Below are 54,555 nucleotides of genomic sequence, written 5' to 3' on the forward strand. Positions count from 1 at the left end.
CTCCGGGTCGCACCCGACCACGACGCCTACCTGTCGCTGCCCGAACTCGTCCGTCGGGCGGAGCGCGCGGCCGAGACCGTCGGCAACGACGACCACTCGCTCGAAGCGATTCAGCTCCCGTTCAACGTCGTGATGGCCGACGCGTTCACCGTCGAGGCCCACGACACCGACGCGGGCGAGGCGATGAGCGCGCTCTGGTACGCCCACGAACACGGCCTGCACGCCTTCACGAGCGCCAGCCTCGCGCAGGGCGACCTCGCCGCCGAGATTCCGGCGTCGGTGAACTCGGTGCTCGCGGGCGACACGGCGGCTCAGCGGGCGCTCAACTTCTCGCGGAGCGCGCCCGGCGTGACCGCGGCGCTCGTCGGCGCATCGTCGGTAGAACACGTCGCGGAGAACGTCGCGGCCGGCACGTTCGACCCCCTCGGGGCGCGGACGTTCGATTCGGTCTTCGAGTGAGCAGTCGCCCCCGTTCTCGGACGGCCGCTTTCGGTCGACTCGCGGTTATCTGAGTTCCTTCCACTCGCGCCCGCAGTCGGCGCAGATACGGACCGAGAACACCTCGTCGGGGTCGTTTTTCTTCTTCAGCGACTCGCCGCACTCGGAGCAGGTCAGCCGTCCGTAGGTGTCTTTTTCCAACTCCCCGTCTCGAAGCCCCTTCCGCGTTGTCTTCATACGCTCCCGTTTGTGCAACGAACATAAAAACCCGACGACAATCCCCGTTTTCGACCCGCACAACACCCCCGTTTTCGACCCGCACGACGCCCCGCGGTCTCGTTCAGCCGAAACTGTTGTCACCTCGCGGCGCGCGGTTCCGTCCGTGTCACGTGGCCGCCTCTTCGGAACGCTCTGCGGGATGGTGTTACTCGTCAATCTCGCTCGGGTCGTCTTCGCACCGCTTCTCGGGGAGTTCATTCTCTTTTTCGAGGTCGACCGGGCCACCGTCGGCATCGTCGCCACCCTCGTCTGGCTCGGGAGCGCCGCCCTCCGCGTCCCGACCGGTTGGCTGCTCACCCGCGTGCCGAGACATCGCGTGGTGCTCGGGACCGGCGTCGTCCTCGTCGTCGCCTCGGGCGTGACCGCCAGCGCGACCACCATCGAGGCGCTGATGGTCGGCGCGGTCTCGATGGGGCTCGCCTCGGGCGCGTACTTCGTCGCCGCCAACCCGCTCGTGAGCGAGCTGTTTCCCGACCGCGTCGGCCGCGCGATGGGCATCCACGGCACCGCCAGCCAGCTCGCGGCCGTCGGCGTCGCCCCCTTCGTCACGCTCGTCCTCGCGGTCGGCCCCGACCTCGTCGACCGCCTCCCGTTCGTCTCCGCGGCGTGGCAGCTCGTCTTCGTCTGCGTCGGCCTCGCGGCCGCCGTCGTGACGCTCGCGCTGTTCGTCACGGCCCGCTCGACGGACCTCCCGGACGCGGGCGCGGCCGACCGCGACCTCCTCGGCGCGGCCCGCACGGAGTGGCGGGTCGTCCTCACCGGCATCGTCATCCTCGGCTTCACCGGCTTCGTCTGGCAGGGGCTGTTCAACTTCTACGAGCTGTACATGGTGTCGAAGGGCCTGCCGGCGACGACGGCGCGAAACATGCTGACGGTCGTCTTCGGCGCGGGCGTGCCGGCGTTTTTCCTCTCGGGGCGACTCGCGGACAAGCTTCCGCGCATCCCCTACATCCTCGGCGTGCTCGTCTCCTTCGTCGTCTCGGTGTTCGTCCTCACGATGACGTCGAGCCTCGTCGGTCTCATCGTCGTCACTGCGGTCGTCGGCTACGTCATCCACAGCCTCTTTCCGGCGCTCGACGCCTACCTGCTCGACACGCTCCCCGACGAGAGCCGCGGGAGCGCCTACTCGGTGTACTCGTTCGGCATGATGATATTCCAGGCCAGCGGGTCGGGCGCGGTCGGCACCCTGACCGACGTCGGCTACGCGTTCGACGAGGTGTTCTTCTGGTTCTCGGTCGGGCTGGCGGTCGTCGTCGCGGGCCTCATCGCGCTCCAACACGCCGGGCGCATCCCGAACTGAGGGGCGACCGGGGGTGACCGGGGGGCGACCGGGGACGCCCGGAGCGAAGTCGGCAGCCGACTCGGCTCTCGCCGCACTTTTGCTCGCCCGGTCCCACGGCCGACACGATGGAGTACGTACAAGAGCGGGTCACGACGCTCCACGACCTCTCCGGCTCGGTCCCCGACGCCCCGACCGACCGCGCGGCCGTGGTCGTGCCGATGACGGAGCGGGAGTACGCCGGCCTCGCGGCCGACCGGGTGCTGTCGACGCTGGAGTCGCTCTCGCCGGCGCGGGTCGTCGTCCCCCTCCGCGCGCCCGCCGACCGGGTCGCCCCCTTTACCGACTGGCTCGACGAGTACGACCTGCCGCTCGACGTGCTGTGGTGCGACGGCCCCCGCGTTGCCGACTTGCTGGACTCCCACGGCCTCGACGGCGAGCGCGGCAAGGGCCGCGACGTGTGGCTCGCGCTCGGCTGCGCCGCCAGCGAGGAGTACGTCGTCGTCCACGACGCGGACACGAAGACCTACGACGAGCGCTACGTCCCGCGGCTTCTGTTCCCGCTCGCGCACGGCCACGACTTCTCGAAAGGCTACTACGCCCGCGTCGAGGAGGAGCGGCTCTACGGCCGGCTGTTCAGGCTGTTTTACGCCCCGCTCGTCCGCGCGCTCGAAGCCGAGACCGACGCCCCCATCGTCCGGTATCTCGACTCGTTTCGGTACGCGCTGGCCGGGGAGTTCGCCGCCACCTCGGACCTCGCGGTGCGGATGCGGTCGCCGCGGAAGTGGGGCCTCGAAGTCGGCACCCTCGGCGACGCCTTCGCCCACGCCGGCTTCGACCGGAGCGCGCAGGTCGACCTCGGCGAGTACGAACACGACCACCGCTCCGTGAGCGGCCCGACCGGCCTCTCGGACATGAGCGAGTCGGTCGGGCGGACGCTCCTCAGAGCGGTCGTCGAACACGGCGGGAGCGTCGAGTTCGACACGCTCGCGGAGCGCTACCGCGAGGCCGGACACCGGCTGGTCGAGCAGTACGCGGCCGACGCGGCGTTCAACGGCTTCGACTACGACCGCGGCGACGAGCGCGAGCAGGTCGCCACCTACGCCGATGCCATCTCGAAACCCGGCGAGGACACGCGGCTCCCGGCGTGGAACGACACGTCGCTGTCGCCCGACGAGGTGCTCGCCGCCGCGGGCGACGACCTCGACGACGTTCGGGAGGGCGCGGGCCGATGAGCGAGACCACCTACGACGACCTCGCGGGCGTCGTCGACCTCTTCGGCGCGCTCACCCGCGAGGAACTGGCGACGGCGCTGGACGAACTCGCGTTCAAACAGGGCCGCGAGACCGACGGGGACGCCCTCTCCGGTGCGATTTCCGACGCGGTCGACGCCTACTACCTCGTCCCCTACGAGGACGACGAGACGGACGCGGAACTCCTGACGGTCGGCCCGATGGCGTTTCCGACGCTCCCCGACCGGGCGGAGGACCTGCCGCACATCCTCGACTACCCGACCCGCGAGGTGCCGCGGGACGAACTCGCGACGCAGGTCGAATCCCGCCTCCGAGCGGCGGCCGCGAGCGCGGTGCAGACGGGCGACGCCGACGAAATCGAGCGGCTGTTGGACGTGACGTACGACCTCGAAGCGTGGGCCGACACCGACGTGGGGTCGATTCGCGAGCGCCTCGACGCCGCGCTGGACGCGGAGGGGCAGGCCTAAGTCGCGGCATCGCTTTACGAACCGTGACGATGGACCTCGCGGGCGTCACTCGACACGAACCGGTGACCGTCGACGCGGGCCGGCGGGCGGCCGTCATCGCCCCCGTCGTGTTCCGCGACGAGCGGCCGCACATCCTGTTTACCAAGCGCGCCGACCACCTCGGCGAGCACCCGGGCCAGATGAGTTTTCCCGGCGGCGGCCGCGAACCGAGCGACGCCGACCTGCGGGCGACCGCGCTCCGCGAGTCCAACGAGGAAATCGGACTTCGACCCGAGGAGGCGGCGTTTCACGGCCGCCTCGACGACATCCGAACCGTGACCGACTACGCCGTCTCGCCGTTCGTCGCCACGGTTCCCGACCGCGCGTACGAACCCGACCAGCGCGAGGTGGCCGAAATCGCGGTGCTCGCGGTTGGCGACCTCATCGACCGCGCGAACTACGAGTCGGAACGCCGCGACCACCCGCAGTACGGCGAGATTCGGCTCCACTTCTTCCACGTCGACGGCTACACCGTCTGGGGCGCGACCGGGCGGATGCTCGTGCAACTGCTCGAACTCACGACCGACTGGCGCGTCCCCGAGGAGGTCGACCGCGTGGTCGACCCCGACGCCGACTACCCGGTGTAGCGTCCCCACTCGACGTCTCGTTCTCCTCGGCGTACTGCCCCCAGCGCGCCCGCTCACGGTGTCTGAGTCAGTTCCGAAAAACAAAACCGCGTCAGCGTGTCGTCGTCCCCACGACAACTCCCTTTCTGCCCCCCGAGTACCCCCTCAGCCGAGGAGGTACTTGAGCGCGGGGCGCTGGCGGACGAACTCCATCTTCTCGATGATGGCGTCGAGGCCGAGGATGCGGCCCGCCGCGAGCGTGCCGACGATGACGAACATCATCAGCCCGAACAGGTCGCCGTTGACCACGCCGTGGCCCCACTCGGCGTTCCCCAGGTAGAAGAACACCATCAGGACGCCGCCGAAGAAGGCGGCGAGCCGGACGAGTGCACCCACGATGAGCCCGAGACCGATGAGGAACTCGCCCCACGGAACCATGACGTTCGTGAGGTCGAGGAGCCACGGGGTCGCGGCGGCCCACGCGAAGAAGCCTTGGAGCGGCGAGGCTGCGGGGGCGTTCGCGAGGTAGCCCGCGGCGCTGAACGGCTCACCGGTTATCTTCCCCAGCCCCGCGTGGAGGAACCAGTAACCGGTGATGAGGCGGGTCAACACGAGCACGTAGCCCGTGACGCCCCGCGAGTAGTCGAAGTCGATTCTGTTCCCCAGCATCTCGATTTGTGCGTTAGCGGGCATCTCGGTTCACCTTACATCTGAATCGTCGGCCGCGAACCCCATATAACGGCGACGCGATTTCCGAATCCATAGAACTGGGAATGACCGAAAACGGGCGTCTGAGACTGTCACGATTCGTTTTCGACTACTAATCGAGACATAGAATTGTGTCCTAAATACAATCGTGTCGAGACGCGGGTGAACACGGCGGTCTCTCGCAGTGCGACCGGCTGACACGCGCTGCGGAACCGGTCGCTGCCGGGGCGATGCAGGGTATATAAACACCGCCGGGAGAGCCAGCATCGCCGTCACCGACAGGGTTTTGCCCTCCTCCGCGCTACTCGTTCTCACATGGTCGCACAGACGATGGATCGCGTTCCGCGACGGTACTGAAACTTCTGTGGTGATAGCATGCTGACCGCCGAGCGTGCGGTCTCGAAAGCCGGTCTGGACGCAGTCGCGCTCAAACCCGCCGAGTGCGACGTGCGCGAGGCGCTTTCGGTCCCGCTGGATGTCGTTGCCATCGACTACGAGGGCCGCGAGCGGCTCCCCGACGAGGACGTACTGCGCGACCTCGCGGCCGAAAAGGAGGTCCGACTGACCACGCCGGTCCGCACCGACGGCTTCGACCCGCTCGGCGACGACTCGCTGTACGAGTGGCTCCCCGACGGGGTTCGGCAGGTGCTCGTGGCCGGCCACGGCGCGTATCTGACGGACGACGAGGCGCGCCGGGCGGTCGCCCCCCGGCTCCGCGCCGCGAGGGAGCGCGCGCCCGACGCGTGGGTCGGCACCGAGGGCATCGAGCGAATCGCCCTCGCCGCCGGCGGCACGCAGTACGAACTCCTCTCGCGGTCGACCCGCAGAGACGTTCGGGCGCTCCGGGCGGCCGGCTTCGGCGGCGAGGTCGCGCTCTACGCCCCGACCGCCCTCACCGACGACGACGACGAGATTCTCGACGCCGTCGGCGCGTACGTCTCCCGTCGCCGTCCCGTCGCTCGCGCGCTCCCCGACGACGCCGCGACCGACGCCTCGGCCGAGGGCCGCGCCCGCGAGGTGCTCCTGAAAGCCGCCCGCGACTACGCGCTCATCGGCTCGGTCGACGACATCCGCCGGCGAATCGACGACCTCCGCGACGCCGGTATCGACCTCGTGGTCGGCTACCCCGCCCGCGGCGTCGACGAGTTCGCAGAGTAGTCCGGCGCGCCGGGCGGTCGCCCGCTCTCCGCCTCCTGCGGTTCGCCCCGCCTGTGCCGCGCCGAGCACCGGAGGCCTTTTACGCGGTCGCCGGAGAGGACAGGTGACGGCACGGTCGGGTGGCTCCTTTCGGACCCACGTGGTTTCCACGCGGGCCACGGCCGGCCGACCTACCCCGTCTCTCTACAATCCTGAGCGACCGCGCCGCGCAGTTCTCGACCACTCTCGCCCCACGACCGGCGAGCAACTGCCATTCAAGTCGGTCGCCGACGCAGACGGGGTATGAACGAATCAGCGCGCGTCGCGGTCGTCGGCGCGGGCGCGGTCGGCCTGACGACCGCCTTCGACCTCGCCGAGCGCGGGGCGCGAGTCACGCTGTTCGAGCGCGACGCCCCCGGCGGCGGGTCGACTGGCCGCGCCGCCGGCATCTGTTACGACGCCTACGCGGAGGACATCGACGCGGCCGTCGCCGGGAGCGCGATGGACCGCTTTCGGAGCCTGTCGGGCGAGGGCGGGTTCGCCTTCCACGAGACGCCCTACGTCTTTCTCGCGCGCGAGGGCGACGACGCGGCGGCCGCGGCCCTCGAGGAGTCGGTCGAGCGAATGCGCGTCCACGACCGCGCGGTGTCGCTCGTCGGAGCCGACGAACTGGGCGACCGGTTCCCGATTCGGACCGACGACGTGCTCCTCGCGGGCGTCGCGGAGAACGCCGGCTGGGCAGACCCCGCGGCCTACGTGGACCTGTTCGTCGAGCAGTGCGAGTCGGCCGGCGTCGCGTTCCGCGTCGGCGACGCGGTGACGCTTCGAACCGACCCGCCGGGCGTCGCCGTCGACGACGTGGTGACCGCCCGCTTCGACGCCGTCGTCGTCGCCGCGGGCGTCCACTCGCGCCGCCTGCTCGCCGACGCGGGCCACCCAATCGCGCTCAAGCCCTACCGGGCGCAGGCGCTCGTCGCTGACTGCGACTACCGCGGGCCGACCGTCTACGACGCGACCGACGAGTCGTACCTGCGGCCGCATCCCGGCGGCGTCCTCGCGGGCGACGGCGTCGAACCGGTCGAACCCGACCCCGACGACTGGGACCCGACCGCGGACGACTGGTTCGTCGCCGACGCCCTCGACGGGGTTCGCCACCGGACCGGCATCGACGGCTTCGACGAGGCCGGCGAGGCGGCGGCCGAGGCCGACCAGCCGGACAGCGCGTGGGCCGGCCTCTGCGGGGCGACCCCGGACCGGAACCCGCTCGTCGGCGCGGTCGCTGAAGGCGTCTACGTCGCCGCCGGCTGGCACGGCCACGGCTTCATGTGGGCCCCGGCAATCGGGGAACGACTCGCGGAGGCGGTGCTCGGAGACGGTCAAGAACGGATTCCGGCCGCGTTCGACCCTCGCCGCTTCGACGGCGACGAGGAGTTCGCGGTGGTCGAAGGGATGACGCTTGACGGCGACTAGCGCGAAACGGAGGTTCGGAGGGGTCGTCGCGCCCGAAACTGAGACTCAGGCGTCTTGGTCGTCCACGTCGCCGAAGTCGACTTCGTCGTCGGACTCGGTGTCGGCCTCGCCGTCGGCTTCGTCTTCCTCCTCGGTCACGGCGATGTCGCTCGCGCGTTCGTCCTTGGGAATCCGAATCTGGAGCGTGCCGTGCTTGCCGACCGTGGCGGTTCCCTCGGCGGCTTCGACCGAGGCGTCGGAGGGGATGGTCGCCGTCCCCGAGAGCGTGAGACCGCGGCCGGGGAAGCGCATCTCGTAGCCCTCGTGGAAGTCGCGGAAGCGGTCGATGCGAATCTCGACCTCGCCGTCGAGGAAGCGGACCTGCACGTCCTCGGCGCGCGCGCCGGGCGCGTCGAAGACGACGAGGTAGGCGTCTTCGGATTCGAGCAGGTCGTGGGCGAGCGGCTTGCGCTCCTGCATCTGGCTGACGCCGCGGCCGACCCGTTCGAGGACGGCGTTCGCCGCCGACTCGCCGTACTTCCGCAGGTCGCTCATAGCTGAATCTCCTCCAGGGCGCGGGACTCGCCGCAGTACGGACAGGAGAAGTCCGCCACCGTCACGTCGTCGGGCATGTCGTAGGTGTAGTGCAGCTCGAACATGTCGAGTTCGCAGTCCTCGTTGGCGCACTTGACTTCGAGGGTCGCGGGCATGGCCGTCAGTTACGCTCCCACGCTCATAAACGCGCGGGAGGCGGAAGCGCCCCCACGACGCGGTTCGGGGCCGCGACCGCCGACCGGTTGCGTTTTCCGCGTCGAACCCGAACCGCGACCGATGACCGACCCCGCCGACCTCACCGTGACTATCGTCGACGGATACGTCGACGAGCCGGCGCATTTCGGCGTGCCGCCGTACATCTCGACGTATCCGAGGTTCACCGCGGGTGCGGTGGTCGACGCGGGCGTCCCCGAGTCCAACGTCGTCTACCACACCATCGACGAACTCCGCGAGGACAGACAGAAGTGGCGCGACGTGGCCGACGCCGACCTCATGATTTACATCGGCGGCATGACCGTCCCCGGCAAGTACGTCGGCGGGACGCCCGCCGAACCCGACGAGGTGCGCGAACTCGCGTGGGTCGCTGAAGGCACCGCCCTGATGGGCGGGCCGATTCGCTTCGGCGTCGGCGACGAGAACGCCGGCGGCCAGGACATGGAGCGCAAGAACCTCGACTACGACTTCGTCGCCAAGGGCGACATCGAGGCGGCCGCCTACGACCTCGTCGACTCCGGGCTCGAAGGTTTCGGCAACCGCATGCGCGACAACGAGGAACTCGACCGCTGGGCCGCCATGGGCGCGTTCGTGGTCGAACAGCACCCGAACCACCCCGACCACCTCATCTGCGAGATGGAGACCTCGCGGGGCTGTGCCTACCGCTGTTCGTTCTGTACCGAACCGCTGTACGGCAACCCCGCGTTCCGCACCGCCGACTCCGTCGTCAAGGAGGTCGAGAACCTCTACGACCGCGGCGCGCGACACTTCCGGCTCGGCCGGCAGGCCGACATCCTCGCGTTCGGCGGCGACGGCGAGGCTCCGAACCCCGACGCGCTCCGCCGGCTCTACGGCGGCATCCGCGAGGTCGCGCCGGACCTCGGCACGCTCCACCTCGACAACGTCAACCCCATCACCATCGTCGGCTGGCCCGAGAAGTCCCGCGAGGCGCTCCGCATCATCGCCGAGCACAACACGGCCGGCGACACCGCGGCGTTCGGCCTCGAATCCGCCGACCCCGTGGTGCAGGAGGAGAACAACCTCAACGTCACCGCCGACGAGTGTTTCGAGGCGGTCAAAATCGTCAACGAGGTCGCCGGCTGGCGACCCGGCGACGACCCCGCGGACGCGCCGACCCACGGCTCGGACGCCGCGAACCGCCTGCCGAAGCTCCTCCCCGGCATCAACCTCCTCCACGGGCTGAAAGGCGAGCGCGAGGAGACGTTCGAGCACAACAAGCGGTTCCTCCAGCGCGTCTACGACGAGGGCCTCATGGTCCGCCGCATCAACATCCGGCAGGTGATGGCGTTCGACGGCACCGACATGTCAGACACGGGTGCCGACATCGCCCGCGACCACAAACAGCTGTTCAAGACGTACAAAACGGAGGTCCGCGAGGAAATCGACCGGCCGATGCTCCGCCGGGTCGCCCCCGCGGGGACGGTCCTCCCGAACGTCCACCTCGAGTACCACCAGGACGGCCGCACGTTCGGCCGCCAACTCGGCACCTACCCGCTTTTGGTCGGGATTCCGGGCGAGCGCGAACTCGGGAAGACAATCGACGTGGCCGTCGTCGACCACGGCTACCGCTCCGTCACCGGCGTCCCCTACCCGCTTGACTTCAACGAGGCGTCGATGGACGAACTCACCGCCATCCCCGGCATCGGGCGGTCGACCGCCGGCGACATCGTGGTGAACCGTCCCTACGCCGACGCGGCCGACGTGGGCGTCGACGCCGACGTGACGAAGTACGTTCAGTAGCGCTTTCAGTCCTCGAAACGACGTTCTTCACCTGCAACCGCGCTCTCTCTGCGCGCCCGACGCGACCGCCGCGTTCACTCGCAAGCGTGGTGCGTCGTTCACTTGCAGCCGTGGTCTGTCGGTGGGGTGAGCACTGTCGGTGCGGCGGACGGCGTCGAACCGCGAAAAGAGCGCCGTCAGAAGTCGTCTTCGACGACCTCGCCGACGGCGAAGTTAGACTTGACTTCGGTGATTTCGACTTTCACGCGCTCGCCGACTTCCGTGCCGGGAACGATGATGACGTAGCCGCGTTCGACGCGGGCGATACCGTCGCCCTGCTTGCCGATGTCCTCGATTTCGACGTAGCGGAGTTCGCCGGCTTCGACGGGCGGTTGCGGTTCGTTCGTGGGCGTCGGTCCGGCGTTCGGTTCGGACTCGGCGGGTTCGTTCGACTCGCGGGAGATGAGCGCGACGCGGTACGTCTCGCCGGGTTCGACGGTCCCGGTCTCGACTTCGCGGCGCGGAATTTCGACGACGTAACGGTCGTCCTCGGTGCGAACGTCAGCATTGAACAGACACAGGAGTTTATCTGAGATTTCCACCGTAAGACCTCCAATATGTGGTCAGGCCGGAGTGTTAAAGATGTACCGCAGTCAGCGGATTCGACTACTGAACCCGCGTCCCGTCGGGCCGTTTCGCGCCCTCCGAGTCGTGGACGACGACCTCGCCCGGACCGGTCTCGACCGGTTCGTAGGCGTCGGTGACGCCCCGCGCCTCGCGGAGCTCTCGAATCGCCCGCTCTTTCAGCGCCCGAGCCAGTTCCTCCGCGTCCGCCCGGGAGATGTCCCGGCCGAGGCCCTCGCACTCGTGGGCGCGGACGACGCCCTCCTCGTCGACGGCCTCGCCCATCGGCTGGCTCGTGCCGCCGAGGGCGACGCTGAACGGGTAGGTCTCGCAGATGAGCGGGCGGTCCTCGTGGACCTGACAAGCGCCCCGCCCGGAGTCGTCTTCCTCGTAGAATCGGCAGTCGCCGCAGGCGGTCGTCTGGAGCGCCCACTCGAACGTCTCGCCCTCGGGGCCGTCGTCGCCCTCGACGAGGCCGTAGGGCATCGGTCGGGCCACGTCCCGCCACTCCATCGGGGTTCCCGACTCGCCTTCCGAGTCGTCTCCGCCGGCCTCCTGCAAGGCGCGCACCTCGTCGGGGAAGACGGTCGCCGTGTGCGGTTCGGGGCCGTCGTCGCCCTCGTAGCCCTTACAGCAGGCCCCGCAGCGCGTGCACTCGAAGCCGATGGACTCGATGGCGTCGGCGAGTTCCGACACGTCGAGGTCGCGGGCGCGGGCCAGTTCGGCGTCGAGGTCCATACCCGCGATGCGGGCGCGAGCCCAAAGAGGGGCGCGGTTTTCGCGGGGGCGCGACCCCCGGCCACCCGCGGTCTCGGACACCGACGACGCGCGCCCTATCGCGGTTCGACTCGCTCGACCTCGGGGTCCCAGCGGACCCGCCGCTCGGCGGCCAGTTTCTCGATGTGGGCGACGACCGTCGCGCGGGCGAGGTCGCGCACGGCGGACACGTCCTTGTCGTAGGCGGCGTCGGTCACGGCGTCCGGCGTCGCGTTCCCGGCGCGCACCGCGTCGAGGACGGCCCGCTCGCGGTCGTTTCGGTGCGCGACGAGTCGGGCGAGCGTCGCCCGCGGGTCCGTGATTTCGGGGCCGTGACCCGGACGCAGTCGCTCGGGACCGCGCGCGTGGAGTCGCCTGAGCGCGACGAGGTAGGCCCGAACGTCGCCCTCGGGCGCGCCCACGACGACGCTGCCCTCGGCCACCGCGAGGTCGCCGCAGAGCACGTCGTCGCCGGCGACGAAGCTCACGTGGTCGCGGGCGTGCCCCGGCGTGTCGAGCACCTCGACGCCCGCGCCGACGGGGACGGTCGTCCCCTCCGCGAACGTCCGGTCGGGGTCGACTCCGGTCGCGGCCGAGAAGGCGCGCTCGCGGCCGCGACGACACCAGACCGTCGCGCCGGTCTCGCGGGCGTAGGCGGCGACCGCGCCGACGTGGTCCGCGTGGGTGTGGGTGACCGCGAGGTGGTCGACGCCCTCGCGCGCGACGAGGTCGTCGAGGCGGTCGGTGCGGGCCGCGGGGTCGACGAGCAGCGTGTCGCCGCCGCCGGCGACGAGGTAGGCGTTCGTCGCGCCGGTCGGCGCGCGGGTTGCGACGGGGACGGAGACGCGCGTGGCGTGCATGGCGGCGGCTACGCTCGCCGGCGGGTTAGGTCGTTCGAGAGAAGTGGTGGCTTGGTCTGCGGGAGTGCGCCCCCGCGGGCGGTGGTCTGTCGCGCTATCGGTGGGACCGCGCGCTTACGTGTTGAGGAAGTAGACCTGCTTTCGCGCGTCCTTGAAGGAGTAGCGCGAGCCGACGAGGTCGGACTCTTCGAGACGGTTGAGCGCGTAGCGGACGGTACGGTCCGGCAGCAGCGACTCCTCCGCGAGCTGGCCCTGCGAGAGGGGCGCGTCGCTTTCGAGGACTTTTGCGACGAGCTTCGCGCTCGGGGGAAGCTCGCGGAGGCGCTCTCGGAACTCGGCTTCCGAGAGCAGGTCTTCAGTATCTGGCTCTGCGGTGGTGGTGCTCATACCCGTCACAGTCGGTTGCTCCGTGTTAAGGGTTAGCTACAAGTGTGTGAAAAGAATCCAGACACATAATACACATATTAATATCGTGCGTTTGTTGGGAAATCGACCGCGAGTAGGCGTCTCACTCCACGTTTCGCATCGTATCGACCGCTGGAGTGCCGAGTCGATAGCTCCCGAGCGGCGCGTGACAGTCCGGGCAGTGGACGACGAGCCACCCTTCGCTGACGTGTCGTGTTAACGCGTCCGCCTCGCAGGTCGCGCCGCAGTTTCTACACGTTGGCATATACCATGGTGCGCGCTCGGCGGACGAAAACCCCTCCCCTCCGCCCGTCGAACCCCGCTTCCGCACCGCGTATCCAGTACCGTTTTACGGTCCCCCCCGCGAGTATGCGTAGCGTGAAAGGAAAGGAGTGGTACCAGGCCGACGAGGTCGCCCAGGAGTACGACTCGAAGCGGTTCTCCAAGGGCGGTCGGCTCATCGACCGGCGAGAGAAGGAGGCGGTCCTCGCGGCGCTCGGCCCCGTCGAGGACAAGAACATCCTCGAAATCGCCTGCGGGACCGGCCGGTTCACCGTGATGCTCGCCCAGGAGGGGGCGGACGTCGTCGGACTGGACATCTCGCGGGCGATGATGGTACAGGGGCGGGAGAAGGCCCGCAGAGCGGGCGTCGCCGACCGCATCGAGTTCCTCCGCGGCGACGCGGCGCGGCTGCCGTTCCCGGACGACCACTTCGACGCGGTGTTCGCGATGCGGTTTTTCCACCTCGCGGACACCCCGGCGAAGTTCTTAGCCGAGATGGCCCGCGTCTCGAAAGGGCAGGTGTTTTTCGACACCTTCAACGACGGGAGCCTCCGGGTGGCCTACAACTGGCTGCTCCCGATGGGGTCGCGGCTCTACTCGGAACGCGACGTGCGGCGGCTGCTCGGCGACGCCGGACTCGACCTCGCGGGTGCGAAGCACGACTTCGTCATCCCGTTCGGCTTCTACCGGAAGGTCCCCAACGGCATCGCACAGCCCTTCCGCTCGCTCGACCTCGCCGTCGGCGACTCGCCGCTCGGCGACGACCTCGCGTCCGTGTCGTACTGGAACGCGCGGGTCGAATCCGCCGACGAGTCGTCTCGCGCGGCGACGCGGGCGAGCGACGCCGAGTGAGGCGTTCTCACGGCAGATTTTAACACGGTTCTCGATTCACATTTAAGTACGTCCACCGCAACTGTCGGGTATGGACCTCTCGGTTGTGCTCCCGACGCTCAACGGTCGGGACCGGCTCGCCACCAGCCTCGACGCGCTGGCCGAGCACGCCCCCGACGCGGAAGTCGTCGTCGTCAACGGTCCCTCCGCCGACGGCACGACCGGGATGGTGAGAGAGCGCGACGACGTGGACGTGCTGGTCGAAATCTCCGACCGCAACCTCAACGTCGCCCGTAACGCCGGCCTCGAAGTCGCCGGCGGCGACGTGGTCGCACTCCTTCGATACGACCTCTCCGTCGAGTCGTCGTGGCTGTCGGCGCTCGAAGCCGGCATCGCCGACGCCGACGTGGTTACCGGGCCGATGCACCAGACGCTCCGCAACGGCATGACGACCGAGTCGATCGAACGGAACGCCATCGGCGGCCGCACGGTGACGTACTTCAACGGCGGCAACGTCGCGTTCCGACGCGGGGCCATCGACGCCCTCGACGGCTTCGACGAGTACCTCCAGACGGGCGGCGCGCGCGACGCGGCCCACCGCCTCGCCGGGTTCGACCGCTCCGTCGCGTGGGCTCCCGAGATGTGCGTCCGCCGCGAGTTCGAGGCCGACGGCGGCGTCTCGGAGCGCGACTGGGGCTGGAAGTACCGCTCTCTGACCTATCGACTCGTGAAGAACTACGGCATCAGACCGGGGACCGTCAAGCGGACGGTGACACACGCGGTTTCGGACGGCGTCGACGCCGCCCTCGGCGTCCTGCGAGGCGACGTGACGCCGTCGGGCTGGGTCGGAACCGGCCGCGACGTGGTCGGCGGCATCGCCACGGGCGTCTCCGACGGGTTGGTCGCCCGCGCCCGCGACCGAACTCGCACGCGGAACCCCCACGGCCGGTCGAAGCGCGCCGACCGCGCCGTCGCCCGATACGACCGGCGCTGACTCGCCTCCTTACTGTTCTCCGGGGCCGAGCGCCGCGATGACCCGCGCCGCGTTCTTCGAGAACGCCTTCGCCAGCGCGTCTTCCGACACGTCGAGCGTCAGTATCTCCATGACGCCCACGTTCGGGTGGGTCTCGGGCGCGCCGCTGCCGAACAGCACCCGGTCCGGGTGTTCGAGCAGCGCGCGTTCGAGCACGCTCCGGTAGCGGACGAAACTCGTGTCGAGATAGAGGTCTTCGTGGTCGTCGAGGAGGTCGATAGCCTCGTCCATCAGCCCGCGGTCGAGCGGGAAGCCGCCGAACCCCGACAGGATGACCGGGAACCGCCCGAGCAGCGACTGGGCGACGGCGCTCGGCTCGAAGGCCTGCCCGCCCTCGACGAAGACCGGCAGCCCCACGTCCTCCAGCATCGCCAGCGTCTCGTCGTCCGGGAGCCCGTCGACCGCCGGCGCGAGCGAAAAGCCGTGGAAGCGGTCGTCGTAGGCGTACTGTTCGATGTCGTCGGGGTCGGCGTGGTGGTCCGCCCGCGACGACCTGAAGTTCCGGAGCCGCGCCGAGGCCCGGCCGCTCGGGTCGCGCGGGCCGTTGATGCGGGCGAACGCCAGAAACGGGCGGTCGACGCTCATCCGCGCGACAGCGTTGTTCGGGCGGAGGTAGCTCCCCGCGACCCGCTGTGCGCCCGGCGAGACGACGGCGCGAACGACGCCCGCCTGATGCAGTTCGCGCTCTAGGCGCTCGGGGCTTATCTCCCGCCCGCGTACCGCGACCGACCGCTCGTCGGGGTCGAGGCGGGCGTTCACGTCCACGACCCTGAACCCGTGTTCCAACTCCAGCATTGTGGTGTCACTCTCCGGTGGCCGTCAAATAGGTTGTAGAATCCGCCGTCGTCGTTTCACCGCGCTCACAGTATCGGCCGCTCGCCCGCCGGGGTTCGTTCATCGACGCGTGACGTTCATTCCTCCACGACGGTACGGAGAGAGCCTGAAACGCAACTTTTTGGCTTGATACTCCTATCGTTCACGCGTGTGCCTCATCGCCGAGGTCGTCGCGCCGCTGTCCGCGGTCCCGTTCGGGTCCGCGGTCGTGGAACACGACGTGGAACTCGAACTGGAACGCTCCGTTCCGACCGCCTCGCGGTCGGTGTCGTTCGTCTGGGTCCGCGGTCCCGACGCGGCGTCGTTCGGGGAGGCGGTGCGGTCGCTTCCGAGCGTCGACGACCTCACGCTCGTCGAATCCGTCTCGGGGCGGGTGCTCTACGGCGTCAGCTGGAACGTCTCACAGGTCCCGATTTTCGACGCGCTGGCCGAACGCGACGCGGTCCTCTTGGAGTGCCGCTCGACCGTCGACTCGTGGTGGCTCAAGCTTCGGGTGTCGTCGTACCGGGTGCTGACCGACCTCAGACGCGAGTGGGCGGCCCACGGCATCGACGCCGAGTTCGACCGCATCACCACGGTCGCGGCCGAGGAAGCGCCGCCGGGCGAGGAGCTGACCGACGCGCAGCTCGAAACCCTGCTGCTCGCGCTCGAACGCGGCTACTTCGACGAACACCGGGCCACGTCGCTGGCCGAACTCGGCGCGGAACTCGGCATCTCGCGGCAGGCGGTCGCCGCCCGTCTCAAACGCGCGTACCGGACGCTCGCAGAGCGAATTCGAGACGAGCAACCCCCACAATAGCGGGTTACATAATCAACCCACACCAATAGGTACTCCACTACCCATTCGGATTGTATGGACGACCCGTTCGAAGATGGAGTTGGGTCCGTGGTAACCACCTCCGTCGACCGGTACGACGAGGTGGCGGTCGCCATCGCCTCGGCGGTCGCGACGGCCACGGAACTCAGCCCACTCGAACTCCCGCCGCTCTCGGACATCGGCGTCGACCCCGAAGCCCTCGACGTTCTCTTTCACCCCTCTCACGACCCGTCTCGGCGGTTCTCGTTCCAGTACGCGGGCCACCTCGTCTCGCTGTTCGGTGACGGGACGCTCACCGTCCACCCGCTCGACGAGTAGCCCTGCGCCCGTTTCGACGGAACCTCGCCCGGTCGCTGATTCGGGCCGTTGACACCTCGGACGAGATTCGAAAACCGTCGCCCTGTCGTGCGATTTCGTAGCTCACTCCCGGCGAAACGTATTTATAGAACTGCAATCGTTGATAGCGGTTGAGGTTTCAACATGGCTTCACGAATGCAGCAACCGTTATACATTCTCGCAGAGGGGACGAACCGAACGCACGGCCGCTCAGCGCAGGACTCCAACATCCGCGCCGGAAAGGCGGTCGCCGAAGCCGTACGGACCACACTCGGGCCACGCGGCATGGACAAGATGCTCGTCGACTCCTCGGGCGAGGTCGTCATCACGAACGACGGCGCGACCATTCTGGAGAAGATGGACATCGAGCACCCCGCCGCGCAGATGCTCGTCGAAGTCTCCCAGACCCAAGAGGAGGAAGTCGGCGACGGCACGACCACCGCGGCCGTCCTCACCGGCGAACTCCTCGCGCACGCCGAGGACCTCCTCGACGACGACCTCCACCCGACGGTCATCGTCGAGGGCTACACCGAGGCCGCCCGCATCGCCCAGGACGCCATCGACGACATGGTTCTCGACGTGACGCTCGACGACGACCTGCTCCGGAAGGTCGCTGAGTCCTCCATGACCGGCAAGGGCACCGGCGACGTGACCGCCGACGTGCTCGCCAAACACGTCGTCAAGGCGGTCCAGATGGTCCACGAAGACGACAACGGTGTGTTCCACCGCGACGATGTTCGCGTGCTCACCCGCACGGGCGCGTCCTCCTCGGCGACCGAACTCGTCGAGGGCGTCGTCCTCGACAAGGAGCCCGTCAACGAGAATATGCCGCGGTCCGTCTCCGACGCGACCGTCGCGGTCCTCGACATGAAACTCGACGTGCGCAAGAGCGAGGTCGACACCGAGTACAACATCACCTCTGTCGACCAGCTTACCGCCGCTATCGACGCCGAGGACAGCGAACTCCGCGGCTACGCGAAGGCGCTCGCGGACGCCGGCGTCGACGTGGTGTTCTGCACCAAGTCCATCGACGACCGCGTCGCGGGCTTCCTCGCTGACGCGGGCATCCTCGCGTTCAAGAGCGTGAAGAAGTCCGACGCCCGGGCCCTCGCCCGCGCGACCGGCGCGAAGCGCCTCGGCTCGCTTTCGGACCTCGACGAGTCCGACCTCGGCCGCGTCGACGCCGTCAGCATCCGCAGCTTCGGTGACGACGACCTCGCGTTCGTCGAGGGCGGCGCGGCGGCCAAGGCCGTCACGCTGTTCCTCCGCGGCGGCACCGAACACGTCGTCGACGAACTCGAACGCGCCATCGAAGACGCCGTCGACGTGGTCGTCGCCGCCATCGACAAGGGCGGCGTCGTCCCCGGCGCGGGCGCGACCGAAATCGCCATCGCCGACCGCATCCGCTCGGAGGCCGCCGGCATCGAGGGCCGCAAGCAGCTGGCCGTCGAAGCCTACGCCGACGCCGTCGAGGCGCTCCCGCGCACCCTCGCGGAGAACACCGGCATGGACCCCATCGACGCGCTCGTCGACCTCCGCGCCCGCTACGAGAACGAGGGCCTCGCCGGCATCATCTCCTCGGGCCGCTCCGGCGAAATCGGTGACCCCGTCGAACTCGGCGTCATCGACCCCGTCGCGGTCAAGCGCGAAGCCATCGAGTCCGCGACCGAGGCCGCGACGATGATCGTGCGCATCGACGACGTCATCGCCGCCAAGTAATCGCTCCGCTCGCAGAACGCACTCCCCCCATCAAACCCATCTCCGGCGGCGCTCCCGCCGCCGGGCCACTTCGTGTCGCTTTTCGCGGTCGTGCCGCCCACAGCCACTCTCTCCGGAGCCGCGCCGCCGAATAATACCTCTCAACTGGCCGCTACGTTCTTCCGTCGCGAGCGTCGAACTGCACGCCATGTCCGACGAAGTCGGGCTTCCGGAAGCCGTGTCGATGGCGATCGGGGGCATGGTCGGCGGCGGCATCTTCGCCGTGCTCGGCGTCGTCGCCGGCGCGGCCGGGACGCTCGCCTGGGCGGCGTTCGTCGTCGCCGGCGTGCTCGCGGCCTGTGCCGGCTACTCGCTGCTCCGACTGAACGGGCTGTGCGAGTCGCCGCGGTCGCCCGTCGGCTACGTCGAGCGCTTCACCGACGACAACACCACGCTCGCGGGCGTCGTGGGCTGGACGTTCGTCTTCGGCTACGTCGGGACGATGGCGATGTACGCCTACGCCTTCGGCGGTTACTTCGTCGAACTCACCGGCGTCTCGACGGTCGCGTCGGTCTCGATACAGCCGTTCGTCTCCGCGCTCACCGTCGCCGCGTTCGTGAGCCTCAACGTCTTCGGGGCGCACGCCTCGGGGCGGGCCGAAGACGTTCTGGTCGGCCTCAAGGTCGCCATCCTGCTCGTGTTCGGCGTCGGCGGCGTCGCCTACGGCGCGACCCACGGCGGCCTCTCCTTTGGCCTGTCGAACCTCGGTATCGGCCCGCTCGTCGCCGCCGCCGTCTCCTTCGTCGCCTTCGAGGGCTGGGAGCTCCTGCTGTTCGACCAGGAGAACATCGCCGACCCCCGCGAGACCGTCAGAAAGGCGATTTACATCTCCATCGCGGGCGCGACGGGGCTGTACATCATGGTCGCGCTCGTCACGACCAACCTCGCCGGCATCGACGCCATCCAACAGCACGCCGAGACCGCCCTCGCGGTCGCCGCCCGGCCGTTCCTCGGGCAGGCCGGGTTCGTCCTCATCTCCGTCGCGGCGCTGTTTTCGACGGGGAGCGCCATCAACGCCACGCTGTTCAGCTCCGCGCGGCTCTCGAAGCGCCTCGTCGCCGACGACCTGCTCCCGAGTCGCCTCCGCGACGCGTCCGCCGACGAGCCGGTTCGCCCGCTCGCGACGCTCGGCGTGCTCGCCGCCGGGTTCGCCTTTCTCGGGAGCCTCGACGCCATCAGTTCGTTCGCGTCGCTCGCGTTCATCAGCATCTTCGGCGGCCTCTCGTTTCTCGCGTTCCGGGAGCGCGAGGACCTCGCGACGGCCGTGATTCCCGCCGTCGGGACCGTCGGCGGAGTTAGCTCGGCGGCCGCGCTCCTGTGGCACCTGTTCGACGCCGAGCGCGGGACGTTCTGGACCGTCCTCGCACTCGCGGTGGTCGTCGTCGGCGTCGAGGTGCTCTACTTCGAGCGCGAGAGCATCGCAAGCGAGGTTCGGTCGGCGGAACGACGCGTCGAAAACGAGTTGTAGGGATTCCGTTCCCGGTGGTCTCCCAGCCCCGCCTCAGACCCGCGGGAGCCGCCAGTCGTAGCGGAGCGCGAGCACCCGAACCGAGAAGACGACCGCGGCGCACAGCCCCGAGGGGACGCCGGTCGGCGCGCCGACCGCGCGGGCCGCGAGGAAGGCGAGGCCGCCGACGACGGCGGGCGTCGCGTAGAAGTCGTCGCGGAGGACGACCGGCACGCGCCCGATGAGGATGTCGGCGATGGAGCCGCCGCCGACGGCCGTGATGGTGGCGAGGATGACGACGCCGAACGACGTGACGCCGGCGTCGACGCCGACGAGCGCGCCGGTCGCCGCGAACGCCGACAGCCCGACCGCGTCGGTGGTCAGAAACGCCGGGTGGTCGCGCACGCGCCCCTCCATCGAGTGGATGAGGACGATTGCGAGGGCGACGCCGACGAGCGCGACGCTCATGTCCCACGTCCCCGCGAGCGAGGCCGGCAGCCGGTCGACGAGCACGTCGCGGGTCGTCCCGCCGCCGAGGGCGGTCACGATGCCGAGCACGGAGACCCCGAACACGTCGAGACCGGCTTCGGCGGCCTTGAGCGCGCCGGCGACCGCGAACGCGAGGAGACCGACGACGTTCATCACCGCGAAGGGGTCGATTTCGGGGACGGCGACCGCGGCGGGAGCGGACACAGAAAGGGACACGAGCGCGGCGACGCCCATCAGTCGACCCGGAGTTCGACGCGGTCGCCGGGCGCGAGGCCGAACGCCTCGTCGCCGCGGCCGTGGTTCACGTCGCACTCGACGTTGCCGTGACTGCCGACGGTGAGCAGTTTCTCGCCGCGCGGGACAGCCTCGAACGTGCGACCGACCGGAACCGACTCGCCGTTCACCGAGACGGTCTCGCCCGCCGCGTCGCGGACGAATTCGCCCGGGACGTTGGTGATGCAGTTACCGAAGTCGTCGACGACGAGCACCTCGCCGGTCGCCTCGCGGCCGTCGGCCGAGACGGCCGCCTCGGGGAAGCGGCACTCGGCGAGCGAGTCGACGGGTACCGGCTCGAATCTGTCGACCGACTCCAGCGCCGACGCGCCCGCGACGTGGGCGTCGGCGGCCGCGGGCGCGAACACGTCCCGCCCGTGGAAGGTCGTCGACTCGGGGTTCGGAACGTCGATTTCGTACGCTTCGACGGGGGCGTCGTCGTCGAGTCCGGCGGCGACGCGTCGCGCCGGCGGGCGGAGGACGCCGTTGTCGGGACCGACGAAGACGTGGTCGCCAACCCGGAGGACGACCGCGCGGCGGTCGGTGCCGACGCCGGGGTCGACCACGACGAGGTGGACCGCCGGCGGGAAGTACGGAAGCGTCTCGCGGAGCCAGAAGGCGGCCGCGCGAACGTCCTGTCGCTGGAGGTCGTGGGCCACGTCCACGAGTCGCGCGTCGGTCCGCGAGAGGACGACGCCCTTCATCGCGGCGGGGTACGCGAGCCCGAAGTCGGACGCGAGCGTAATCATCTCAACAGGGGTTGGGGTCCTCGTCGTCGTCGACGCGCTCGGCCCCGTCGGTGGCCGTGACGCGCTGGAGGCGCTCGATGCCGTCGATTTCGCGGACCACGTCGGCCACCTCGTCGGGGACGAGCGACTCCCAGTCGCGGTCTTCTATCATGCGCTGGCGGACCTCCGTGCCCTCTAGCACCTCGCGGTTGAACATGGGCGATTGGTGGACTTCGACGCCCGCCTCCGTGAACAGTTGGATGACGAGCGGGTTGTTGGAGTACGCCACCTCGAACGCGGGGGACATCGACTGGACGTGGCTGACCCACACCGAGTTGCGGTCGAGGTCCTCGATGGGGACCGCGTAGGTCGTGATGTCGAAATCCGAGACGGCCTTGTTGACCATCATGATTCGTTCGCCCGCGGTGAACGGGTTCCGCGGCGAGTGGGAGTCGCCCGCGGACCCGATACCGAGGACGAGCTCGTCGACCTCGGCGGCAATCTCTTCGACCATTCGGTGGTGGCCGTTGTGGTACGGCTGAAACCGGCCGATGTAGAACCCCCGCATGCGTCGGGCGTTAGTCCGGATTACTTATAAATACGCCGAGTTCGGAGAACTCCGGTATTCTGGTGGTAGGAAGGTCGAAACGCGAGATTACGGCAAGAGCCACCGGATGGTGACGGGGAGAAAGTATATCAGTCGCAGGGCCTACGTTAGAAGTAGCGACGACAGTTCTATGAGTAACGATACGAACACCGACGACAGCCTCCACGAGCGGGAGGATTCACCCGACGACGCGCCCTCGGAAGAGGGTATCGACGACGGGGGGTCGCTCCAGCACGACGAGGCCGAAGAGGTCGACAAGAAGACGATCGACGACCTCGGGAGCGATGTCGAAATCGACGCCGACGTGGCCGAGAACGTGGACGAGAACGACCTCCTCGGTGGTCTCCAGATAGAGACGACCGACGAGATTCCCGTCCCGGACCGCCTCGTCGACCAGGTTATCGGGCAGGAACACGCCCGCGACGTCATCATGAAGGCGGCCAAGCAGCGCCGCCACGTCATGATGATCGGCTCCCCGGGGACGGGGAAGTCGATGCTCGCCAAGGCGATGTCCGAGCTTCTCCCCCGCGAGGAGCTCCAGGACGTGCTCGTCTACCACAACCCCGACGACGGCAATCGCCCCAAGGTCCGCACGGTCCCCGCGGGCAAAGGTGACCAGATCGTCGAGGCGCACAAAGAGGAGGCACGCAAGCGCAATCAGATGCGCTCGTTCCTCATGTGGATTATTATCGCGGTCGTGCTGGGCTACTCGCTCATCATCGCCCAGCAGGTCCTGCTCGGCATCCTCGCCGCGGGTATCATCTATCTCGCGTTCCGCTACGGCTCGCGCGGCAGCGACGCGATGATTCCGAACCTCATCGTGAACAACGCCGACCAGAAGTCCGCGCCGTTCCAGGACGCGACGGGCGCTCACGCGGGTGCGCTCCTCGGCGACGTCCGCCACGACCCGTTCCAGTCCGGCGGCATGGAGACGCCCAGCCACGACCGCGTCGAACCCGGCGCGATTCACAAGTCGAACAAGGGCGTCCTGTTCGTCGACGAGATCAACACGCTCGACGTGCGCAGCCAGCAGCACCTGATGACGGCCATCCAGGAGGGCGAGTTCTCCATCACGGGCCAGTCCGAGCGCTCCTCGGGCGCGATGGTCCAGACCGAGCCCGTCCCGACGGACTTCATCATGATTGCTGCCGGGAACCTCGACGCGATGGAGAACATGCACCCCGCGCTCCGCTCCCGTATCAAGGGCTACGGCTACGAGGTGTACATGGACGACACCATCGAGGACACCCCCGAGATGCGCCGCAAGTACGCGCGCTTCGTGGCCCAGGAGGTCACCAACGACGGCCGGCTCCCGCACTTCACCGAGGAGGCGGTCGAGGAGCTCATCCTCGAAGCCCGCCGCCGCGCCGGCCGCAAGGGCCACCTCACCCTCGAATTCCGTAACCTCGGCGGCCTCGTCCGCGTCGCCGGCGACATCGCCCGCGGCGAGAACGCCGAGCTGACCACCCGCGACCACGTGCTCCAGGCCAAGCGCCGCGCGCGCTCCATCGAGCAGCAGATTGCGGACCAGTACATCGAGCGGCGCAAGGACTACGAGCTGTCGGTCAACGACGGCTTCGTCACCGGCCGCGTCAACGGTCTCGCCGTCATGGGCGAAGACTCCGGTATCATGCTCCCCGTGATGGCCGAAGTCACGCCCTCGCAGGGCCCCGGTCAGGTCATCGCGACCGGCCAGCTCAAGGAGATGGCCGAAGAGTCCGTCCAGAACGTCTCGGCCATCATCAAGAAGTTCTCCAACCAAGACCTCTCGGAGATGGACGTGCACGTGCAGTTCGTCCAGACCGGCCAGCAGGGCGTCGACGGCGACTCCGCGTCCATCACGGTCGCGACCGCCGTCATCTCCGCGCTGGAGGACATCCCCATCGACCAGTCGGTCGCCATGACCGGCTCGCTGTCGGTGCGCGGCGACGTGCTCCCGGTCGGCGGCGTCACCCACAAGATCGAGGCCGCCGCGAAGGCCGGCTGTTCGACGGTCATCATCCCCGCCGCCAACGAGCAGGACGTGATGATCGAAGACGAGTACAAGGAGATGGTCGACATCATCCCCGTCTCGCACATCAGCGAAGTCCTCGACGTCGCCCTCGAAGGCGAACCCGAGAAGGACTCGCTTGTGGACCGCCTCAAGAGCATCACCGGCTCCGCCCTCAACAAGGGGCAGGGCGTCAAAGGGCCGTCCAGCCCCAGCCCGCAGTAACGCCGGATGACCGACTGGGCGGCGTTCGCGGGCTTCACCGGCCTCGTCCTCGCCGTCTTACTCTCTCTCGCGTACTTTTCTCGCGGCGTCCCGCACGCTGAGGGAACCGGCTCCGCCGCGCCCGCCGCGCCCGACGACGCTATCCGCGGCGACGCCTCCGACCCCGACGCTTCCGACACTGACTCCCGAGTCGGTACGCCGGACGACCCGGTTTCGACCCCCGCCGACCCGGCCGATTCCGACGAGTCGGCCGACCCCGACGCCCTCCCGCTGGCCTCTTTTTCGGTCGATTCGACCGACGCGTCGCCGCGACCCGAGCCGCCGACGCTCGCGGCGGGCGACGTTGCGGACGACGCCGACCGCGACGCGGACCCCGACGCTGCGGCCGGTTGTGAGACCGAGACCGACCGGACGATACCCGGCGTCACCGCACGCCCCGCCTCGGCCGTCTCGGAGCGCTCCGCGTCCGCCGACGACCTCCCGCCGCACCTCCTGCTCGCCAACGTCGCGCTCTCGCAGGCGTTCCTCGGCGGCTTCCTCGGCCTCGGCGCGTGGTACGCCGGCGTGCCGGCCGCGGCGCTCGGCCTCTCCGTCACCGGCCTCCCGACGAAGCTCGCTATCGGCGTCGGACTCGGGCTCGCGCTCTACGGGGCGAACCGGGTCGGCTCGTCGGTCAGCGAGCGGTTCGGCATCGCGCCCGACGAGGCGGTCCGCGAGTCGCTGACGCCGCGGACGACCGCGGGCTGGGTGTTCCTGTTCGCGGTCGCGCTCCCCCTCATCGCCGGCTTCGAGGAACTGCTGTTCCGGGGGGCGCTCGTCGGCGCGGTCGCCGCCGGCTTCGACGTGTCGCCGTGGCTCATGGCGGCCGTGTCGTCGGCCGCCTTCGGCGCGGGGCACGGCGCGCAGGGTCGACTCGGCATCATCGTCACCGGCCTCCTCGGGTTCGTCCTCGCGGCGGCGTTCGTCCTCACCGAGAGCCTGCTGGTCGTGGTCGTCGCCCACTACCTCGTGAACGCGCTGGAGTTCGCGGGCCACGAACTGTTCGGCTGGTAGCGGGGTCTCCCTGCGTCGGCGTCGGTGACGACCGCCGAACCACCCGCCGTCGCGGCCGCGGCGCGGGGATGCGTTCAAGTGTCCGCACCACGCGTAGCCGGTATGGACATCGACACGCGGCAGTTGACGCAGGCGGGGCTCATCGGTTATCTGGCGCTCGTCGTCGCGGCGTTCGCCACCGGGAACCCGACGCTCCGGCTCGCCGCCGACGCCGCCTTCGGGCTGACGGCGGTTCTCCTCGGCGTCGTCACGCTCCGGATTCCGGTCGACAGTCAACTCAAATACGTCGCCGGCGGCGGCTTCCTCCTCGCCGGCGTCTCGCAGTTCGCCGAGCTCGCGACCGGCGTCCAGTCGGTCGGACTCGCGAGCACGCTGTTCCTCCTCGCCGGCCTGCTCGGCTACCTCGCGCTCCGCCGCGAGACCGACGCGATGCCGTTCTGAGGGGCGGTCCGCAGAATTAGATTCCTTCGGACTTCCGGAGCGCCTCGACCACGTCGTCTGGCGCGGCGCTCGGGCCGTCTTTCACGCGGTGGTCGGGGACGACGACCGGGACCGGGTTCGCCGCGAGCGCCTTGCGGACGACGCGCTCCGAGTCGTCGTCCTCGGGGTCGAGGCCGGCCATGCGGACGAGGAGCGCCACGTCGACCGAGTCACCCCGCGGGACGTTCCGAAGCGACTCCAGCACGCTTCGCTGGTCGGTCGGGACGGTCAGTCCGATGGGGACCGACGAGAGGTCCGTCTGGCCCCGGTCGATGGCGGCCAACACGGCGTCGAGGTGGTCGTGGTCCGACTCGGCGTCCGCCGGCAGCGAGTCCGGAAACGAGACGTCGATGACCTTCCCGCTGACCACGCCGACCTGCACGGGGCGGCCGAGCGTGGACGATTCGCGCGCGTAGATTCCCGAGACGGGCATACGTTCGGCTCCCGTCGCCGGACGCTTGACCCTTCCGGCGACCGCGTGCGGTTGGGGTGACTGCGCTTGGTTCGGGTGGCCGATACCTCGCCGTGCGCTCTCGCCCGCGCGCACGTGAGAGACGGTGAGTGTCCCCGCCGACGCAAGTCTTATGTACAGATACGTGCGTTAGTGTACATCAATGAACGCTAGTGGAGACGAATTAGCTCCCGACGTGCGCGCCATCTTGGAGGCCGCGCGGGAGCGACCCGGCGGGGAGACGCGCGTGTCGGTCGACGCGCGGTCGTTCCCCGAGGCCGTGGCCGAGACGGAGGCCGCGGGTCGGGTCCCCGTCATCGCCGAGGTGAAGCCCACGAGTCCGACGACCGAGGGCGTCCGCGAGGACGACCCGGTCGAACTGGCCCGCGAGATGGTCGCCGGCGGCGCGACGGCGCTGTCGGTCCTCACCGAACCCGAGCACTTCGGCGGCTCCGCCGAGTCGCTGCGGCGCATCCGCGAGGCCGTCGACGTGCCCGTGCTCCGCAAGGACTTCATCATGAACGAGGCCCAACTGGACGTCGTCGAGTCCGACCTCGTGCTCCTCATCGCGCGGTTCGTCGGCGAGGACCTCCCGGCCCTCGTCGAGGCGGCCCGCGACCGCGGCTTCCAGCCGCTCGTGGAGGTCCACACGCGCGAGGAGTTCACGGCGGCGCTCGCGGCCGGTGCCGACATCGTCGGCATCAACAACCGCGACCTCGGGAAGCTGGAAGTCGACCTCGGCACGTTCGAGGAACTCGCGCCCGAAGCGCCCGAGGACGTGCTTCTCGTGGCCGAAAGCGGCGTGCAGACGGTCGACGACGCGCGGCGGATGCGCGAGGCCGGTGCCGACGCCCTCCTCGTCGGGACCGCCATCATGGACGGCGACGTGCGACAGAACACGGAGACACTCACACAATGAGCGCAGACGGCAAATTCGGCGACTACGGCGGACAGTACGTTCCCGAGGCACTCATGCCGGCCATCGAGGAACTGACCGACGCGTACGAGCGGTACGTCCTCGACAACGAAGACGGCTTCATGGACGACTTCCGCGCGCGACTGCGGGACTTCGGCGGGCGACCGACGCCCCTCCAGCGCGCGGACCGACTCTCGGAGCGCTACGACCGCGAGGTCTACCTCAAGCGCGAGGACCTGCTGCACGGCGGCGCGCACAAGCTCAACAACGCCCTCGGGCAGGTCTTACTGGCGAAGTACATGGGCAAAGAGCGCATCATCGCCGAGACCGGCGCGGGCCAGCACGGCACCGCCACGGCGATGGCCTGCGCGCACCTCGATATGCCCTGCGAGATTTACATGGGCGAGCGCGACATCAACCGCCAGCGCCCCAACGTCTTCCGGATGAAGCTCAACGGCTCCGAGGTGAACCCCGTCACCGTTGGCCGCGGCACGCTCAAGGAGGCCATCTCCGAGACGATGCGCGACTGGGCGACCAACGTCGAGGACACCCACTACGTCATCGGCTCCGTCGTCGGCCCGCACCCGTTCCCGAGCATGGTTCGGGACTTCCAGTCGGTCATCTCCGAGGAGGCCCGCACGCAGGCCAGAGAGAAACTCGGCCGGCTCCCCGACGCCGTCGTCGCCTGCGCGGGCGGCGGCTCGAACACGATGGGCGCGTTCGCCGAGTTCGTCGACGACGAGGAGACCGCGCTCTACGCCGTCGAGGCCGGCGGCTCGACGCTCGAAGTGGACGAGGAAGCCGGCGTCGCGCCCAACTCGGCGTCGCTCACGACCGGGTCGGAGGGCATTCTCCACGGCGCGCGCACCCGGCTCTTGCAGGACCGCGACGGCCAGATTATGGAGTCGCACTCGGTGTCGTCCGGCCTCGACTACGCCGGCGTCGGCCCCGAACTCGCACACCTCGTGGACACCGGCCGCGTCACCGCCGTCAACGTCGACGACGACGCGGCGCTGACCGCATTCCACCGGCTCTCGCAGATGGAGGGCATCATCCCCGCGCTGGAGTCGGCCCACGCGTTCGGCTACCTCGAATCGGTCGTCGGTCCCGACGCGCCCGACGCCGAGAACGCGGACGACCTCGGCGAGTACGTCGTGGTCAACGTCTCCGGTCGCGGCGACAAAGACCTCGAATCGGCCATCGAGGAGACCTACGAGCGCGACATCGATATCGCGCCGAACATGGACGAGTTCACGGGGGGCCTGTGATGTCGCTCGAAGACGCCTTCTCCGACGGCCCGGCGTTCGTCCCCTATCTCGCCGCCGGCGACCCCGACTACGAGTCCTCGCTCGAATACGTCGAGGCGCTCGAACGCGGCGGCGCGGACGTCATCGAACTCGGGCTTCCGTTCTCGGAGCCCATCGCCGAGGGGCCGACCATCCAGAACGCGGTGGTTCGGTCGCTCGAAGGCGGCATGACGCCGACGCGCTTCTTCGAGTTCGTCGAGGACCTCGACGTGTCGGTGCCGCTGGTCTGTATGACCTACTACAACCTCATCTATCGCTACGGCGATGAACCCGGACCGCGGCCGTTCGTCGAGAAGGCCGCCGAAGTCGGCATCGAGGGCTTCGTCGTGCCCGACCTGCCGGCCGAGGAGGCCGGCCCGCTCCGCGAGGCCTGCGACGAGTTCGGCCTCGACCTCGTGTTCATCGTCGCGCCGACGACCCGCGGCGAGCGCCTCGACCGCATCATGGAACAGGTCTCGGGCTACGTCTACGTGCAGGCGCGCCTCGGCACGACGGGCGCGCAGTCGAGCGTCTCCGACCAGACCGGCTCGTCGCTCGAACGACTCACCGACTACGACGTGCCCAAGGCGGTCGGCTTCGGAATCAGCAGCGGCGACCACGCCGAGCGCATCGTCGCCAGCGGTGCCGACGGCATCATCGTCGGCAGCGCGCTCGTCGACATCGTCGCCGAGGGCCACGAGAACGGCGACGACGCCGAAACGGTCGCGGACCGACTCGAAACGCTCGCCCGCGAACTCAAAGACGGTGCGGTAGCGGGCGCGTCGCAACGCCCACCGCATCCGGAACGCACATAACTGCTCTGCCACCCTTTCTCATACATGAACACCGACATCGGACTCTCCGCACGACTCGACCGCATCTCCACAGACGGGCGATACCTCATCGTCCCGATGGACCACGGCATCACCCTCGGCCCGGTCACGGGCCTCGTCGATATCGAATCCACTATCGACGGCATCACGCGCGGCGGCGCTGACGCCGTCCTCACGCACAAGGGGACCGCGCCGCGCGTCCACCCGAACAAAAACGGCAAAGGCTACATCGTCCACGTAAACGGCTCGACGGACATCGGCCCGGACGAAAACGACAAGCGACTCACCGGAACCGTCGAAGACGCCCTCCGCGTCGGTGCCGACGCCGTCTCCTTCCATATCAACGTCGGCTCGGACTACGAGCCCGACCAGATGACGCAGCTCGCTGACCTCTGTTCTCGCGCCGCCGACTTCGGCGTGCCCGTTCTCGCGATGTCCTACGCCCGCGGCCCCGGCATCGACGAACAGGACCCCGAGGCGCTCGCCCACGCCGTCCGCCTCGCCGAGGAGGTCGGTGCCGACGTGGTGAAGACGGCATACAGCGGCGACGCGGAGTCCTTCGGTCGCGTCGTCGAGGCCACGCGCCTGCCGGTCGTCATCGCCGGCGGCAGTCGCGGCACCGACCGCGAGACGGTGGAGATGGTCCGCGGCACGATGGACGCCGGCGCGGCCGGCGTCTCCATGGGTCGGTCCATCTTCCAGCACGAGAACCCCGAGGCCATCACTCGCGCCGTCAGCGCCGTCATCCACGACGACGCAGATGTGGACACCGCGCTCGAACGCGCCGGGCTCGGCATCGAGGCGTAACGCGACTCGCGATTCGCGGCGTTCCGACGGGGTTCTGTTTTCCCGACACCGCTGGCCTACAACTAGATACCCGCCGAGCGCGAACGCTACCCATGCGCGTCACCATGTGGGGGTTCGCGGTCGAGGTAGACGACCGACGTATCGACTGTGCTGCCGACTCGCTCCGAAACCAACTCGTCGAGTACGAACGCGGGGAGCGCCGCGAGTTCGACGTTGACGTGCGATTTCCCGACTCCTTTACCGGCGACGTGATGCGCGTGATGGCGTCGATTCCGTACGGCGAGACCCGAACGTACGGCGAGGTTGCGGCCGAACTCGACAGCCACGCGGTCGCCGTCGGACAGGCCTGCGGACGGAACCCGGTCCCGCTCGTCGTCCCGTGCCACCGCGTCGTCGGCGCGGACTCCCTCGGCGGCTTCTCCGCGGCCGGCGGCGTCGCTCTGAAGCGCGCGCTTCTCGACCACGAGCGCGGCGCGGTCCAGACGGGGCTGGACCGATTTGACTGATTTCATATCGCCGTAATCGGTTTATTGACTGTCGAACCGGCCGGGCGCTGTCGTGGTCGGTGTGGTGCGAGCGCCGTGCGCGCACCCAAGAATCGGTTTCTCCAGGTTCTGACGCGTCGTTCGCGGAACCGCGTTCGTGACGCGGTTCAGTTGTCTGGCCGGTCGTTGTCGGATTCCGCGGATAGAGTGAGAGAACGACGTTCGACCGGCCGCGACCCCCGTCTTCCAGCCTCGAACCCGGAGTTCTACACCCGAGACGGGGTCCCACGCGGTCGATTTCAGCGACCTTCTCGGTACGGGTGTGCGGTGCTGACGAATCGCCTCCGTCGTCGCTCTCGTGGTGTCGGCGGTTGATTCGGTGTGGCCGCTGTGTTCTATTTCCGTGGATTGGCGAGCTCGATGACAGAAACACCGATGACGACGCATTCACGAGTCACGCGCGACCTGCTGTCTTTCGAGGTTGCAGGCACACTGACCCGAGTCGGGACGACCAAACCGCCGACTCGGTGGGAGTTGAGAGTAACTGAGTGAGGCGAGTCGCCGCTCTCGCTCGACTCGCGTCGGCGGTTGGAATCGTCGTCCGACCGTCGATTCTGCCCCGAATCCACTCTAATAAATCGTATAGCGCGATATGGAATTCTGGTGGGGCGCTCAAGCGTCCCGGCCCGTCGCTGTCCGTTCGCTATCCGCTCGCCGTCCGTTGGTTCATTCGCCACGTTCAAGCCCGCCCACCGAGTGAAGTCGATAATGACACGAAGCGTCTGGCTCAAAGCCGACGACGCGGTCGGCGACTGGGAGACGCGGAAGCGACGCATCACGGCCGGACTGGAAGCCGGCGTCGACTGGGTCCTCGTCGACGAGGCCGACGTCGAGCGGGTGCGCGAACTCGGCGACGTCAACGTCGCCGCGTTCCGGACCGACGCGGACGTCCACGTGATGGAAGCAGAGGAAGACGACGGAGAGCCCGCAGCGCTCGCCGACGCCTACATCGTCGGCAAGGACGGCGAGGGCGACGCGACCGTCGAACTCCCCTCGGACTTCTCCGGGTCTGCCGACCTGACGACGCTCCGCCGCGGCGACGACCTCGCAAACGGCTCGTACGTCCGCATCCTGAGCAAGGACTACGAGGCGTTCGCCGAGGAGGCCGCCCGCGACGGCGATTACACCATCGTCATCGGCGAGGACTGGACCATCATCCCGCTGGAGAACCTCATCGCCCGCATCGGCGAGGAGACCGACCTCATCGCGGGCGTCACGACCGCCGAGGAGGCCAAGACCGCCTTCGAGACGCTCGAACTCGGCTCCGACGGCGTCCTCCTCGACAGCGACGACCCCGACGAGATTCGAAAGACCGTCGAGGTCCGCGACGAGGCCGAACGCGAGTCGCTCGACCTCGTCTGGGCCGAGGTCACGGAGGTCGAACGCACGGGCATGGCCGACCGCGTCTGCGTCGATACGGGCACGATTATGGACCACGACGAGGGGATGCTCGTCGGTTCGATGGCCCGCGGCCTGTTCTTCGTCCACGCCGAGACGGCGAAGTCTCCGTACGTCGCGTCTCGGCCGTTTAGAGTCAACGCCGGCGCGGTCCACGCCTACGCGCGGACCCCCGACGGCGGCACGGTCTACCTCTCCGAACTCGAAAGCGGCGACGAGGTACAGCTCATCGACACGAACGGCAACACCCGCGAGGCCATCGTCGGGCGCGTGAAAATCGAAAAGCGGCCGATGTTCCGCATCTCCGCGGACTACGAGGGCGACCGCGTCACGACGCTCCTCCAGAACGCCGAGACAATCAAGGTCCACACCCGAGAGGGTCGGACCGCGGTCACCGACCTCGAACCCGGCGACGAGATGCTCATCTACTACGAAGACACGGCGCGCCACTTCGGTGAGGCTGTCGAAGAGAGCATCATCGAGAAGTAACGGACGGAACGCGTTTTTTCGGACTCGAACGCAGCGTCGCGCGCAGCGGCGGGCGTTCGTCGACGTTCTCTATCCTTCGACCGTGTACCATTCGAGCTCCGTCGCACACCACGGACAGAAGTCGAGGTTCCGGTCGAGTTCGCCGCCGCAGACCGGGCAGGTCGGCTCGCCGTTCGCGTTGCGGCCGCGCGGGCGGCTTCCGACGCGGTAGGCGTCGAGCGCGCTCAGAAACAGCAGTCCGAGGACGGGGAACAGCACCTCTCTGGGAAGCGAGTCCACCGTCACGGTCGCCGGGTCGGTGAACGTCGAGAGCAACACCAGTCCCGCGCCGACGACGAAGGTGAACCACGCGATTGCGCGTCGCCACTCGCGGAGGTAGACGTGGCCCGCCCCGGCGATTCCGAGCGAGGCACCAACCACGCCGACGAGGGCGGCGACGAACGCGCGACGACGAGCATCGGGCATCGTTCGTTGGCGTCGTCGTCCGCGCTCTTAAACGTCTGGATTGTCGGACAGTCAGCAACTCACTACCGAATCCCGCTGATGGCGTCTGAAACTCTCGAATTCGAGTTGTTCGACCTCAGTCGGTCGTCGTCGCGTCTTCCGAGGGTTCGGAGCGCTCCGACGCCGCGGCCGCCTCGGTCCCGTCGAACGGCTCGTGTTCGACGGCGAACTCGCGGTTCGCGCCGTCGGCCGACGCCTCGACCGACGACACTCGGTACAGACGGATGCGGCGCTCCTGTTTCGTCACGACCGGGAAGTCGTAGTGTTCGGCGTCGTGACCGGGGCGCTCGTCGCGGCCGGCGACGAACTCGCGGTGGGCGTCGAGTCGGCGTTCGACCTCCGCGCGCGAGCGTTCCGGGAGGTCGTCGAGTCGGCGTTCGAACCCCGAGACGAGGTCGGCGTCGAGGTCGTAGCCGACGGAGTCCCGGCCGGCGAGCATGGCCGCGAGCGTCGTGGTCCCGGTGCCGACGAAGGGGTCGAAGACGGTGTCGCCGTAGACCGAGTACATCCGAATCAGGCGCAGCGGCAGTTCGACGGGAAACGCCGCCGAGCGCTCTCTGGCCCCCGAATCGAGGCGCTGGTCGGTCCCGCCGAACTCCCAGAGGTCGGAGAACCAGCGGTTGCGCTCCTCCCAGAAGAAGGCGCTCTCGTAGCGCCGGTCGTCGCCCGGCGGGAACGACCGCGGGTCGCCCTTCCGAACCACCAGCACGTACTCGTGTTCGAGGGTGACGTAGGCGTTCGTCGGGAGCGTCCCCGACCCCATGAACTTCGTCAGGCGGTTCGTCGGCTTCCGCCAGACGGCGTCCGGAAGCGGCGTCAGTCCGCGCTCGCTGAGCGCCGTGAGCACGCGGGCGTGGTTGGGGTACTGGCGAAACGACCCGTCGAGGCTCCGGGTCGCGTCACCGACGTTCACGCAGGCGACCCCGCCGGGCGCGAGCACGCGGGCCACCTCGTCCCAGACGGCGTCGAGCTGTTCGTGCATCGCCTCGAACGCGGCGTCGCCGTCGCCCGCGTCGAGCGCCGCGTCGACGGCGTCGTCGCGCGCCGAAAAGAGGTCGTCCCACATCTCTATCATGGGGTAGGGCGGCGACGTGACGACGAGGTTCACGCTCTCGTCGGCGAGTCCGGTGTCGGCGGCGTCGCCCACCGTGAGGGCGTGCGTCGTGCGCATCGTACGGACGTATTTCCCCCGAAACAAAACCCTTCGCCTCGGCGCGGGGACGGCCGCCGCGGTGCCGTCGGCTCGTGCGGTTCGATTCTACCGTGACCCGTCGCGTCGAGCGCCGCCGCTGGCGGGCGAATAAGCGGAAATCGAGACGCTCGTCCGGGTCGAACCGCGGTTCGGCGCGGGGGTCCGACTCGGTCCTCAGACGAGGCCGAGGTTCTCCTCGGCTTCGAGGAGTTCGTGGTAGCGGTTGCGGATGGTGACCTCGGAGATGTCGGCCACGTCGCTGACGGCGGCCTGCGTCGTCTTCTCGTTGGTGAGGAGGGCGGCGGCGTAGACGGCGGCGGCGGCGAGGCCGACCGGCGACTTACCCGAGTGGACGCCCTTCTCCTTGGCGTTCTTCAGGAGTTGGCGCGCGCGCATCTTCGACTCGTCGGAGAGGCCGAGCTCGCTGGCGAACCGCGGGACGTACTGCTCGGGGTCGGCGGGCTTGACTTCGAGCGAGAGTTCGCGGGCGATGTAGCGGTAGGTGCGGGCGACCTCGCTCTTCTCGACGCGCGAGACCTCCGCGATTTCGTCGAGCGAGCGCGGGACGCCGGCCATGCGGGCGGCGGCGTAGGTACACGACGTGGCGACGCCCTCGATGGAGCGACCGGGCAGCAGGTCGTCGTCGAGCGCGCGGCGGTAGATGACCGAGGCGGTCTCGCGGACGTTCTCGGGGAGGCCGAGCGCCGAGGCCATGCGGTCGATTTCACCGAGCGCCTGCTTGAGGTTGCGCTCCTTGGAGTCGCGGGTGCGGAACCGCTCGTTCCACTTGCGGAGCCGCTGCATCTTCTGGCGCTGGCGCGCGCCCAGCGAGTTCCCGTACGCGTCGCGGTCGCGCCAGTCGATGTTGGTCGACAGGCCCTTGTCGTGCATCGTGTTGGTCGTCGGCGCGCCGACGCGGGACTTCTCGTCTTTCTCGCGGGCGTCGAACGCGCGCCACTCGGGGCCGCGGTCGACGGAGTCGGCGGTCACGACGAGGCCGCAGTCGTTACAGACGGTCTCGCCGTGTTCGTCGTCGGTGACGACGTGACCGCCGCACTCGGGGCACTGAAGCGTGTCGCCCTTCGTCTCTTCCTGTTCGGTCTCGGCCTCCTGTCGGCCGTTCTGCGTGTTTCGTTCCTGCTCCTGTGCGCCGGGGTTTCGGGTCCAGATTCGTTCACTCATGGATACGACGGCGGGTGCTCCGGGAATGGGTGGTTAGAGGCGGCTAGAACCCGGATGCTGTCCGTAACACCAGCAACCGCAGACGACCGCATAAATGGTTTGGTATCGCTTTCGGCAAGCGGCGGCGTTCACCCGTGCGAGGCCATCACACGAGTGATTGAGGTTCGTGAGGGATTCGAGACCTCGCCGGCGACTCATCGGTGACGCCCCGCCGGCGTCCCGGCGGCCGACGACGCGACACATACTTTTCACGAAGGTGCGTTGCTACGACTACACATGGCCGCGACCCCCCGCGTCGTCTCGCTCGCGCCGAGCGCGACAGCGATTCTCACCGCCGCCGGTCTCGACGCCCACGTCGTCGGGGCGACCGTTCACTCGTCGACCGACAAGCCGGTCGTCGGCGGCTGGCTGAACCCCGATTTCGACCGGGTCGACGACCTCGACGCCGACGCCGTCTGCACCTGCGACGACCTCCAGTCGGACGTCGCGACGGCGGCCCGCGACCGCGGCTACGACGTGGTTCACGTCGCGCCCGCGACGCTCGACGAGGTGCTCGACTCGTTTCCCGTCGTCTGCGACGCCGCGGGCGACGCCGGCGCGGGGGCGGCGCTCGCCGACGACTGCCGCGACCACCTCGCCCGCGTCGCCGACGCGGTCGCCGGCCGCGACCGCCCGGCCGTCTACTGCGAGGAGTGGGCGGACCCGCCGATGGCCGCGGGCAACTGGGTTCCCGACCTCGTCCGCGTCGCCGGCGGTACCGCTCCGCTCGTCGCGCCCGGCGAGCGGTCCGCCGAAGTCGACCCCGAGACCGTCGCGGCCGCCGACCCCGACCACGTGGTTCTCCATCCCTGCGGAAAAGGCGAGCGCGGCGACCCCGAGGCGTTCGACGCTCGCGGGTGGAATCTCGACGCCGCGGTCCACGCCGTCGACGACTCGCTTCTCAATCAGCCGAGTCCCGCCGTCGTCTCGGGCGTCGACCGCCTCGCGCGGCTGTTGCACCCCGACGCCGACCTCCCCGAGCCGTGGGCGGCCGCGTCCGAGACTGCGACCGCGACCCCGACCGAATCCGACGAAGGGAAATAACCGGGCGACGCGCTTCCGACATGGACATCGCGGTCGGAAGCGGCAACCCGGTGAAGCGGCGCGCGGTCGAACGAACCTGTCCCGACGCCTCCGTGGCGGCGGTCGCCGTCGACTCGGGCGTCTCCGAACAGCCGACGGGCCACGACGAGACCATCGCGGGCGCGGTCACCCGCGCGGAACGAGCCCTTGACGCGGGCGACTACGACTTCGGCGTCGGCATCGAGGGCGGCGTGGCGGCCTTCTCGGCCGGCGACGGCACAGACGAGACCGACCTGTACCTCGTGATGTGGGCGGCCGTGACCGACGGCGAGCGCGTCGGTCGCGCGGCGGGACCGAGCCTCGCGCTCCCCGCCCGCATCGCGGACCGCATCGACGCGGGCGAGGAACTCGGCCCGGTGATGGACGACGTGCTCGGCACCGACGATATCGCGAAAAACGAGGGCGCGGCGGGCGTGTTCACCGGCGGCCGCCTCACTCGAACCGACGCGCTCGAATCGGCCGTCACGGGCGCGTTCGCGCCGTTCCGGTGTGAACTGTACTGAGTCGGACTGAGCCGACTGCGCACGTCACTTCGAGTCGGCGAGTTCGTGTTCGCGGTCGCGCACCTCGGCGCTCTCTTCGACCGCGGTCGTCAGCGAGACGTTGAGCGACAGCATCGAGCCGACGCCGCCGACGATGGTGACGGCGTTTTTCACCGCGTGGTCGAGGACCGCGGCGGCGAGCGCGGCGGCGGGCGTGACCGGCGCGAGCGCGGCCATGAACACCGTGAAGGCGATTTCGTAGAGGCCGACGCCGCCGGGCGAGAGCGGAAGCACCTTCGCGAGGTTGCCAACGCTCACGGCGAAAAACGAGACGCCGACGAGCACGACGGGGTCGATGTCGACGCCGAGCGCGAGCAGGACGACGACCGCGGTCACCACGTCGACGGTCCAGATGGCGAGGCTCGTCAGACCGACGCGGCCGAAGGCGGCGCGGTTGCCGGCGACCGCCTGCAAGTCGGAGACGAACTGCTCGATGACGCCCGCGACGAGTTCGACGTAGGAGTCAGACGAGAACCGGCCGACGAACGCCCGGACGACGTTCCGGTCCGCGCGGGCCGACAGCGCGATGCCGAGGACGCCGAGGATGGCGACGACGCCGACGCCGGTGGCGACGTAGGCGACGGTGCGCACGTCGTCGGCCGACACGTCGACCGAGCCGCCGCTCACGCCGGTCGCGAGCACGGTGGCGATGTCGTCGAGGCCGCCGGTCGCCGCGAGGCCGACGAGGACGACGCCCGCGAGCCCCGCGATGGTGAGCAGGTCGAAGACGCGCTCGACCGCCAGCGACGCGAAGCCCGAGGGGTACGGGATGTTCCGGCGCGCCTTCACGACGTAGGCGCGCACGGCGTCGCCCGCGCGGGCGGGGAACACGAGGTTCCCGGTCTGACTGATGAATATCGCCCCCGTGAGGAAGCCCGCCTTCTCGCGGTAGCCGAGTTCGCGGAGGATGTCGCGGTAGCGAATCCCCCGGAGCGGCCACGAGACGACGTAGATAATCGCGGCGGCCGCGACGAGCGCGGGGTCGGCGTCGCCGAGCACCGAGATGACCTCCGAGGGGTCGATGTACAGCGTCATCAGCGCGAGCGCGAAGACGGTCAAAAGCAGGCCGGCGACGATGGTCACCCGGCGGGTGATGCGCGGCCGGACCGTGAGCTGCCACCACGTCCGGAGAATCTGGCTTCCCATCCCGAGGACGTCGCGGACGAGGTCGACTTTCGTGTCGCCTTTCGGCTCCCAATCGACGGGGAACTCGGCGACTCGGAAGCCCGCGCGCTGCGCCCGGACGAGCATCTCCGTGTCCCAAAACCAGTGGTCGTCTTCCACGTCGTCTCGGAGCGCCTCGAACGTCTCGCGGCTGAACGCCTTGAAGCCGCACTGGTGGTCTCGGAGGTCGGAGCGGAGGAACAGGCGGACGAGGCCGTTGTAGACGCGGCTCGGCACGCCGCGTTTCGGCGGGCGGTCGGCGACGCGGTCGGGCATCCAGCGCGACCCGGTCGCGGCGTCGTACTCGCCGGAGCGGACGCGCTCGACCAGCTCTTCGAGGTGGCGCATGTCCGTGGCGAGGTCCGTGTCGAAGTAGACGAGCGTGCCGCCGTGGGCGGCCTCGAAGGCGCGTTCGAGCGCACCGCCGCGGCCGAGGCGGTCGTCGCTGTGGTAGTGGCGAATCCGGTCGTCCTCGGCGGCCAGCCGGTCGGCTATCGCCGGCGTCTCGTCGTCGCAGCCGTCTTCGGCCACGATGACCTCGAAGGCGTCGGCGGGGAGGAACGATTCGAGCGTCTCGACGGTGACGCGGACCGTGTTCTCGATGGTCCGCGCCTCGTTGTAGGCGGGGAGGACAACGCTCACTTCGACGCCGGCCGCGGTTGCGGCGGTCGGGCGTCGTTCTGTCGGGCGACCCATTGTCGTCGTATGGCCGCTATCCGCGTATGAATTTTCTGTCTTGGAGTCGGTACGCTCCGCTTAGACGGAAGTTCGGAGCGCTCGCGCGTTCGACGGCGTGCCGGTCTCCCCCGACTGTCTCCCCGTTGATGTGTCCGCGTTGCGTGGCTGTTAGGCGACTGTACCTGCGACGGCGCGGTGGGGCCTCCCCGAGGGCTCGTTTTTGGGGAAAATCGCAAGACGGCGACGTGTTAAGCTCCCGTACCAAACCCCTGATAGGCGTCTCGTCTCTCTGTGTAGGTATGAGCACGACCGCCTCCGCCGCCGCGGTCGAGGGCGAAGCCCCCGACACCAAACCCAGCCTCTCGGAGAAACAGCGCCGCATCCTCGACTACCTCCGCTCGAACGCCGGCGCGAAGACGTACTTCAAATCCCGCCTCATCGCCGACGACCTCGACCTCTCCGCGAAGGAGGTCGGCGCGAACATGCGTCCCATCCTCGACGGCGACTTCGACGTGACCGTCGAGAAGTGGGGCTACTCCTCCGGCACGACGTGGAAGGTGACCGTCTGAGCCCCCGCTGACGCTTCACTCTGCCCCGCCGCACGCCGTCTCCGGCGTGCACCCCGGCGCGTCCTCCCTCGCGCCACCACGCACGGAACGCCGTCGTCTCCCACCCCACGTCGTTCCATCCCTGTTTTTTCGGGTTTTTTCGCGTCCCAGCGCCGCCGCTGAATGTTCTGGTTCCGAATCGACGGAGCAGCGCCGGCACCGACTCCCGGCCCGGTCAGGGGTCGAAGCGGATGAGTTCGGCCGCGTCGTCAGCGAACGCCGCGGCGTCGGAGCCGAAGGAGTCGGCGTAGCGAATCAGCAGCGTGATAACCGTCTCAGGGTTGCGGACCGCGTAGCCGTCCTCGCGCGAGAGGAGGCCCACGGCGTCGAGTTCCTTCGCGTAGGTGCTCACCGTCGCCCGCGAGACGCCCAGTCGGGCGGCGAGTTCGCTCCCCGTCGCCGCGGGGTCGCGAAGCAGGTGGACGAGCATCCCGCGCGGCGTGTCGCGGCGCAGGTAGCCGAGGGTGACCTGCTCGAACTCCGAGAACCGGCCCGCGGGGAAAAACCGCTTGTAGTCGCCGTCGCGGCTGACTTCGAGGGTGTCGTCGTCGACGAGGTTCCGAAGGTGGTACTGCGTCTCGCCGGTTCCCAACTGGAGGTCGTCGCGGACCTTCGAGAAGTGCGCGCCGGGCGTCGACGCGACGTAACCGACGATGGCGTCCCGCGCGTCGCTCGACCCCGACGAGTCGTCCTCGCCGTCGTCGCCGCCCCCGAGGCCCACGAGCGGCGTGGCGGCCCCGAGCGCGGCGAATCGACGGAGGGTCGCGCGCTTGTCTTCGTCTACCCGGCGGTTCGACATCTACCTCCACATACGAGACGGCGCGAAGAAAAGGGCTTCGGCGTGTACACCCGTCTGAATCCGGGACGGTCAGTCGATGCGACTATTCGAGGTCCTTCTCGAAGGACATCTCGCTTTCGTCGTCGTCGGCCTCGTCGGCGGCCGGTTGGCCGTTGCCCGCGGAGTTCGCGTCCGCCGAGCCGTCGGTCGCGGCCGCGTCCCCTGCGCCCTCGCTTTCCGCGACGACCTCGTCGGACGACTTGATGGGCTGTTCGTCCTCGTCGGCCTCGGCGATGACCTCGTCGGGCGACTTGATGTCGTTGACCTCCGCGCCGGCCTTGATGGCCTCGGCCTCCTGTTCGAGCTGTTCGACGTTCATCTCCGCGGCTTGGTCTATCTGGCCGAGGATCTCCTCGATGTCGTCGAGGCCGATGAGCTCGCGGGTCTCCTCGTCGAACTGCTTGCTGGAGAGGCCCTCCATGTCCTGTACGTCGGAGCCGGTGAGCTGTTTGCCGTAGCGGCCGACGAGCGAGGTGAGCTCCTGCGGGAGGACGAACGTCGTCGACTCGCCCTGTCCGATGCGTTCGAGCGTCTCCATGCCTTTGTCGATGATGGCGCGCTCGCCCATCGACTCGGCGGACTTCGCGCGGAGCACCGTCGAGATGGCGTCACCCTGCGCTTCGAGAATCTGCGACTGCTTTTCACCCTGCGCGCGGATGATGTTCGACTGCTTTTCACCCTCGGCCTGCTCGACGGCGGAGCGGCGCTCACCCTGCGCTTCGAGAATCATGGCGCGGCGGCGGCGCTCGGCGGAGGTCTGCTGCTCCATCGCCTGCTGCACGTCGGCGCTGGGGTTGACCTCGCGGACCTCGACGGACTCCACGCGGACGCCCCACTCGTCGGTCGGCTCGTCGAGCTCCTTGCGGATGCGGGCGTTGATTTCCTGGCGCTTGTTGAGCGTGTCGTCGAGTTCCATGTCCCCGAGGACCGCCCGGAGCGTCGTCTGGGCGAGGTTGGAGACGGCGCGCTTGTAGTCGTCGACTTCGAGGAACGCCTTCTTCGCGTCCATCACCTTGATGTAGACGACCGCGTCGGCCGTGACCGGCGAGTTGTCGCGCGTGATGGCTTCCTGCCGGGGCACGTCGAGCGTCTGGGTCCGCATGTCGAACGCGTAGGTCCGAGAGACGAACGGCGGGATGAAGTTGATACCCGGTTCGAGGAGCCGTCGGAACTCACCGAACACCGTGAGCGCCTTCTTCTCGTAGGCGTCCACGATTTCGACCATCTGGTACACCGTCACGATGGCGAGGACGAGCACGAGGAGGCCGACGACGACGCCTCCGATACCCAGCCCCGCTTGGAGGGCAAGTAGGTCCATACGCCCGCCTTGGGTTGGCAGAATGATAAGTATTCGTGTGATACGGGCGTCACGTCGGACGGTTTCGGGGCTGACGGGGCGTCAGATGGCGGTTCGGGTCGGTGGGGGTTCGGGCCGACCGCGGCGTCGTGGCCGGCGGTCAGACGCCTCCCGTGCCCTCGCGTTCGAGTTCTTCTTCGTCTCGCTCCGCGGACTCCTCGTGCCGCCGCGCCCGTTCGCGGGCGAGTTCGCGGTCGATTTCGTCCTCGCCGGGACCGACTCCCTCGACGGTCACGACGTTGCCGCCGCCGGGGTCGACGACGATGACCTCGGTTCCCGCCTCCAGTTCGCCGTGGACCGACCGGGCGACGTAGTAGGGGTTGAAGCCGCCCTCGTCGAGTTTGACCTCGCCGCTGGTCGGCGTGACGCGCTCCGTGACGCGCCCCATCTTGCCCGTCAGCGCGTCCGAGTCGCTCGTCTTCCCTTCTCCCTTCCCACCGTAGATATCGAGCTCTCGGTAGCCGTAGAGCGCGAGCGCGCCGAAGACGAAGACGAGCAGCCCGAGAATAATCGGGCTTGCCAGCGGTGCGATGAGGAGACCGGCCAGCCCCGCCGCGAGGAGGGCCACGCCGAGGACGACGAAGTGCGCGCCGGGGGCGATGGCCTCCGCGAGCGACAGGCCGAGCCCCGCGAGCACGAGCAACAGCGGGAGCGTCTCGGGACTGACGAGACCGGTCTGTAACGGGAGCGGCGGGTATGCCATACCGGGTCTAGGGCCGTCGCCCGATTAAGGATTGAGGGTCGAACGCGGCGCGCGTTCGACGCGCCGGATTCGGCCGCGCTCAGTCGTCGCCGTTCGGGTCGGTCGAGACGGCGTCGTCGTGGACGAACGCCACGGTGTCCTCGTTGGTCGGCTGGACGAGGACGGTCCCCGTGGTCGCGTTCGTCGGCACGGTGAAGACGGTCCAGACGTGCGCGTCATCGCCCGGGGCGAACAGCCCGCCGTTGTCGAAGCCGGTCGCGTTCGACAGCGGTTGGTGCCCGTATCTGACGCCGTCCGATTCGAACACGAGCGCCGACTGCGACAGGGTTCCGGGCGAGTCGCCGGTGGCCGTCGCGTTGAAGCCGACGACGACGAACCGCTCTCCCTCCGGCGGGGCGTACGTCTGATTGCCGACCCGAAGCGTGTCGGTCGTTTGGGCGTTCCACCGGGCGACCACGTCGGCCGAGTCGGCGCTCGCACTCGACAGGGCGGAGACGGAGACGCCGTGGTCGCCCCCGGAACCGCCGCCGCTCGACCCGCCGAGTCCGTCCAGCATCGGCCCGAGCACGGCGACGGAGCCGAGCGCGAGGACGAGCAAGAGGACGGCGACGACGACGACGCGAACGCTCGGCGGCGACCCGGATTTCAGGTCGTCGACCGACGACGGAAGCCTGTCGCGGAGCGAGCCCGCCGAGGAATCGCCGCCACCGCCGTCACCGCTATTGCCGCCGTTATCGCCGTCACCACCACCGGCGTCGCCACGGCCGTCGATGAGCCCGGCGAGTCGCTCGCGGACGGCGGCTATCGGGAGCGACGCCAACGCGTCTTCCACGGGTTCGGGCAGGTCGAACGGCAGGCCGAACTCGACCTCGGCGGTCTCGAACACGTCGCCGTCGGTGTACTGCTTGACGGTCTGTTCGAGGCCCTCGTCGGCGACGGTCTCGCCGAGTTCGTCGCGGTCGAACAGCGTCACGTCGTGGTTCGTGGCGAACCCGCGGACCGCGTCAGCGAACTCGCCCTGCGTGGCGACGACGACGGTGTCGACGCCGCGCTTTTTCGCGTGCGCGACGAAGCCCTTGATGTGCTCGGTTTCGACGGTCGTCTCGACGGTCGGAAGCACGAGCATGAGTCCCTTCGTGCCGTCGCCGCGCTGGCCCTGCACGAGGTTTCTCCCCTCGCCGCGGGGCTGAGCGTTCGTCTGCCAGTTTCGCTGCGTCCAGAGGTCCGAGAGAAAGCGGACGAACTTCGTCGGTTCGAGTTCGACGAGTCTCGTCACTGTTCGCGTCCCTCCGGGCCGTCGGGGGCGGGTCGTCGGTCGTGTCCGCGTCGTCGGTCGTGTGTCATCTTGTCGTCTGGGTGTTCGTCGGCGTCGCGGCCGCCGTGCGGCCGGTTCGGTGCGAAGCACGCGACGGCCGGGAGGGATATCGTCGCCACCGTGGGGTCGCTACCGCGGGTGGGTCCGTCGCGGGCGCGGGCGGCGCGACCACCGGCGTCGGAACCCGGCGTGCCGCGGAGCGCACCGACGCGGCGACCACCACGGGAGGTGTGCGGACTGCGCGACTCAACTCGGCTGGGCCGGGGAGTTGGCGGTGGTTCCCCTCGGGGTCACATAAATCAACAGTCCCGATTATCAAAACGGAAAGTCGGACGGCGGAAGCCGGCTCTCACAGTGGGTCGCGGTCTGCGTCCGGCGGGTCGCTCAGAACGCGCCCGGGTACACGGTGACGACGATGAGTCCGACCGCGAGAAGGACGCCGAGCAGGACGAACACGATGTTCTCCGCCCGCGGCGACTCGGGTTCGATGGGAAGCTGTTCGAACTCGGGCTCGTCGTCGATGATGCCGTCGGGGCCGACGTCGTCGACGCCGAAGCGCCACTCGCCGTCGCCGTCGCCGTCGCCATCGCCATCGCCGTCACCGTCGCGGTCGTCGTCGGCCTCGGGAGAGGGTGCGCGGGACATCGACTCGTGCGTAGGCGTCGCGGCGGGAAAGGGCTACCGCACTCCTACCGGCTGTCGCGGTCGTGGTTGATGACGTCGCCCTCGTAGACGATGCCGCGCTCGGCGTGGAGCGTGACGGTCGCGCCCTGCGCGATGGTCTTCGGCAGCGGCGCGCCCGAGACCATCGGGATGTCGAGTTCGCGCGCGACGAGCGCCGGGTAGCCGGTCATGCCCGCGCGGGCGTCGACGATGCCGGCGAGCTTGTCGGCGTCGCCGTCGAACTCGCCGTCGAACTCGGATGACAGCGCGAGAACCGCGCCCTCGGGGACGTCCGTGAGGTCGCCGTCCTCGGTGCGGTAGAGGGGGCCGGCGACGCGGCCGCCGACGATTTTCCGGCCCGTGGCGACGGGCTCGGCGGCGACGTGGACCTTGAGCATGTTCGTCGTGTTCGTCCCTTCGAGCTCCGTCATCATGCCGGAGAGGACGACGATGGTGTCGCCGGACTCCGCGACGCCGGCGTCGAGCGCGGCGGTGACGGCGTCGTCCATGACGCCCTCGACGCTCGGGCTGTAATCGGCGTACTGCGCCGAGACGCCCCACGAGACGGCGAGCTGGCGGCGCGTCCGGTCGTTCGGCGTGACGGCGACGACGGGCACGCCGGGGCGGAACTTCGCGGTCTTCCGGGCGGTGTAGCCGGACTCGGAGACGGCGACGACGGCCGCGGCGTTCACGTCGCGGGCGAGGTAGCGCGCCGAGCGGGCGAGCGCCTCGGTGCGGGAGCCCTCGTCGGCGGTCGGGACGCGCTGTTCTTGGCTCTCGTCGTACTCGGGGCTGGCTTCGACTTCCTTGACGATGCGGGACATCGTCTCGACGACGCGGACGGGGTGGTCACCGACTGCGGTCTCGCCGGAGAGCATCACGGCGTCGGTGCCGTCGAGGACGGCGTTGGCCACGTCGGACGCCTCCGCGCGGGTCGGGCGGCGCGAGCGGACCATCGAGTCGAGCATCTCGGTCGCGGTGATGACCGGCACGCCCGCGGCCTGCGCTTTGCGGATGGTGCGCTTCTGGATGATGGGCACCTCTTCGAGGGGGCACTCGACGCCGAGGTCGCCGCGGGCGACCATCACGCCGTGGGCCGCCTGGATGATTTCGTCGAGGTTGTCGACCGCGCCGGCGCGCTCGATTTTGGCGATGATGGGAATCTCCGCGCCGAGGTTCTCGAGGGTGTCGCTGATGGTGTAGACGTCCTCCGCGTCGCGGATGAACGAGGCGGCGACGTAGTCGACTTCCTTCTCGGCGGCGAGCTTCAGGTTCTCGTAGTCGGAGTCGGTGATGAGGTCGATATCGAGGTCGACGCCGGGGACGTTCACGCCCTTGCGCGAGCTGAGCTCCCCGCCGGAGACGATGGTCGCGTGGACCGAATCGTCCTCGACGTACTCGACGGTGGCCTCGATGCGGCCGTCGTCGAGGAGGATGGTGTCGCCGGCCTCCGCGGCGGTGATGGAGTACGACAGGCCGACGGCCTCGGGCGTGGCCTCGTCGCCCTCGTAGAAGCGGACCTCGCTTCCGGTTTCGAGGTAGATGTCCTCGTCGATGTCGGCGGTTCGGACTTCGGGGCCTTGCAGGTCGAGCATGGCCGCGAGCGGTTCGTCGGTCGCGTCGTCGACGGCGCGGATGCTGTCGATGACGTCGGACCGGTGTTCGACGTTGCCGTGGCTCGCGTTCATCCGGGCGACGCTCATGCCGGCGTCGGCGAGCCCGCGAATCGTCTCTCGGTCGAACGACGCGGGACCGAGGGTGCAGACGATTTTTGCGTTTCTCATGGCGTCGCCTACGAGTGACTGATAAAAAAGCCCGATGATGAACTCGGTGCCGAGTAACGGGTTCGCATACGTACTCTCTATAGTTCGCCCGTCGAACTGACCGCTCGGGCGGCCTCACGGAACTATAATGGTCGTTTGATAAATTCCTCTGTCGTATCTGACGTATCCCGGGTCGCGGAACTCGTTTCTGTCCGTTCCTTCCCGGAGCGTCACGGGCTCGCCCCCGAGCGCCTGCCGGAACGCAGACTGTTGGTCCGGGGCGAGGTTCTGGTACGAGACGGCCCCCTCGCCCTGCGGGAGGTCGTCGACTCGGGTGACGCTCAGCCTCGCCGTCCCGCTTCCGCCGCCGAGACAGCCCGTCGAGAGGACGAGCGCCGCGGCGAGCAACACGCTGACTCGCATGGACGGCGCTCCAGCGTCGCCGCTCAAATCGGCTCCGGTCTCGGGGCGGGATTCGAGCGCCGAACGCCGGCTCAGTCGGAGACGGTCGTCCGGTAGATGTCGCCGTCGTACCGGACGTAGCCGGGGTCGACGAACTCGTTTCGCGCCGATTCGTTCGGTAGCGCCACCGGCTCGCCGGTCGAGACGGCCTCCGCGAACGTCTCGCGCTGGTCGGGGTCGAGGTTGCCGAAGGCGACCGCGCCCTGTCCCTGCGGGAGTTCGTCCACGCGCTCGACGGTCAGGGTGCCCGCGCCGCCGCCGGTGACCGCGGCGACGACGCCCGCGAACACCGCGAGCGCGACGACGACTCCGACCGCTTCCCGTCTTCCGATTCGCATGGCCGACGCTCGGGGGTCGGCGCAGTTAGGCGCTGTGGTCCGCGTCTGCCACGAGGACGGTATCGGCAGCGACACGGCGCGTCGAAAATATCGGGTCGCGGTCAGTCGCGTATCGGGTCGGAACGGCCGTCTACTGCACCTTCGTGCCGGGGACGGCGTCGCCGTGGGTCGTCAGGATGTCGGCCTCGTCGCCCGCGGCCAACAGCATCCCGTTGGACTCGACGCCGAACAGTTCGGCCTTTTCGAGGTTGGCGACGATGACGACCTTCGAGCCGGAAAGCGAATCGAGGTCGTGAAGCTGCTTGATGCCGGCGACGATTTGGCGCTCTTCGACGCCGATGTCGACGGTGAGCTTGGCGAGTTTGTCCGCGCCGTCGATGCCCTCGGCGGCGACGATTTCGCCCACGCGGATGTCGAGTTCTTGGAACTCCTCGAAGCTGATTCGGTCGTCCGCGATGGGTTCGAAGTCGATGTCGGTGTCGGTGTCAGCGTCCATATCCTCCTCGGCGTCCCCGTCGGACTCGTCGCTTTCGGATTCCGTCTCGGCCACGCGCGCTTCGAGCTTCTCGTTGAGCTCTTCGACGCGCTCGTCTTCGATTTTCTCGAACAGCGCCTCGGGCTCACCGAAGGACGCCGGCGGGGCCTCGAAGGCGTCGTCGACGCCGGTGTCGGCCACCGAGCCGTCTTCACCGAGCTGTTCCCAGAGCGCCTGCATCTTTTCCGGCGCGACGGGGAAGAACAGCACGGCGATGGCCTTCGCGATTTGGACGCAGTCGCGGATGACCTGCGCCGCGGCCTCGGGGTCCTCGTCGGTGAGCTTCCACGGCTCGTTGCGCTGGATGTACTCGTTGCCGAACTGCGCGAGGCGAACGGCGGCGTTGCCGGACTTCCGGACCGAGTAGTCGTTGATGCCGGCTTCGAACTCGTCGATGGCCTCCTCGATGCGGGCTCCGACTTCCTCGGACACCTCCGCGTCCGGCGTCCCCTCGAAGTTGCGGTACGCGAACAGCATCGACCGGTAGAGGAAGTTGCCGACCGTGCCGACGAGTTCGCTGTTCACGCGGTCTTTGAACTTCGACCACGAGAAGTCCACGTCCTGCTGGAAGCCGCCGTTGGTGGCGAGGTAGTACCGAAGCAGGTCGGGGTGGAAGCCCTCGTCGAGGTACTCGTCGGCCCAGACGGCGCGGTTGCGCGAGGTGGAAAAGCCCTTGCCGTTGAGCGTGATGAAGCCGGAGGCCATGACCGCACGCGGTTCGACGTAGCCCGCGCCGCGGAGCATCGCCGGCCAGAACACGGTGTGGTGCTGGATGATGTCGCGGCCGATAATGTGGACGATGTCTCCCGCGTCCTTCCACGCGGCCTCCCAGTCGAAGGTGTCGGCGCCGACGCGCTCCGTGTACTGCTTGGTCGAGGAGACGTACTCGACGGGGGCGTCGACCCAGACGTACAGGACGAGGTCGGAGGTGTCGGACGGCGACGAACTGCCGTCCGACTCGTCGCCCTCGTCACGCCCAGACTCCGTCTGGTCTGCCTCCGAATCCTCGGCGGGTTCGGAGACGCCCGGGTAGTCGATGCCCCAGTCCATGTCGCGGGTGATACACCAGTCTTGCAGTTCGCCCTCGATCCACTCGCGGGGCTGGTTCCGGGCGTTCGAGGTGCCTTCGAGGCGGTCGATGAAGTCTTGCAGGTAGTCTTGGAGGTCGGAGACGGCGAAGAACTTGTGCTCGCGCTCGCGGTACTCCGCGGGGTTGCCGGTGAGCGTCGAGGTCGGGTCTTCGATTTCGCCGGGTTCGAGGTGGCGGCCGCAGCCCTCGTCGCACTCGTCGCCGCGGGCGTGCGCGCCGCAGTACGGACACGCGCCCTCGACGAAGCGGTCGGGGAGCCACTGGTCCGCGTCGGGGTCGTAGGCGACCGGAATCTCCTTTTCGTAGACGTAGCCCTCGGCTTCGAGCGTGCGGACGATTTCCTGCGTCAGTTCGGTGTTCGTCTCGTCGTGGGTGTGGCCGTAGTTGTCGAACTCGATGTTGAAGCGGGGGAACGTCGCCTCGTACTTCTCGTGGTGGCGGAGCGCGAACTCCTCGGGCGTGACGCCCTCCTTCTCGGCGTTGACGGCGACGGGGGTACCGTGCATGTCCGACCCGCTAACGAAGGCCGTCTGCTGGCCGAGTGTTCGCAGCGAGCGACTGTATATGTCGCCGCCGACGTACGTTCTGAGGTGGCCGATGTGGAGGTCGCCGTTCGCGTACGGCAGTCCACACGTCACCACCGCTGGGTTCTCCGTGGGGAAGTCCTCGTGACTCATATATGTCGTGTATCTCGGAAGCGGGCCTAAAGCCCGCCGCTTCGGATGCGTCTGTCTGGCGGTGCGATTCTGCCCCGAGGTTCGCCGGGTCCGACCGTCGTCTCACGTTACCGAGGCGACGATTGGAGGCGGGTCCACCCGCGGCTAAAAGGGAGCGCGCATACGCATGTTGTCGGGGAGACCCGTCGCGGTCACACCGGTACTGAAGCCGAGCGGGCGTATAAATTGTTGGGACGCTCCGGCAACGCTCGGTGTGCTCGGGACGCTTGGGGGCTCGCCCCTCGCCCCAATCAGAGGAACGCCAGCGCGGCCTCGATGCCGATGACGGTCACGACGAGTCGGCCGCAGGAGCCGACGAACGTCGCGGCGGCGAACTTGAGGTAGTCGTCTTCGAGGACTGAAAACGCGTAAATCGAGAGCGTGTCGGGAAAGCCCGGCACGCAGAGCGCGGCCGCGAGCCCGGCGAAGCCCCAGTTCTGTGCGATTTGGACGGCCTTGCGCTCGGTCCAGCCCATCACGTCGACGGGCAACCGTTCGAGCGCCCGCTCGACGTAGCCCGACTCCTTCGTCTGGCGGCCGATGTGGAACGCGAAGACGCTCCCGGCGGCCTTGCCCGCGCCGCTGACGAGGATGATGACCGCCAGCTTCGCGCCGTGGGAGAGGCCGAGGTCGAGCGGCGCGGCGAGGACGATTTCGCTCACGCCCGGGAGGGCGAAGGCGATGAGAAACGAGTAGGCGAAGATGATGACTAGCCCGACCCAGCCGGTGGCCGTCTCGACGAGCGACGAGAGCCACGAGAAGTCGGGGTACAGACTGAGCGTCAGGTCTGCGAGCGATGCGAACGCGGTGAGGGACACACGAGAGGGTCGAAGCCAGTCGGTTGTAAGTTTTCAGGTTCGGACCGGTCAGTTACGCGCCGGTCCCGACCGGAGGTCGTCGAGGTCCGAGAGGAACGCCCGGAGCGACTCGCGGGAGACGTGCGGCATACAGACGATGCGGAGTTCGCCGCTCGCGGTCCGCGAGATGCGCCAGCCGAGGTCGCGGAGCGACTCGAACTGCTCGTCGGGGACGCTCGCGGCGACGAGCGGGAGTTCGGGTTCGACGGCGTCGTAGCCGCGGGCGCGGAGTTCGTCGTAGAGCCAGTCGGCGTTCGCCTGCTGGCGCTCGTAGGCGTCGCGGTAGCCGTCGGGCCAGAGTTCGCGCATCGCGGCGGCCGCGGAGGCGACGCCCGCGCCGCTTCGGGTCCCGGTGAGGCTCGCCTGCGAGGCGGATTCGAGGTACGGCGTATCCACCGCCAGCGAGTCCACGACCGACTTGTCGCGGAACAGCAGGCCGCCGGCGGGGACGACCGCCTGCCCGTACTTGTGGGGGTCGATGGTCATCGAGTCGACGGGGGCGTGGGCGAACGACCACTCGTGGTCGGTGAAGGGGAGGACGAAGCCGCCCCACGCGGCGTCGACGTGCATCAGCGCGCCGGCGTCGTGGGCGACCGCCGTCAACTCGGGAATCGGGTCGACGCGGCCGAACTCGGTCGTGCCGGCGACGCCGGCGACGAGGACGGTGTGGTCGTCGACCGCCTCGCGGACGGCCGCGACGTTCGCGCGGTAGTCGTCGTCGACGGGGGCGATTCGGAGCTCCACGTCGAGCACGTCGGCGGCCTTCTGGAAGCTGAAGTGGATGCTCTCGGGGGCGACGACGTTCGGGTCGTCGTCGCGGGCGTGGTTTCGCGCGGCTCGGATGGCCTGGATGTTGGCTTCGGTCCCGCCGCTCGTCACGTAGCCGTGGGTGGCCGAGAGGCCGGTAATCTCGCCGAGGTACGAGAGTGCGTCTTCTTCGAGGGCGGCGACGGCCTGATAGGTCGCCGGGTCGCCGGGGTTGGTGGCAAAGAACCGCTCTGCGGCCTTTCGGGCGGCCGGGTGCGGTCGGGTGCACATCGAAGAGAGGACGCGGTCGAACTCCTGCGGTGCCGCGCGCTGCATGCATCCCACTATACCCACGCCCAGTATATCGGTTCCGCTCCGGTGCGCCGCGTCGCCCAGCCGACGGCCACCGCTACTGGGTCGAGAAAAGGCGGAACGCGGGTGGTCGGCCCTCGACTTCGACGGACCTCAGCGGACCGAGTCGAGGAGGAGTCGCTGTTCGACGCGCTTGACCTCGTGTTGCACGTCGCGGACGGCGTCGATGTTGGCCGAGATGGAGCTGACGCCCTTGTCGACGAGGAACTGGACCATCTTGGGCTTCGAGCCGGCCTGCCCGCAGATGCTCGTCTTCACGCCGACCTCGCGACACGTCTCGATGGTGTCGCCGATGAGTTTGAGCACCGCCGGGTGCAGTTCGTCGTAGATGTCGGCGACGTGCTCGTTGTTGCGGTCCACCGCGAGGGTGTACTGCGTCAGGTCGTTCGTGCCGAAGGAGGCGAAGTCGATGCCGGCGTCGGCCAGTTCTTCGATGCAGAGCGCCGCCGCGGGCGTCTCTATCATGACGCCCCACTCGCGCTTTTCGGGGTCGATGCCGGCCTCGCGCATGTGCTCTTTCGCCCGCAGCACGTCCTCCGCGTCGTTGACGAGCGGGAACATGACTTCGAGGTTGTCGTAGCCCATGTCGAACAGGCGGCGGAACGCTTGCAGTTCGAGGCGGAACACGCTCGGGTTGTCGAGGCCGCGGCGGATACCGCGGTAACCGAGCATCGGGTTGTGCTCGCGCGGCTCGTTTTCGCCGCCCTCCAGCTGTCGGAACTCGTCCGTCGGCGCGTCGAGGGTGCGGACGCGGACCGGCCGCGGGTAGAACTCCTCTGCGGCCTCGCGGACGCCCGAGACGATTTCGTCCACGTAGGCGCGCTCGCCGTTCTGTTCGATGAACCGCTCGGGGGTCTTGCCGAGCGTGAGTACCATGTGCTCGATGCGGAGCAGGCCGACGCCGTCAGCGCCCGTGGCGGCCGCGCGCTCGGCCGCCTCGGGGATGGAGACGTTGACCTTGACCTCGGTCGCGGTCATCGGCTTGACGGGCGTCTTGGGGCGGGCCTCCTCGACGGGCTGGCGCTGTTTCTCCTCCGGCTCTTCGCCCTCGCGGACGGTTCCCTTGTCGCCGTCGATGGTGACGACCTCGCCGTCTTCGAGGGTCTTCGTCCCGTCGCCGGTGCCGACCACCGCGGGCACGCCGAGTTCGCGGGAGACGATAGCCGCGTGGGAGGTCATCCCTCCCTCGTCGGTGACGATGCCGGCGGCGCGCTTCATCGCGGGCACCATGTCCGGCATGGTCATCTCGGTGACGATGATGTCGCCCTCGGCCACTTGGTCGAGGTGGTCGAGTTTGGTGACGATGCGGGCGCGGCCGGAGGCGATGCCGGGGCTCGCGCCGAGGCCGCGGATGAGCACGTCGTCGCCGGTCGCGGTCGCCCGCGAACTCCCGCCGCTGTCGCCTTCGCTTTCGGTTTCCTCGCCGTCGTCGCCCTCCGCGATGGTCGTAATCGGGCGCGACTGGAGCATGTACACCTCGCCGTCGTAGACGGCCCACTCCACGTCCTGCGGCTTCTCGTAGTGGTCTTCGACCAACTCGCCGAGTTCGAGCAGGCGGGACACCTCGTCGTCGGTCAGGACGCGCTCGTGCCGGCGACCGTTCGGCACGTCGCGCATGACGGTCTCGCCGCTTTCCTCGTCGCGGACGCACATCGTCTTCTTGTCCGCGATGGTCGCCGTTTCGACCTCGCCGCTCTCGCGGCTGACAACGTAGTTGTCGGGCGAGACGGTGCCGGAGACGACGGCCTCGCCGAGCCCCCACGCGGCCTCGATGATAATCTCCTTCTTGCCGGTCGAGGGGTGGCGGGTGAACATCACGCCGGACTTCTCGGCGTCGACCATCTGCTGGACGACTACCGCGATATCGACCTTGTCGTGGGGGAATCCCTTCCGGTTGCGGTAGTAGATGGCGCGCTCGGAAAACAGCGAGGCCCAACACTCCTTGACGCGGTCGAGGAGGTCCTCCTCGGTGACGTTCAGGAACGTCTCCTGTTGGCCCGCGAAGGAGGCGTCCGGCAGGTCCTCGGCCGTCGCGGACGACCGGACGGCGACGAAGGCGTCGCCCTCGCCGACGCTCCGGTAGGCGTCGAGAATCTCTTCCCGCACGTCGTCCGGCATCGGCGTCTCCATGATGAGGTCGTGCGCCGCCTCGTGGGCCGCCTGGAGCGCCGCGGAGTCCTCGTGGTCGACCTCGACCGCGGCGAACAGCTCGTCGTCGATGCCCGCGTCCTCGATGAACGCGCGGTACGTGCTCGCCGTCACGACGAATCCCGGCGGCACGGGAAGCCCCGCACCCGTGAGTTCACCCAGCGACGCGCCTTTCCCGCCGACCAGGTCGAGGTCGTCGGCCCGTACGTCGTCCAGCCAGACTACAGCCATGTGATGTTCGTATGGTCCCGCACCCCGATAAAGAAGTTTGCGAACGAAACAAGTATGAATGAAAACTCACTCGAAGCCGAGTATGAAATTGCGGCGACGGCGCGGAGACGCCCGGTTTTAGGACTCTCTGCGCTCCCGCCCGTGTTCCTCGCAGAGCACCTCGCCGGCGTCGGGGTCGAGGTAGAACGGCGACCCGGCTTCGACCGGCGTCCCGCAGACGGCACAGCCGTCGTCGTGGCGGAGGAAGTACTTCCCCTCGTCGCGGCCCGTCTCCAGTCGTCCGGCGGCGACGGCCGGCCGGGTCAGTCCCTCGCCGATTTGGGTGCGCTCGGCGCTGTCGGCCTCCTCGAATCGAATCGGTCGCATACCGTCGCTTGTGCCGCCGGCGGCAAATCCCTACGGGCAGCGAGGGGTTCATAACCGCTCGTCACTTGGGTGCTAGCGTGCTTCCGGAGTGGGTCTTTCTGCTCCCGCCGTGGCTCGTCGTCGGCCTCGCGGCGGGCGCGGTCGCCTCCGTCGTCGTCGCCGGCGTGTTCGTCGTCGGCGGCCGTGTGTTCCCGGAGCAGCAGGTCTCTCGCGGCCCCCGCGTCGACGGAACGGGTCGCCGTCGCGTCGAAATCCGCGACTACCTCAGCTCCATCGACGAGCGGTTCGTCGAGGACCGCCCGGTCCGCGGCGAGACGGTGGCGTTTTTCCTCCCCGACCGCGGCGTCGCCATCACCTTCGACGCGCAGGCGTTCTTCCGCCTCGAA

57 protein-coding genes (2 of these 57 only partly in view) are annotated in these 54,555 nt (G+C 68.8%); 27 read left to right on the forward strand and 30 right to left on the reverse strand.

The window, feature by feature from the left end; genetic code table 11:
* A protein-coding gene (locus DEQ67_RS03905; RefSeq protein WP_115802269.1) for an aldo/keto reductase crosses the window boundary here: on the forward strand, positions 1-459 show its end. 633 nt of this gene lie to the left of the window's left edge; 459 of the gene's 1,092 nt are visible here — the last part of the coding sequence; its start codon lies beyond the left edge, outside the window; the stop codon is at positions 457-459.
* A gap of 45 nt (positions 460-504) precedes the next feature.
* On the opposite strand, the gene DEQ67_RS03910 is transcribed toward DEQ67_RS03905, so the two are convergent.
* Positions 505-675, reverse strand: coding sequence for an HVO_0758 family zinc finger protein (locus tag DEQ67_RS03910; protein WP_004044179.1), 171 nt, complete (start codon positions 673-675; stop codon positions 505-507).
* Positions 676-856: 181 nt separating this feature from the next.
* On the opposite strand from DEQ67_RS03910, the gene DEQ67_RS03915 reads away from it, so the two are divergent.
* The 4 genes from DEQ67_RS03915 to DEQ67_RS03930 all read left to right on the forward strand — a co-directional run bounded on the left by DEQ67_RS03915 (position 857) and on the right by DEQ67_RS03930 (position 4,342).
* Entirely contained in the window at positions 857-2,017 is a 1,161-nt protein-coding gene (locus DEQ67_RS03915; protein ID WP_115891344.1) for an MFS transporter, read from the forward strand.
* A gap of 107 nt (positions 2,018-2,124) precedes the next feature.
* Positions 2,125-3,231: a glycosyl transferase family 2 gene (locus tag DEQ67_RS03920; RefSeq protein ID WP_115802271.1), complete on the forward strand. Its 1,107-nt coding sequence runs from the start codon at positions 2,125-2,127 to the stop codon at positions 3,229-3,231.
* Complete coding sequence (locus tag DEQ67_RS03925) at positions 3,228-3,716, forward strand: DUF7109 family protein (protein WP_115860281.1); 489 nt, start codon at positions 3,228-3,230, stop codon at positions 3,714-3,716. The genes DEQ67_RS03920 and DEQ67_RS03925 overlap by 4 nt, the downstream gene beginning before the upstream one ends.
* Positions 3,717-3,745: 29 nt before the next feature.
* Complete coding sequence (locus tag DEQ67_RS03930) at positions 3,746-4,342, forward strand: NUDIX hydrolase (protein ID WP_004044175.1); 597 nt, start codon at positions 3,746-3,748, stop codon at positions 4,340-4,342.
* A 144-nt stretch (positions 4,343-4,486) separates the two neighbouring features.
* Here DEQ67_RS03930 and DEQ67_RS03935 read toward each other — a convergent pair whose 3' ends face one another.
* Entirely contained in the window at positions 4,487-4,975 is a 489-nt protein-coding gene (locus tag DEQ67_RS03935) for a DoxX family protein (RefSeq protein WP_115802718.1), read from the reverse strand.
* Positions 4,976-5,404: 429 nt separating this feature from the next.
* Here DEQ67_RS03935 and DEQ67_RS03940 point away from each other — a divergent pair, with 429 nt between their 5' ends.
* Together DEQ67_RS03940 and DEQ67_RS03945 are read left to right on the forward strand one after the other, a co-directional pair.
* Positions 5,405-6,187, forward strand: a complete 783-nt coding sequence (locus tag DEQ67_RS03940; RefSeq protein ID WP_004064374.1) for a DUF7388 family protein — start codon at positions 5,405-5,407, stop codon at positions 6,185-6,187.
* 282 nt (positions 6,188-6,469) lie between these two features.
* Positions 6,470-7,636, forward strand: coding sequence for an NAD(P)/FAD-dependent oxidoreductase (locus DEQ67_RS03945; RefSeq protein ID WP_004064373.1), 1,167 nt, complete (start codon positions 6,470-6,472; stop codon positions 7,634-7,636).
* A 45-nt stretch (positions 7,637-7,681) separates the two neighbouring features.
* Here the strand turns inward: DEQ67_RS03945 and DEQ67_RS03950 are convergent, their stop codons facing one another.
* Both DEQ67_RS03950 and DEQ67_RS03955 read right to left on the reverse strand, forming a co-directional pair.
* Positions 7,682-8,170 carry an Hsp20/alpha crystallin family protein gene (locus tag DEQ67_RS03950; protein WP_004044171.1) on the reverse strand — a complete coding sequence of 163 codons (489 nt, stop codon included), beginning with the start codon at positions 8,168-8,170 and terminating at the stop codon, positions 7,682-7,684.
* The gene (locus DEQ67_RS03955) at positions 8,167-8,325 is read right to left on the reverse strand and encodes a DUF7559 family protein (protein ID WP_004044170.1); all 159 of its coding nucleotides are present in this window, start codon (positions 8,323-8,325) and stop codon (positions 8,167-8,169) included. The genes DEQ67_RS03950 and DEQ67_RS03955 overlap by 4 nt, the downstream gene beginning before the upstream one ends.
* Positions 8,326-8,446: 121 nt before the next feature.
* On the opposite strand from DEQ67_RS03955, the gene DEQ67_RS03960 reads away from it, so the two are divergent.
* On the forward strand, positions 8,447-10,144 hold the full coding sequence (locus DEQ67_RS03960) for a radical SAM protein (RefSeq protein ID WP_115891343.1): 1,698 nt from the start codon (positions 8,447-8,449) through the stop codon (positions 10,142-10,144).
* A 176-nt stretch (positions 10,145-10,320) separates the two neighbouring features.
* Here the strand turns inward: DEQ67_RS03960 and DEQ67_RS03965 are convergent, their stop codons facing one another.
* The 4 genes from DEQ67_RS03965 to DEQ67_RS03980 all read right to left on the reverse strand — a co-directional run bounded on the left by DEQ67_RS03965 (position 10,321) and on the right by DEQ67_RS03980 (position 12,750).
* On the reverse strand, positions 10,321-10,725 hold the full coding sequence (locus DEQ67_RS03965; protein WP_004044168.1) for a TRAM domain-containing protein: 405 nt from the start codon (positions 10,723-10,725) through the stop codon (positions 10,321-10,323).
* 64 nt (positions 10,726-10,789) lie between these two features.
* Positions 10,790-11,485 (reverse strand): YkgJ family cysteine cluster protein, encoded by a 696-nt coding sequence (locus DEQ67_RS03970; RefSeq protein WP_004064371.1) that lies wholly within the window; start codon positions 11,483-11,485, stop codon positions 10,790-10,792.
* A gap of 95 nt (positions 11,486-11,580) precedes the next feature.
* Entirely contained in the window at positions 11,581-12,363 is a 783-nt protein-coding gene (locus DEQ67_RS03975; protein WP_115860275.1) for an MBL fold metallo-hydrolase, read from the reverse strand.
* Between the two features lie 114 nt (positions 12,364-12,477).
* Positions 12,478-12,750 carry a winged helix-turn-helix domain-containing protein gene (locus DEQ67_RS03980; RefSeq protein WP_004044165.1) on the reverse strand — a complete coding sequence of 91 codons (273 nt, stop codon included), beginning with the start codon at positions 12,748-12,750 and terminating at the stop codon, positions 12,478-12,480.
* A 396-nt stretch (positions 12,751-13,146) separates the two neighbouring features.
* Here DEQ67_RS03980 and DEQ67_RS03985 point away from each other — a divergent pair, with 396 nt between their 5' ends.
* Positions 13,147-13,902 carry a class I SAM-dependent methyltransferase gene (locus DEQ67_RS03985; protein WP_199519400.1) on the forward strand — a complete coding sequence of 252 codons (756 nt, stop codon included), beginning with the start codon at positions 13,147-13,149 and terminating at the stop codon, positions 13,900-13,902.
* Between the two features lie 70 nt (positions 13,903-13,972).
* Positions 13,973-14,875, forward strand: coding sequence for a glycosyltransferase family 2 protein (locus DEQ67_RS03990; RefSeq protein ID WP_115891342.1), 903 nt, complete (start codon positions 13,973-13,975; stop codon positions 14,873-14,875).
* 9 nt (positions 14,876-14,884) lie between these two features.
* On the opposite strand, the gene DEQ67_RS03995 is transcribed toward DEQ67_RS03990, so the two are convergent.
* Positions 14,885-15,709, reverse strand: coding sequence for an amidohydrolase family protein (locus tag DEQ67_RS03995; protein ID WP_004044162.1), 825 nt, complete (start codon positions 15,707-15,709; stop codon positions 14,885-14,887).
* 187 nt (positions 15,710-15,896) lie between these two features.
* Between DEQ67_RS03995 and DEQ67_RS04000 the strand changes: the two genes are divergently transcribed.
* From DEQ67_RS04000 to DEQ67_RS04015, 4 genes are all read left to right on the forward strand, one after another.
* Positions 15,897-16,547, forward strand: a complete 651-nt coding sequence (locus tag DEQ67_RS04000) for a helix-turn-helix domain-containing protein (RefSeq protein WP_115860269.1) — start codon at positions 15,897-15,899, stop codon at positions 16,545-16,547.
* Positions 16,548-16,601: 54 nt separating this feature from the next.
* Complete coding sequence (locus tag DEQ67_RS04005; protein ID WP_004064366.1) at positions 16,602-16,883, forward strand: HalOD1 output domain-containing protein; 282 nt, start codon at positions 16,602-16,604, stop codon at positions 16,881-16,883.
* Positions 16,884-17,057: 174 nt separating this feature from the next.
* Complete coding sequence (gene thsA / locus DEQ67_RS04010; RefSeq protein WP_008607594.1) at positions 17,058-18,620, forward strand: thermosome subunit alpha; 1,563 nt, start codon at positions 17,058-17,060, stop codon at positions 18,618-18,620.
* A 187-nt stretch (positions 18,621-18,807) separates the two neighbouring features.
* Positions 18,808-20,127 (forward strand): APC family permease, encoded by a 1,320-nt coding sequence (locus DEQ67_RS04015; RefSeq protein ID WP_115860267.1) that lies wholly within the window; start codon positions 18,808-18,810, stop codon positions 20,125-20,127.
* A 33-nt stretch (positions 20,128-20,160) separates the two neighbouring features.
* Here DEQ67_RS04015 and DEQ67_RS04020 read toward each other — a convergent pair whose 3' ends face one another.
* From DEQ67_RS04020 to DEQ67_RS04030, 3 genes are read right to left on the reverse strand one after another with little or no spacing between them, the layout of a single operon-like run.
* Positions 20,161-20,829, reverse strand: a complete 669-nt coding sequence (locus DEQ67_RS04020; protein ID WP_188148163.1) for a trimeric intracellular cation channel family protein — start codon at positions 20,827-20,829, stop codon at positions 20,161-20,163.
* Positions 20,829-21,617 carry an SAM hydrolase/SAM-dependent halogenase family protein gene (locus DEQ67_RS04025; protein WP_115860265.1) on the reverse strand — a complete coding sequence of 263 codons (789 nt, stop codon included), beginning with the start codon at positions 21,615-21,617 and terminating at the stop codon, positions 20,829-20,831. Before DEQ67_RS04025 ends, DEQ67_RS04020 begins: the two co-directional genes overlap by 1 nt.
* A gap of 1 nt (position 21,618) precedes the next feature.
* Complete coding sequence (locus DEQ67_RS04030) at positions 21,619-22,164, reverse strand: nicotinamide-nucleotide adenylyltransferase (RefSeq protein WP_006600584.1); 546 nt, start codon at positions 22,162-22,164, stop codon at positions 21,619-21,621.
* 169 nt (positions 22,165-22,333) lie between these two features.
* Between DEQ67_RS04030 and lonB the strand changes: the two genes are divergently transcribed.
* From lonB to DEQ67_RS04045, 3 genes are all read left to right on the forward strand, one after another.
* Complete coding sequence (gene lonB, locus DEQ67_RS04035; protein ID WP_004064360.1) at positions 22,334-24,418, forward strand: ATP-dependent protease LonB; 2,085 nt, start codon at positions 22,334-22,336, stop codon at positions 24,416-24,418.
* 6 nt (positions 24,419-24,424) lie between these two features.
* Positions 24,425-25,471, forward strand: coding sequence for a CPBP family glutamic-type intramembrane protease (locus DEQ67_RS04040; protein WP_115802280.1), 1,047 nt, complete (start codon positions 24,425-24,427; stop codon positions 25,469-25,471).
* A 102-nt stretch (positions 25,472-25,573) separates the two neighbouring features.
* Complete coding sequence (locus DEQ67_RS04045) at positions 25,574-25,912, forward strand: hypothetical protein (protein WP_004044152.1); 339 nt, start codon at positions 25,574-25,576, stop codon at positions 25,910-25,912.
* Positions 25,913-25,928: 16 nt separating this feature from the next.
* Here the strand turns inward: DEQ67_RS04045 and DEQ67_RS04050 are convergent, their stop codons facing one another.
* Positions 25,929-26,384: an MGMT family protein gene (locus DEQ67_RS04050; RefSeq protein WP_115860263.1), complete on the reverse strand. Its 456-nt coding sequence runs from the start codon at positions 26,382-26,384 to the stop codon at positions 25,929-25,931.
* A gap of 181 nt (positions 26,385-26,565) precedes the next feature.
* On the opposite strand from DEQ67_RS04050, the gene trpC reads away from it, so the two are divergent.
* The 6 genes from trpC to DEQ67_RS04080 all read left to right on the forward strand — a co-directional run bounded on the left by trpC (position 26,566) and on the right by DEQ67_RS04080 (position 32,676).
* Positions 26,566-27,321 carry an indole-3-glycerol phosphate synthase gene (trpC, locus tag DEQ67_RS04055; protein WP_223173884.1) on the forward strand — a complete coding sequence of 252 codons (756 nt, stop codon included), beginning with the start codon at positions 26,566-26,568 and terminating at the stop codon, positions 27,319-27,321.
* Positions 27,318-28,586 carry a tryptophan synthase subunit beta gene (gene trpB, locus DEQ67_RS04060; protein ID WP_004044149.1) on the forward strand — a complete coding sequence of 423 codons (1,269 nt, stop codon included), beginning with the start codon at positions 27,318-27,320 and terminating at the stop codon, positions 28,584-28,586. The genes trpC and trpB overlap by 4 nt, the downstream gene beginning before the upstream one ends.
* Positions 28,586-29,419, forward strand: a complete 834-nt coding sequence (trpA, locus tag DEQ67_RS04065; protein ID WP_008605926.1) for a tryptophan synthase subunit alpha — start codon at positions 28,586-28,588, stop codon at positions 29,417-29,419. The genes trpB and trpA overlap by 1 nt, the downstream gene beginning before the upstream one ends.
* 24 nt (positions 29,420-29,443) lie before the next feature.
* Positions 29,444-30,244, forward strand: a complete 801-nt coding sequence (locus DEQ67_RS04070; protein WP_004064354.1) for a 2-amino-3,7-dideoxy-D-threo-hept-6-ulosonate synthase — start codon at positions 29,444-29,446, stop codon at positions 30,242-30,244.
* A gap of 92 nt (positions 30,245-30,336) precedes the next feature.
* A complete protein-coding gene (locus DEQ67_RS04075) occupies positions 30,337-30,750 on the forward strand; it encodes a methylated-DNA--[protein]-cysteine S-methyltransferase (protein ID WP_115860259.1) in 414 nt (137 codons plus the stop codon).
* A 747-nt stretch (positions 30,751-31,497) separates the two neighbouring features.
* On the forward strand, positions 31,498-32,676 hold the full coding sequence (locus DEQ67_RS04080; protein WP_008605927.1) for a 3-dehydroquinate synthase II: 1,179 nt from the start codon (positions 31,498-31,500) through the stop codon (positions 32,674-32,676).
* A gap of 69 nt (positions 32,677-32,745) precedes the next feature.
* Here the strand turns inward: DEQ67_RS04080 and DEQ67_RS04085 are convergent, their stop codons facing one another.
* The 3 genes from DEQ67_RS04085 to DEQ67_RS04095 form a co-directional block, all read right to left on the reverse strand.
* Positions 32,746-33,141, reverse strand: a complete 396-nt coding sequence (locus DEQ67_RS04085) for a DUF7575 domain-containing protein (RefSeq protein ID WP_004064351.1) — start codon at positions 33,139-33,141, stop codon at positions 32,746-32,748.
* Positions 33,142-33,256: 115 nt separating this feature from the next.
* Positions 33,257-34,351: a DNA-methyltransferase gene (locus tag DEQ67_RS04090; RefSeq protein WP_004064350.1), complete on the reverse strand. Its 1,095-nt coding sequence runs from the start codon at positions 34,349-34,351 to the stop codon at positions 33,257-33,259.
* Positions 34,352-34,546: 195 nt separating this feature from the next.
* Entirely contained in the window at positions 34,547-35,554 is a 1,008-nt protein-coding gene (locus tag DEQ67_RS04095; RefSeq protein WP_004044141.1) for a transcription initiation factor IIB, read from the reverse strand.
* A gap of 276 nt (positions 35,555-35,830) precedes the next feature.
* Between DEQ67_RS04095 and DEQ67_RS04100 the strand changes: the two genes are divergently transcribed.
* Together DEQ67_RS04100 and yjjX are read left to right on the forward strand one after the other, a co-directional pair.
* Positions 35,831-36,637, forward strand: coding sequence for a helical backbone metal receptor (locus DEQ67_RS04100; RefSeq protein WP_115802285.1), 807 nt, complete (start codon positions 35,831-35,833; stop codon positions 36,635-36,637).
* Positions 36,638-36,657: 20 nt separating this feature from the next.
* Positions 36,658-37,179, forward strand: coding sequence for an inosine/xanthosine triphosphatase (gene yjjX, locus DEQ67_RS04105; protein ID WP_115802286.1), 522 nt, complete (start codon positions 36,658-36,660; stop codon positions 37,177-37,179).
* Between the two features lie 24 nt (positions 37,180-37,203).
* Here yjjX and aglD read toward each other — a convergent pair whose 3' ends face one another.
* Entirely contained in the window at positions 37,204-39,078 is a 1,875-nt protein-coding gene (gene aglD, locus DEQ67_RS04110; protein WP_006600572.1) for a flippase domain-containing glycosyltransferase AglD, read from the reverse strand.
* Positions 39,079-39,359: 281 nt separating this feature from the next.
* Here aglD and DEQ67_RS04115 point away from each other — a divergent pair, with 281 nt between their 5' ends.
* Positions 39,360-39,629, forward strand: coding sequence for a DUF7123 family protein (locus DEQ67_RS04115; RefSeq protein WP_004044137.1), 270 nt, complete (start codon positions 39,360-39,362; stop codon positions 39,627-39,629).
* 214 nt (positions 39,630-39,843) lie between these two features.
* Here the strand turns inward: DEQ67_RS04115 and DEQ67_RS04120 are convergent, their stop codons facing one another.
* The 13 genes from DEQ67_RS04120 to DEQ67_RS04180 form a co-directional block, all read right to left on the reverse strand.
* Positions 39,844-40,467: a winged helix-turn-helix transcriptional regulator gene (locus tag DEQ67_RS04120; RefSeq protein WP_004064346.1), complete on the reverse strand. Its 624-nt coding sequence runs from the start codon at positions 40,465-40,467 to the stop codon at positions 39,844-39,846.
* An 82-nt stretch (positions 40,468-40,549) separates the two neighbouring features.
* Positions 40,550-41,824, reverse strand: coding sequence for an SPFH domain-containing protein (locus tag DEQ67_RS04125; protein ID WP_115860257.1), 1,275 nt, complete (start codon positions 41,822-41,824; stop codon positions 40,550-40,552).
* 139 nt (positions 41,825-41,963) lie between these two features.
* Positions 41,964-42,566 carry an NfeD family protein gene (locus DEQ67_RS04130; RefSeq protein WP_115860255.1) on the reverse strand — a complete coding sequence of 201 codons (603 nt, stop codon included), beginning with the start codon at positions 42,564-42,566 and terminating at the stop codon, positions 41,964-41,966.
* Positions 42,567-42,645: 79 nt separating this feature from the next.
* Complete coding sequence (locus tag DEQ67_RS04135) at positions 42,646-43,842, reverse strand: restriction endonuclease (RefSeq protein ID WP_115891340.1); 1,197 nt, start codon at positions 43,840-43,842, stop codon at positions 42,646-42,648.
* A gap of 423 nt (positions 43,843-44,265) precedes the next feature.
* Complete coding sequence (locus DEQ67_RS04140; protein WP_115891339.1) at positions 44,266-44,526, reverse strand: DUF7312 domain-containing protein; 261 nt, start codon at positions 44,524-44,526, stop codon at positions 44,266-44,268.
* Positions 44,527-44,570: 44 nt separating this feature from the next.
* Positions 44,571-46,328: a pyruvate kinase gene (gene pyk, locus DEQ67_RS04145; RefSeq protein WP_004044130.1), complete on the reverse strand. Its 1,758-nt coding sequence runs from the start codon at positions 46,326-46,328 to the stop codon at positions 44,571-44,573.
* Positions 46,329-46,442: 114 nt separating this feature from the next.
* Complete coding sequence (locus tag DEQ67_RS04150; RefSeq protein WP_115891338.1) at positions 46,443-46,730, reverse strand: hypothetical protein; 288 nt, start codon at positions 46,728-46,730, stop codon at positions 46,443-46,445.
* Positions 46,731-46,801: 71 nt separating this feature from the next.
* Entirely contained in the window at positions 46,802-47,107 is a 306-nt protein-coding gene (locus DEQ67_RS04155; RefSeq protein ID WP_115802291.1) for a hypothetical protein, read from the reverse strand.
* Between the two features lie 130 nt (positions 47,108-47,237).
* Positions 47,238-49,409 carry a methionine--tRNA ligase gene (metG, locus tag DEQ67_RS04160; protein ID WP_115891337.1) on the reverse strand — a complete coding sequence of 724 codons (2,172 nt, stop codon included), beginning with the start codon at positions 49,407-49,409 and terminating at the stop codon, positions 47,238-47,240.
* Between the two features lie 290 nt (positions 49,410-49,699).
* Complete coding sequence (locus tag DEQ67_RS04165) at positions 49,700-50,266, reverse strand: YqaA family protein (RefSeq protein ID WP_004044126.1); 567 nt, start codon at positions 50,264-50,266, stop codon at positions 49,700-49,702.
* 48 nt (positions 50,267-50,314) lie between these two features.
* A complete protein-coding gene (gene mfnA / locus DEQ67_RS04170) occupies positions 50,315-51,388 on the reverse strand; it encodes a tyrosine decarboxylase MfnA (RefSeq protein ID WP_115860248.1) in 1,074 nt (357 codons plus the stop codon).
* A gap of 129 nt (positions 51,389-51,517) precedes the next feature.
* Complete coding sequence (ppsA, locus tag DEQ67_RS04175; RefSeq protein WP_004064336.1) at positions 51,518-53,803, reverse strand: phosphoenolpyruvate synthase; 2,286 nt, start codon at positions 53,801-53,803, stop codon at positions 51,518-51,520.
* A gap of 117 nt (positions 53,804-53,920) precedes the next feature.
* Positions 53,921-54,169, reverse strand: coding sequence for a hypothetical protein (locus DEQ67_RS04180; RefSeq protein WP_004064335.1), 249 nt, complete (start codon positions 54,167-54,169; stop codon positions 53,921-53,923).
* A 77-nt stretch (positions 54,170-54,246) separates the two neighbouring features.
* Here DEQ67_RS04180 and DEQ67_RS04185 point away from each other — a divergent pair, with 77 nt between their 5' ends.
* Positions 54,247-54,555: the 5' portion of a J domain-containing protein gene (locus DEQ67_RS04185; protein WP_004064334.1), read on the forward strand. The gene runs 291 nt beyond the window's last position; 309 of the gene's 600 nt are visible here — the first part of the coding sequence; the start codon lies at positions 54,247-54,249; its stop codon lies beyond the right edge, outside the window.

It is taken from the genome of Haloferax sp. Atlit-48N (assembly GCF_003383015.2).
Lineage (GTDB): Archaea > Halobacteriota > Halobacteria > Halobacteriales > Haloferacaceae > Haloferax > Haloferax volcanii.

What these genes read in the sequence shown, in the direction of transcription:
- DEQ67_RS03945 (WP_004064373.1), top strand. Translation starts at nt 6,470, where the DNA reads ATGAACGAATCAGCGCGCGTCGCGGTCGTCGGCGCGGGCGCGGTCGGC.
- DEQ67_RS04130 (WP_115860255.1), bottom strand. Translation starts at nt 42,566, where the DNA reads ATGGCATACCCGCCGCTCCCGTTACAGACCGGTCTCGTCAGTCCCGAG.
- DEQ67_RS04090 (WP_004064350.1), bottom strand. Translation starts at nt 34,351, where the DNA reads ATGCGCACGACGCACGCCCTCACGGTGGGCGACGCCGCCGACACCGGA.
- thsA (WP_008607594.1), top strand. Translation starts at nt 17,058, where the DNA reads ATGCAGCAACCGTTATACATTCTCGCAGAGGGGACGAACCGAACGCAC.
- DEQ67_RS04070 (WP_004064354.1), top strand. Translation starts at nt 29,444, where the DNA reads ATGAACACCGACATCGGACTCTCCGCACGACTCGACCGCATCTCCACA.
- lonB (WP_004064360.1), top strand. Translation starts at nt 22,334, where the DNA reads ATGAGTAACGATACGAACACCGACGACAGCCTCCACGAGCGGGAGGAT.
- DEQ67_RS04025 (WP_115860265.1), bottom strand. Translation starts at nt 21,617, where the DNA reads ATGATTACGCTCGCGTCCGACTTCGGGCTCGCGTACCCCGCCGCGATG.
- DEQ67_RS03975 (WP_115860275.1), bottom strand. Translation starts at nt 12,363, where the DNA reads ATGCACGCCACGCGCGTCTCCGTCCCCGTCGCAACCCGCGCGCCGACC.
- DEQ67_RS04005 (WP_004064366.1), top strand. Translation starts at nt 16,602, where the DNA reads ATGGACGACCCGTTCGAAGATGGAGTTGGGTCCGTGGTAACCACCTCC.
- DEQ67_RS03995 (WP_004044162.1), bottom strand. Translation starts at nt 15,709, where the DNA reads ATGCTGGAGTTGGAACACGGGTTCAGGGTCGTGGACGTGAACGCCCGC.
- DEQ67_RS04075 (WP_115860259.1), top strand. Translation starts at nt 30,337, where the DNA reads ATGCGCGTCACCATGTGGGGGTTCGCGGTCGAGGTAGACGACCGACGT.
- DEQ67_RS04020 (WP_188148163.1), bottom strand. Translation starts at nt 20,829, where the DNA reads ATGGGCGTCGCCGCGCTCGTGTCCCTTTCTGTGTCCGCTCCCGCCGCG.
- DEQ67_RS04125 (WP_115860257.1), bottom strand. Translation starts at nt 41,824, where the DNA reads ATGGACCTACTTGCCCTCCAAGCGGGGCTGGGTATCGGAGGCGTCGTC.
- DEQ67_RS04140 (WP_115891339.1), bottom strand. Translation starts at nt 44,526, where the DNA reads ATGTCCCGCGCACCCTCTCCCGAGGCCGACGACGACCGCGACGGTGAC.
- DEQ67_RS03950 (WP_004044171.1), bottom strand. Translation starts at nt 8,170, where the DNA reads ATGAGCGACCTGCGGAAGTACGGCGAGTCGGCGGCGAACGCCGTCCTC.
- DEQ67_RS03930 (WP_004044175.1), top strand. Translation starts at nt 3,746, where the DNA reads ATGGACCTCGCGGGCGTCACTCGACACGAACCGGTGACCGTCGACGCG.
- mfnA (WP_115860248.1), bottom strand. Translation starts at nt 51,388, where the DNA reads ATGCAGCGCGCGGCACCGCAGGAGTTCGACCGCGTCCTCTCTTCGATG.
- DEQ67_RS04150 (WP_115891338.1), bottom strand. Translation starts at nt 46,730, where the DNA reads ATGCGAGTCAGCGTGTTGCTCGCCGCGGCGCTCGTCCTCTCGACGGGC.
- trpC (WP_223173884.1), top strand. Translation starts at nt 26,566, where the DNA reads ATGAACGCTAGTGGAGACGAATTAGCTCCCGACGTGCGCGCCATCTTG.
- DEQ67_RS04045 (WP_004044152.1), top strand. Translation starts at nt 25,574, where the DNA reads ATGGACATCGACACGCGGCAGTTGACGCAGGCGGGGCTCATCGGTTAT.
- pyk (WP_004044130.1), bottom strand. Translation starts at nt 46,328, where the DNA reads ATGAGAAACGCAAAAATCGTCTGCACCCTCGGTCCCGCGTCGTTCGAC.
- DEQ67_RS03980 (WP_004044165.1), bottom strand. Translation starts at nt 12,750, where the DNA reads ATGAGCACCACCACCGCAGAGCCAGATACTGAAGACCTGCTCTCGGAA.
- DEQ67_RS04095 (WP_004044141.1), bottom strand. Translation starts at nt 35,554, where the DNA reads ATGAGTGAACGAATCTGGACCCGAAACCCCGGCGCACAGGAGCAGGAA.
- DEQ67_RS03960 (WP_115891343.1), top strand. Translation starts at nt 8,447, where the DNA reads ATGACCGACCCCGCCGACCTCACCGTGACTATCGTCGACGGATACGTC.
- trpB (WP_004044149.1), top strand. Translation starts at nt 27,318, where the DNA reads ATGAGCGCAGACGGCAAATTCGGCGACTACGGCGGACAGTACGTTCCC.
- DEQ67_RS04115 (WP_004044137.1), top strand. Translation starts at nt 39,360, where the DNA reads ATGAGCACGACCGCCTCCGCCGCCGCGGTCGAGGGCGAAGCCCCCGAC.
- trpA (WP_008605926.1), top strand. Translation starts at nt 28,586, where the DNA reads ATGTCGCTCGAAGACGCCTTCTCCGACGGCCCGGCGTTCGTCCCCTAT.
- DEQ67_RS03925 (WP_115860281.1), top strand. Translation starts at nt 3,228, where the DNA reads ATGAGCGAGACCACCTACGACGACCTCGCGGGCGTCGTCGACCTCTTC.
- DEQ67_RS03955 (WP_004044170.1), bottom strand. Translation starts at nt 8,325, where the DNA reads ATGCCCGCGACCCTCGAAGTCAAGTGCGCCAACGAGGACTGCGAACTC.
- DEQ67_RS04015 (WP_115860267.1), top strand. Translation starts at nt 18,808, where the DNA reads ATGTCCGACGAAGTCGGGCTTCCGGAAGCCGTGTCGATGGCGATCGGG.
- DEQ67_RS03910 (WP_004044179.1), bottom strand. Translation starts at nt 675, where the DNA reads ATGAAGACAACGCGGAAGGGGCTTCGAGACGGGGAGTTGGAAAAAGAC.
- DEQ67_RS04050 (WP_115860263.1), bottom strand. Translation starts at nt 26,384, where the DNA reads ATGCCCGTCTCGGGAATCTACGCGCGCGAATCGTCCACGCTCGGCCGC.
- DEQ67_RS04030 (WP_006600584.1), bottom strand. Translation starts at nt 22,164, where the DNA reads ATGCGGGGGTTCTACATCGGCCGGTTTCAGCCGTACCACAACGGCCAC.
- aglD (WP_006600572.1), bottom strand. Translation starts at nt 39,078, where the DNA reads ATGGGTCGCCCGACAGAACGACGCCCGACCGCCGCAACCGCGGCCGGC.
- DEQ67_RS04080 (WP_008605927.1), top strand. Translation starts at nt 31,498, where the DNA reads ATGACACGAAGCGTCTGGCTCAAAGCCGACGACGCGGTCGGCGACTGG.
- DEQ67_RS03940 (WP_004064374.1), top strand. Translation starts at nt 5,405, where the DNA reads ATGCTGACCGCCGAGCGTGCGGTCTCGAAAGCCGGTCTGGACGCAGTC.
- DEQ67_RS04100 (WP_115802285.1), top strand. Translation starts at nt 35,831, where the DNA reads ATGGCCGCGACCCCCCGCGTCGTCTCGCTCGCGCCGAGCGCGACAGCG.
- ppsA (WP_004064336.1), bottom strand. Translation starts at nt 53,803, where the DNA reads ATGGCTGTAGTCTGGCTGGACGACGTACGGGCCGACGACCTCGACCTG.
- DEQ67_RS03990 (WP_115891342.1), top strand. Translation starts at nt 13,973, where the DNA reads ATGGACCTCTCGGTTGTGCTCCCGACGCTCAACGGTCGGGACCGGCTC.
- DEQ67_RS04085 (WP_004064351.1), bottom strand. Translation starts at nt 33,141, where the DNA reads ATGCCCGATGCTCGTCGTCGCGCGTTCGTCGCCGCCCTCGTCGGCGTG.
- DEQ67_RS04180 (WP_004064335.1), bottom strand. Translation starts at nt 54,169, where the DNA reads ATGCGACCGATTCGATTCGAGGAGGCCGACAGCGCCGAGCGCACCCAA.
- metG (WP_115891337.1), bottom strand. Translation starts at nt 49,409, where the DNA reads ATGAGTCACGAGGACTTCCCCACGGAGAACCCAGCGGTGGTGACGTGT.
- yjjX (WP_115802286.1), top strand. Translation starts at nt 36,658, where the DNA reads ATGGACATCGCGGTCGGAAGCGGCAACCCGGTGAAGCGGCGCGCGGTC.
- DEQ67_RS04040 (WP_115802280.1), top strand. Translation starts at nt 24,425, where the DNA reads ATGACCGACTGGGCGGCGTTCGCGGGCTTCACCGGCCTCGTCCTCGCC.
- DEQ67_RS03970 (WP_004064371.1), bottom strand. Translation starts at nt 11,485, where the DNA reads ATGGACCTCGACGCCGAACTGGCCCGCGCCCGCGACCTCGACGTGTCG.
- DEQ67_RS04155 (WP_115802291.1), bottom strand. Translation starts at nt 47,107, where the DNA reads ATGCGAATCGGAAGACGGGAAGCGGTCGGAGTCGTCGTCGCGCTCGCG.
- DEQ67_RS03920 (WP_115802271.1), top strand. Translation starts at nt 2,125, where the DNA reads ATGGAGTACGTACAAGAGCGGGTCACGACGCTCCACGACCTCTCCGGC.
- DEQ67_RS04120 (WP_004064346.1), bottom strand. Translation starts at nt 40,467, where the DNA reads ATGTCGAACCGCCGGGTAGACGAAGACAAGCGCGCGACCCTCCGTCGA.
- DEQ67_RS03915 (WP_115891344.1), top strand. Translation starts at nt 857, where the DNA reads ATGGTGTTACTCGTCAATCTCGCTCGGGTCGTCTTCGCACCGCTTCTC.